Genomic DNA, 56,590 nt, shown 5'->3' with positions numbered 1-56,590 from the left:
GCCGCGTACCGCATCTCGCAGGCCGAGTCGGTGCAGCTTCCGTACCTCGGCATCGCCGCCGGTCTGTTCCTGCTCGCGGTGTTCGTCGTGCTGTTCCGCCTGCCCGCGCACGCCGAGGCCACCGAGAGCGCCGATCACCAGCGCCACACGTTCGCCGAAGTGCTGCGCCATCGCCATCTGCGTTTCGGCGTCGTCGGCATCTTCATGTACGTCGGCGCCGAGGTTGCGATCGGCAGCTTCCTGATCAACTACATCAGCGATCCACGCATCGGCGCGCTGGATGAAGCTGCGGCGACCGAATACGTGGCGTGGTACTGGGGCCTGGCGATGGCGGGTCGTTTCATCGGTTCGTTCCTGTTACGGCGCATCGAACCGCGCGTGCTGCTGGGGCTGTTCGCGATCGGCGCGATGGGCTTGCTGGCGACGACCATGCTCAACGAAGGTCGCGTGGCGGTGTGGAGCGTGGTCGCCATCGGTCTGTTCAACTCGATCATGTTCCCGACGATCTTCACCCTCGGCATCCACGGCCTCGGCCCGCTGACGAGCAAGGCCTCGAGCCTGCTGGTGATGGCGATCGTCGGCGGCGCCGTGGTGCCGCTGCTGCAGGGCGTGCTCGCCGACCGCATCGGCGTGCAGATGGCGTTCGTGCTGCCGCTGGCGTGCTATGCGTTCATCACCTGGTACGGATTCCGTGGTGCGCGGCGCGAGGCGCTGGATGAAGCGCCGGTGCCGGTGGCGTCGCCATGAGCCATGCCATCAAGCGCGAGGCCATCGTCTGCTTCGGCGAGGCGCTCATCGACTTTCTCGCGCTGCCGGCGCTGCCCGGCCAGCCTCGTCATTTCGTCGAGTTCGCGGGCGGTGCGCCGGCCAACGTCTGCGCCGCCGTCGCGCGCCTGGGCGGCAATGCGCGTTTCGTCGGCATGCTCGGCGTGGACATGTTCGGCGAGTTCCTCATGTCGCAGCTGCGCGCGTTCGGTGTCGACACCCGCTTCGCCGTGCACACTTCCGAGGCACGCACGGCCCTGGCGTTTGTATCGCTGGATGAGGAAGGCGAGCGCAGCTTCAGCTTCTATCGCCCGCCGGCGGCGGACCTGCTGTTCCGCGAAACACATTTCCGAGAGGAATGCTTCGACGACGCCGCCGTGATGCATGTGTGCTCCAACAGCCTTACCGAGGCGGACATCGCGCAGACCACCGTCGCCGGCATGCGCCTGGCACGCGAGCGCGGCGCGCTGGTCAGCATGGACCTCAACCTGCGTCCGTCGCTGTGGCCCGAAGGCCTCGATGCGGCGCCGCGACTGTGGGAGGCATTGGCCGAGGCGGACATCATCAAGCTGTGCCGCAGCGAGGCCGACTTCCTGATCCGTCGCGCAGGCCACCACAACGCGATGCTGCAACGACTGTGGCAGGGCAACGCAAGGTTGGTGCTGATCACCGACGGCGGCAAGCCGGTGCGCTGGTACACGCGTGACGCAGAGGGCGAAGCGCCTGCGTTCCGTGTCTCGGCCGTGGACACCACGGCGGCGGGCGATGCGTTCGTCGGTTCGCTGCTCCTGCGGATCGTGGAACGCGGCGTGAGCGCACAGACGTTCGACACCTTCCTTGGCGACGCGTCCGCCATCGCCGACGCGCTACGCCATGCCGCCGCGGGCGGAGCATTGGCGGCGACGAAGCACGGCGCATTCGCCGCCATGCCGACCCGCGACGACATCGAACAACTGCTGCGAACGAGCCCATGAACCTGCCCGCCACTCCCGCGCCGGATTTCCGCAGCGAAACGTTCCTGCGCACGCACATCGCCGACACGATGACGTTCTACCATCCGCGCGCGATCGATCCGCAGGGCGGTTTCTTCCACTACTTCCGCGACGACGGCAGCGTCTACGACGCTTCGCATCGCCATCTCGTGAGCAGCACCCGCTTCGTCTTCAACTACGCGATGACGGCGCGTGAATTCGGCAATCCCGAGTATCTCGACGCTGCACGACACGGCCTGCGCTATCTGCGCGAAGTGCATCGCAACCCCTCCAGCGGCGGCTACGCGTGGACGATCCGCGATGGATCGCCGGAGGATCGCACCAACCACTGCTATGGCGTGGCGTTCGTGCTGCTGGCTTACTCGACCGCGCTGAAAGCGGGCATCGACGAGGTCGTGCCGTGGATCGACGAGACCTGGGACCTGCTCGAGGGCCGATTCTGGGACGCGGACGCCGGCCTGTATCGCGACGAGGCCGATGCGGACTGGAACTTCTCCGACTACCGCGGCCAGAACGCCAACATGCACATGTGCGAGGCGATGCTGGCGGCCTACGAGGCGACGCGGCAGCCGCGCTTCCTCGACCGCGCGCTCACGCTGGCCGACCACATGACGCGCCGACAGGCCGGGATGGCGGGCGGGCTGGTGTGGGAGCACTACGATCGCGAGTGGAATGTCGACTGGGACTATCACCGCGATGATCCCAAGCATCTGTTCCGACCGTGGGGCTACCAGCCCGGCCATCAGACCGAATGGGCCAAGCTGCTGGTGATCCTCGATGGCCACCTGCGCGAGCGCGGAACGCCGGCGCCGTGGGCCGTCGACACCGCGCGTCACCTGTTCGATGTCGCCGTGCAGCGCGCGTGGGATGCGCAGTACGGCGGCCTGGCTTACGGCTTCGGCCTCGCGCCGGAGTTCGCCGTGTGCGACGACGACAAGTACTTCTGGGTGCAGGCCGAATCGCTCGCCGCGGCGGCGCGACTGGGCGATGCCACGTGCCAGACGCATTACTGGGACTGGTACGACCGCCTGTGGGCCTATGCGTGGCAGCACTTCGTCGACCACCAGCACGGGGCGTGGTACCGCATCCTCGACCGCCGCAACAGCAAGTACAGCGACGAGAAGAGTCCCGCCGGCAAGACCGACTACCACACGATGGGCGCCTGCTACGACGTCCTTGCCGTCCTGCGTTCCCGGAGACACACCTGATGCGCCTGCGTCCGTTGCTGCTTTCCTTCGCCCTGTTTGCGGTCCCCACGATCGGCGTCGCGGCCGAAGCCTCCTTCCCCGATGCCGCGACGCCGGTCGTCTTCTCCGATGCCAAGGCCGCGCGCAGCGCAGAGCAGGTGAAGGCGCAGTTCCTGCACGCATGGCGCGGTTACAAGGAGCACGCATGGGGCCATGATGCGTTGAAGCCGCTGAGCAACAAGCCGCACGACTGGTACGGCGAGTCGCTGCTGATGACGCCGGTCGACGCGCTCGACACGATGATCGTGATGGGCCTGGACGAGGAAGCCCGCGATGCGCGCGAGCTGATCGCGACGAAGCTCTCTTTCGACCGCGACCTGGACGTGAAGCATTTCGAGATCGTGATCCGCCTGCTCGGCGGGCTGCTGTCCGGCTATCAGATGACGGACGACAAGCGCCTGCTCGATCTTGCCGAAGATCTCGGCACGCGCCTGCTGCCAGCGTTCGACTCGCCCACCGGCCTGCCCTACGTTTATGTGAACCTGCGCACCGGCAAGGCGCACGGCAACGAAAGCAATCCTGCCGAGGCCGGAACGCTGCTGCTGGAGTACGGCACGCTCAGCAAGCTCACTGGCAATCCGGTCTTCTACGAGAAGGCGAAGCGTGCGCTGGTGGAAACCTACAAGCGCCGTTCGAAGATCGGCCTGGTGGGCGAACGCTTCGACGTGACGACCGGCGAGTGGACGAACACGCGCAGCCACGTCGGCGCGCGCATCGACTCTTACTACGAATACCTGTGGAAGTGCTGGACGCTGTTCGGCGACGAAGACTGCCATGCGATGTGGAAGGACAGCATCGCGGCGGCCAATCGCTACTACCCGGAAGAAGTGGAAGGCTCGCTCTGGGTCGGTCACGTCGACATGGAGACCGGCAAACGCGTGGCGAGCCGCTATGGCGCGCTCGACGCGTTCTGGCCGGGACTGCTCGCGTTGTCGGGCGACGTGGCGCAGGCGCGACGCCTGCAGGATTCGTCGTTCGCGATGTGGCAGCAGTGGGGCATCGCGCCGGAAGCGTATGACTACCGCAAGCGCGAGGTGACATCGGCGGGCTATCCGCTGCGACCGGAGATCGTGGAGTCGGCGTGGTACCTGCATCGGCTCACGGGCGATGCGAAGTACCGCGCCATGGGCCAGGTGATGCTGGACGACTTCGTGCGCTACACGCGCACCGACTCGGGATTCGCGACGCTGAAGAGCGTGGTGACGAAGGAGAAGGTCGACGACATGGAAAGCTTCGTGCTGGCCGAGACGTTCAAGTACTTCTACCTGCTGTTCGCGCCGCCGCAGACGCTGGACCCTGAGAAGGTCGTGCTGACCACCGAGGCGCATCCGCTGCGTCGCACCTGGAAGTGATCGCACGACCGGCGGTGCGCTGAGGCGATCCGGCGCGGGCTACGCTCGCTTGCCGGGTCAGGAGCATCGCCATGAGCACGCAGGACATCGCCAGGCGTCTGGTCGAGTTGTGCCGCGCCGGGGCGTTCGAACAAGCCCTGGAGGAGCTGTACGCCGACGACGCGGTGAGCATCGAGCCGGACGACATCCCGCCCGGCGCGCTGAGCAACGCGGAAGGGCTCGACGCGATCCTGCGCAAGAGCCGCCGGTTCTGGGGCGGTGTCGAGACCCTGCACAGCGTGCGCTGCAGCGAACCGCTCGTGGCGGCGCGCTGGTTCAGCACCGCATTGAGCGTGGACGTCACGTTCAAGGGCGTGGGCCGCATCGACATCCGCGAAATCTGCGTCTATCGCGTGCGCGATGGCCGGATCGTGCTCGAACAGTTCTTCTACGACACCTACGAGCCGTGACGTACCGGACGTCCGAAATTCTCGCAGCCTGCTGACAACACGCTGTCAGGGGTTGGTCTTAGGCTGTGACTTTCCCAGCAAGGAGACATCAGCATGGATATCCAGCAGGTTGCCAACCGCCTCGTCGAACTCTGCCGCGCCGGCCAGTACGACCAGGCGCAGGAAGAGCTGTACGCCGACGGCGCCGTCAGCATCGAGGGCGACGGGCAGAAGGCGGAGTCGATCGCGCACGGGATGGCGGCGATTCGCGAGAAGGGCAAGCAGTGGGCGGACAACCTCGTCGAAATCCACGGCGGCAGCGTGAGCGATCCGGTGATCGCCGACGGCTGGTTCAGCGTGGCGATGGGCCTGGATGCGACCTACAGGGACATGGGCCGTGTGGCGATGAAGGAAATCGCGGTGTATCAGGTGCGCGACGGCAAGATCACGCACGAGCAGTTCTTCTACAACGCCGACAAGGGGTAATGCGGCGGGCTGTCGCCCGCCCCGTGGAGGCCGCCATGAACGCGACGAAGACGCCAACACCTTCGACCACCAATAACGGCTGGAAGACCTGCAGCCGCGGACACAAGTACCGCGGCCCGGGCCCCTGTCCGAAATGCTGGCCCAGTGGTGCGCAACGAAAGCGGGCGGCACAAACGACGAAGCCCCGCTGAGCGGGGCTTCGTGATCGAACATCGGCGGACGTTGTCGCGTCAGTCGATGTCGAGGAACGAACGCAGCTGTTCCGAACGGCTCGGGTGACGCAGCTTGCGCAGCGCCTTCGCCTCGATCTGGCGAATGCGCTCACGCGTGACATCGAACTGCTTGCCGACCTCTTCCAGCGTGTGGTCGGTGTTCATGTCGATGCCGAAGCGCATGCGCAGCACCTTGGCTTCGCGCGGCGTGAGGCCGGCGAGGACATCGCGCACGGTCTCGGTCAGGTTGATGTTGGTGGTCGCCTCGACCGGGGACTCGATGTTCGTGTCCTCGATGAAATCGCCCAGATGGGAGTCCTCGTCGTCGCCGATCGGGGTTTCCATCGAGATCGGTTCCTTGGCGATCTTCATGACCTTCCGGATCTTGTCCTCCGGCATGTCCATTTCCTTCGCCAGCTCTTCCGGAGTCGCTTCGCGGCCGTACTGCTGCAGCATCTGGCGGCTGATGCGGTTGAGCTTGTTGATCGTCTCGATCATGTGCACCGGAATACGGATGGTGCGCGCCTGATCGGCGATCGAACGCGTGATGGCCTGACGGATCCACCACGTGGCGTAGGTCGAGAACTTGAAGCCGCGACGGAACTCGAACTTGTCCACGGCCTTCATCAGGCCGATGTTGCCTTCCTGGATCAGGTCGAGGAACTGCAGGCCGCGGTTGGTGTACTTCTTGGCGATGGAGATCACCAGGCGCAGGTTCGCCTCGACCATCTCCTTCTTCGCCTTGCGCGCCTTGGCTTCGCCATAGGCCATCTGGCGGGAGATGTCCTTGATGTCGGACAGCGCGAGGAACGACGACTTCTCGATCTCGATCGTGGCTTCCTGCTCGGAAATGATCTGGTCCTTCACATCGCGAAGGCCCGAGGACCACTTCTGCTTGCGCTTGAGCAGCTCGTCCACCCACTCCAGATTGGTCTGGTTGCCTTCCCAGGCGCGGATGAAGTCCTTGCGCGGCATCTTCGCCACGCGCGTGGACAGGTCGAGGATGCGGCGCTCGTGTTCCTTGATGCCGTTGACCACGTCGCGCAGGCCCTTGACCAGCACGTCGGTCAGCGGCAGCGGCAGCTTGAAGGTGACGAACACCGCGGCCATGTCCTCGCGCAGCTTCAGCACGCTCTTGTGCGCCGGACCGTGCTTGGCGTAGGCCTTGAGGAACTTCTGGTAGTTGTCGGCCAGGGCTTCCATGCGCGCGGCGACTTCGACCGGATCCGGGCCGCTGACCACTTCCTCGGTCTCGCCCTCGGCAACTTCTTCCTCGTCCTCGTCGGTCTCGGCATCGGTGTCGGCGGCTTCGACGACGGGCGCCGGCGGCTCCGGCACTTCGTCCAGATGGTCGTTGAAGCCCACGATGATCTCGGCCAAGCGCTTCTTGCCGGCCTTGTGCTGCTCGTAGTCTTCCAGGATCGAGGCGATCGTGGCCGGGAACACGCCCAGCGAGGCCTGCACCTGACCGAGGCCTTCCTCGATGCGCTTGGCTATGGCGATTTCGCCTTCGCGGGTGAGCAGTTCCACCGTGCCCATCTCGCGCATGTACATGCGCACCGGGTCGGTGGTGCGGCCGCCTTCGCCGTCCAGCGCGGTCAGCGCGGCGGCGGCTTCTTCGGCGGCGGTGTCGTCGACTTCACGGTTGCCCGTGCCGCCGTCGGCAAGCAGCAGTGTTTCGGCATCGGGGGCCACTTCGTGGACCTCGATACCCATGCCGTTGATCATGCCGATGATGTCTTCGATCTGCTCGGCATCGACGAGGTCGTCGGGCAGGTGATCGTTGACCTCGGCATAGGTCAGGTAGCCCTGCTCCAGGCCCTTACTGATCAACTGCTTGATATCGGAGGAGGGGGGCTGACGTTCGTTGGCCATGCTTGCGCCACCGCGCTAATGGGAAGGGATGGGGAACGTTCCAGTATATCAGGCCGGCCCCTTGGGGACGGACTTCAGGACCGCAGGAGGAAGGTGACCGGGCCGTCGTTGACCAGGCTGATCACCATATGGGCACCGAACCGCCCCGTTTCCACCCCCCCGATGTGTTTTTGCCTGCAGATGTCGACCAGCCGGCTGAACAATGGTTCAGCCACCTCCGGCGCGGCGGCCGTGCTGAAGCCGGGACGCATGCCGCTGGCGGTGTCGGCGGCCAGGGTGAACTGGCTGACCAACAACAAGCCGCCGCCAGTCTGGGCCAGTCCGAGATTCATTCGCCCGTCCCCGTCAGCGAATACACGGTATCCGAGCAGCCGGTCGGCCATGCGCGCGATCTGCGCGTCGCCGTCGCCCGGCTCCACACCGACCAGAGCGAGCAGGCCCGGACCGATCGCCCCGACGACCTCGCCGTCCACCCGCACGCTGGCTTCGGTCACGCGCTGGATCAGGGCGAGCATGGGGCTCCGGCCGTTCGGCATGGGGTTGGGACCGACGATCCTGTCGAGCCCGCCCGCCACGGTCAACCGGTGCGCCCGGGTCGCGCCGTTAGACTGAACGGATGAGCCGCTTCGCCGCACGCCTCCTCCACCTCCTCGCCTCCCTGATCGGCCGCCTCCCCTGGCCCTGGCTGCTGCGCCTGGGCGATGCGCTTTCGGCCTGGTGGCGCTGGCGCGACGTGCGCGAAAGCCGCGTCGTACGGATCAACCTGGAACTGGCCTACCCCGACCTGCTCCCGGCCGAACGCGACGCCCTGCACGCGGCGATCCTGCGCACCACGGCGCGCCAGGTGCTGGAGACGATCCGTCTGTGGACACGCCCGCACGCGGAGAACCTGCGCCTGCTGCGCGAGCAGCACGGCACCCACCTGATGGACGAGGCCATCGCGGCCGGCCGTGGCGTCATCATCGCCGCCCCGCACCACGGCAACTGGGAACTGCTGAACCAGTGGCTGGCCTGGCGCACGCCGCTGGCGATCCTGTACCGGCCGCCGGAGTCGAAAGTGGTCGAAGACTTCCTCAACCTCGTGCGCGCCGACCACGAACAGCCCGGCGAAGGCGAGCGCGTGACCCAGGTGCGCGCGGAAGGCCCCGCGATCCGCCAGCTGTTCAAGCGCCTGAACGACGGCGGCGTGGTCGGCATCCTGCCCGACCAGCAACCCAAGGTCGGCGACGGCGAGTTCGCGCCGTTCTTCGGCGTGCAGGCGCTGACGATGACGCTGCTCGGCCGGCTCGCCTCGCGCACCGGGGCGAAGGTGCTGTTCGCCTGGTGCGAGCGCGTGGACACGCACGCCGATCGTCCGGGCTTCGCGCTGCATATCCAGGCCGCGCCGGAGGCGGTGTCCGACGCCGATCCGAAGGTCGCCGTGGCCGCGCTCAACGCGTCGGTGGAAGCCATTGCGCGGCGCGATCCGGCGCAATACCAGTGGACCTACAAACGCTATACGCTCAGGCCGCCGGGTTCGGGGGAAGACAACCCGTACTGGAACCGCTGACGGCGCGGCGCCGTCGATACCGCAGACCGCGAAACCCACGATGGCCGACCACGACCCGTCCGCTGCCGCGGCCGATGCTCCCGCCGACTGGCACCCGCTGCCCGAGCGCGCCCGCCTCCCTTACATGCTGGCGCTGATGTTGCCGTTCGCCGGCCCGGGGATGGTCGCCGGCTTCGTGCTGGCCGGCGTGTTCGGCCTCTGGCTCGCACCGCCGGTGCTGGCGCTGGCCGGCCTGGCCCTGGGCGCATGGGTGGGCCTGAAGCATTACCGCAGCACCTTCTGGCGACTCGACGACGACGGCCTGGCGATCCGCCGCGGCCGCCTGTGGCAACGCGAGACCCGCGTGCCCGCCACGCGCGTGCAGCACCTGGACCTCAAGCGCGGTCCGCTGCAACGGCGCCGGCACCTGGCGACGCTGGTGGTGCACACCGCCGGCACGCGCCACAGCGCGGTGACCGTGCCGCACCTGGACGCCGACGACGCCGAACGCCTGCGCGACCGCCTCGCGCGCCAGCTCGACGCCGATGACGACGCCTGAGCCCGGCGCAGCCCCGCCCGACGCCGCCGCGCTGCCCGTGGCCGAGCGCCGCCTGCACCCGATGTCGTGGCTGTTCGTGCTGGTGCAGCAGCTCAAGCAGTTCATCGTGCCGCTGGTCGTGCTGCTGGCCTTCGGCCGCGGCGACCGCAACGAACTGTGGCCGCTGATCGGCGTGGGCGTGCTGGTCGTGCTCTCGTTGTGGCAGTACTTCACCTACCGCTACGGCGTGGCCGGCGACCGGCTGGTGATCCGCAGCGGCCTGTTCGAGCGCAGCCTGCGGGTGATCCCGTTCGCGCGCATCCACAACGTCGCGCTGCAGCAGTCGGTGCTGCACCGCCTGTTCGGCGTGGCCGAAGTACGGCTGGAATCGGCCGGCGGGCAGAAGCCCGAAGCGCAGATGCGCGTGTTGAAGCTGGACGACGCGCTGGCCCTGGAAGCACTGGTGCGCCATCGCGGCGCCGCGCCCGGCGCGGCGGCGGTGGAGCCGGAAACCACCACGCTGTTGTCGTTGCCGTCCGGCGAAGTCCTGCGGCTGGGCCTGGTTTCCAATCGCGGCATGATCGTCGTCGGCGCCACCGCCGCGGCCGTCGCGCAGATCAGCCCGCGCGCCCTCCCCAACGCGTTCGAGACCGTCGGCAAGTGGCTGTTCGGCTACGCCGGCGAACACCAGTTCGGCCCGATGGAATACGGGGCGTCCGCGCTGACGCTGCTGGTGTTCGCCATCGGCCTGCTGCGCGCCTTCTCGATCCTGCTCGCCCTGCTGCAGTACCACGGCTTCCGCCTGAGCGAGATCGGCCGCCGCCTCACCGTCGAACGCGGCCTGCTGCAGCGTTGGCGCACCAGCGCTTCGCGCCGTCGCATCCAGGCCTGGACGCTGCGCGAGGGCATGCTGCACCGCCTGCTCAAGCGCCGCAGCCTCGAAGTCGACACCGCCGTCGCCGAGGAGAACCAACAGCAGCGGGCCCTGCGCGAGATCGCGCCGATCGCCACGCCCGCCGCCTGCGACGCGTTGATCGAACACCTGCTGCCGCAGGCGCAGTGGTCGACGCTCGAATGGCGTCCGGTGCCGGCGTCGAACTGGTGGCGGCTGGTGCTGCCTTCGCTGCCGTTCGTCCTGATCGCCACGGCCGTCGCGACGTGGCGCCTGGACGCATGGGGACTGCTCGTGCTGGCGTGGTTGCCATGGGCCGCGTTCGCCGCGCACCGCCGCGCGCAGCGCATGGCCTATGCGACGAGTGCCGAATTGATCGCCGTGCGCGAAGGCTGGTGGTCACGCCATTGGCGCTTCGCCGAACTCGACAAGCTGCAGGCGTTGCAGATCACGCGATCGCCGCTGGATCGCCGCTGCGGCACCGCCACGCTGTGGCTGGACACGGCCGGCGCCGGCGCGATGACGCCGCCGCTGCGCATGCGATTCCTGCCCGATGATCAGGCGCAGGCGTTGTACGGCGCGTTGTCGCGCACATTGGCGCAGCGACCGCTGCGCTGGTGACGGCTCAGCCGCCCGGACCCCAGTAGCCCAGGTCGCGGCGGATCTGCAGCCCACGCAGCCACGACGACAGCGGCTTGCGGCGCAGCGTTCCGAGCTCACCGCGCAACAGCGCTTGCGTCGCAGCGATCACGCGCTCGGACGAATGCCCGTCGCGATACGGATGGATCGCATCGGCATACGCCGCGATCGCCGCCTTCAGTCCCTCGTCCGGCGCGAAGGCGCGCGCCAGCATGTCCGGCAGACGCGCGGGATCGTCGAAATCGATCATGTGCGGCTTGGGCGCACGGTTGCGCAACGTCACCACGGGCTTGCGCTGCACGACGAACTCCGACACCACCGACGTCGTGTCGGCCACCAGCACATCGGCGGCGCGCTGTGCGGTGACGAGCTGTTCGGTTTCGAAGAAGGTCGCATTCGGACCGGCCAGCGCGCGGTAGCGGGCGAACAATTCCGGCGGGCATTTGGGATGCAGCGTGAGCAGCCAGTAGCGGTCGCCGCGTGCGATGTCCGCGGCGATCGCGTCGTACAGGTGCGGGGCCGCGCTCAGGCGCTCGGTGAAGGTGGAGGCGAACATCACCACCGGACGCGCACCGGCCGGCGCGCGCATCGCCGCGGCGGCGCCGTGGTCGTCGCGGAACAGCGGATCCAGCTTGGGCCAGCCGGTTTCCACCACCGCGAAATGCCCGGCCTGCGCGGCCAGCGCCTGGAACGGGCCGGTCGTCGCCGGCCCCTGCGTGCAGTACAGGTCGAACAGGCCGCGCACGCGGAAGTGGCCGCGCTCGTCGGACCGCTTCTCGACGTTGAACCCGTGGAAAAGCTGGACCTTGGCGCCGGACACGAAGCCCGGCACCCAGTTGGCGGCGCTGAACACGGCGCTGGGCTTGAGCGCGACGGCGTCACGCGGCCGGCCTATCATGCGCACCGGCGACGGCAGCGCGGCCCCCGCGGCGCCATCGACGAACCACGCGTGAACACCGTGCCCCGCGGCTTGCAGCGCCTGCGCCAGCGGTTGCAGGATGGGCAGCGCGTACCGCTCGCTCGCGAACAACAGGTAGTCGGCCATCAACGCTTCCTCGAATCCATCGCTGCAGGGCAGGCCGCCGTCCGTGAACGGCGACGGCGCGGTCACGCCGATCTCGGCGTGCATTATCGCGTTCAACGAAGCCGACCGCATCGGTGAATGCATCGCCTCGCTGGCGTTTTGCGACGAAGTGGTCGTGGTGGACTCGTATTCCAGCGACGCCACCGTGCAGATCGCCACCGACCTGGGCGCGCGCGTGCTCCAGCGACCCTTCGACGGATACCGCAGCCAGAAGCAGTTCGCCATCGAACAGGCCACGCACGACTGGGTGCTGTGCCTGGACGCCGATGAACGCGTCGGCGATGCACTGCGCACCGCCATCGAAACCGAACGGGCACGCGGATTCGCGCAAGCCGCCGGCTACCGTTTCGCGCGGCTGAGCGAGTACTTCGGCAAGTTCCTGCGCCACGGCAACGCCTACCCCGACCGCGTGCTGCGCCTGTTCGACCGCCGCCGCGGCGGCTGGCGCGGCAAGCGCGAAGTGCACGAAGCCGCCAGCGTCGACGGCCCGGTGCGCACGCTGGCAGGCGACCTCATCCATTACCCGTACCGCTCGCTCGAGCAGCAACTGCACAAGACACAGCGCTACGCGCGCATGATGGCCGAACACGATTTCGCCCGCGGCAAGCGCGCCACGCTCGCCAAACTGGTGCTGTCACCGGCTTGGCGCTTCTGGCGCGGCTACGTCTTCCGCGGCGGCTTCCTCGACGGCTGGAACGGCCTGGTCTACGCCTACGTGCGCGCCAATTACGTGCGACAGAAGACCATCATGCTGTGGCTGTTGCAGAACGGCCGTCCGATCACCACATCCGAGCCATGAACGCCTCCACGCCCACTTCCCCGAAGGCGCCGCGCGTCAGCGTCGTCATCTCCACCTACAACTGGCCCGAAGCGCTGGAGTTGGCGCTGGGGGCGCTGGCGCGACAGACGGTGCTGCCGCACGAAGTCATCGTCGCCGACGACGGTTCGCGCGAAGACACGCGGGCGATGCTCGAACGCCTCGCCCGCGACTACCCCGTGCCGCTGCGCCACAGCTGGATCGAGGACAAGGGTTTCCGCCTCGCGCTGGCGCGCAACCGCGCGATCGCGGCCACCACGGGCGACTACGTACTGATCCTCGACGGCGACATGCTGCCGCATCCGAAGTTCGTCGAAGACCAGGCGCGCGCCGCCGAACGCGGCAGTTTCGTGCAGGGCATGCGCGTGCTCACCGACGAGACCGGCCGCGACCGCCTGCTTTCGCGTGAAGTGCAGCAGCTGGGCTTCTTCGACCGCGGCCTGACGCGTCGTCGCCACACGCTTCGCATTCCCGCGCTGGCCGCGCTCTCGCTGCGCGTGACGCGCAACCAGAAAACCAGCTCCATCAAGGGTTGCAGCCAGGCCTGGTGGCGCGATGATCTGGTCGCGCTGAACGGCTTCGACGAACGCTTCGAGGGCTGGGGCCGCGAGGACAAGGACCTGGCGGTGCGCGCGTTCCACCATGGCCTGATGCGGCGCATGCTGCGCTTTGGCGGCCTGGCGACGCACCTGTACCACCGCGAACGTCACGAAGACGGCGCCAGCCCGAACGATCCGCTGCTGGCCGACACCAAGTCCACCCGCCGCGTGCGCAGCCCGCTGGGGCTGGATCGGCATCTGGCGGAGTTCGCGTCGCAGCCGCTGCCGGATCTGAGGGAGCAGGTGCGGGCGTAACGGCACGCAGGCCGCGGTCATCCGCGTGCCAACAGCACCGTCATCCCGGCGACGGCCGGGACCCAGGCTGTCACGGCATCCGACATCTCACGTCATTCCAGCGGAAGCTGGGCTTTTGGGCCGCCGTACGGGGGCACTATCCATTTTGCTGTTGCTGTTCACAGGTAGCCGGTAAAGCGTGAAACGCCCCTGGAGAGTGCCGCCGTGCGGCGGCCCAAAAGCCCCGCCTTCGCGGGAATGACAGTGAAATGGTTCACCGCTTAGGGAGTGCACGTGCGCATCAGCCGCACGTCACCTCAACGACACCCCGCCGCCGCCTCGCCCGGCACCAGCGTCCACCCGCGCCGGTTCGCATTTCCCAGGTGCTGCGTTCGCGCCACATCGACGCATCCCGCCAGCGCCACGTCCTGCACCAGCAACCACCGCGACTGCGGCGCCTCGCGCTGCCAGCGCAGGCCGTGCTGCATCTGTTCGTCGAAGTCGACCTTGAAGCCGAATTCCGCCACCGGGCGATCGGCCATCAGCAGGTTCTGCTCGCGCCACGCCACCAACCCCAGCTCTGCGTCCGGCCCGATGCGACGCCCGACCTCGGTCATCAGTCCGCGTGCCGAAGACGAATCGTTGAGCAGCGGCGTCAACATCAGACCAAACGCCACCCACAGCCCCGACAGCAGCGCGATCATGCCCGCGAACGGTCGCCGGCGACCGGTCCACAGCAGGCACAGCACGCCCCACACGCCGATCGCGGTGACGCACATCGCCAGTGCCGCGGCCTCGTTCTGCAGTCCGCGTTCGGCGACGAAACGGCGCTCGAAACCCGGATCGCCCAGCCACATCGCCAGCCCGCCCAGCAGCATCGCGAAGGCGAAGACGCAGGTGAAACCGAACGCCACCCACTGCACCGCGCGCTTGCGCATCAGCCCGGGCAGCAGCGGCCCCAGCGCCAGCGCCAGCATCGGCAGCGCCGGCAGGATGTACATGTCGCGCTTGCCGCTGGGCAGGGTGAAGAACAGCAGCACCAGCAGCCACCACGCCAGCGGCAGCAGGTAGCGCGGATCGCGACGACGCAGGCGACGGCGCCACGCCGGTATCGCCCACGGCAACGCCAGCACCGTCGGCAGCCACATCGTCGCCATCACTTCGAGGAAGTACCACACCGGTTGGCCGTGGTCCCACGACGCGCCGTAACGCTTGGCCGTCTGGCGCAGCAGGATGTCGTCCACGTACGCGCGGTACTCCGGCCCGGTGCTGCCGAGCGCGGCCACCAGCATCGGCACCAGCCACACGCACGCGGCGAGCACGAACGCCAGCGGCCCGAGCCAGAAGCGCGGATCGCGCACGTGCACCTTCACGCCCCAGCCGCGCAGCGAGGCGATGCCCGCCGGCACCAGCATCAGCAGCACCACGATGCCCACGCCCTTGGTGATGATGCCCAGCGCGGCGCAGGCCCAGCCGAGCATCCACATCGGCCAGTCCGGCCCGCCGGCTCCATTCGGGCCCGTCCGCGCGACCTGGAGGACGTGCCGCAGCAGGCCGTAATTGCCCAGCGTGATCCAGAACACGACGAGCGGATCGATCTGCGCCTTCTTCGCCTGCCAGGTGAACTGCAGCGCGAACAGCAGCGCATAGCCCGCATAGAGGCCCACGCGCCGCGTCCACAGGCGCGAGCCCAGGTCCACGACGCACCACAGCGTTCCCAACGCGGCCAGCAGCGACGGCAGCAGGAAGGCGACGCGCCAGTTGCCGAACACCGTGTAGGCGATCGCCTGCAACCACATGAAGAGCGGCGGCTTGTCCGAGTACAGCTCCTGGCCGCGGTGCGGGAACAGCCAGTCGCCGCTTTCCACCATGTGCTTCGCCACCAGGGTGAAGCGCGGCTCGTCGGCAGGCCAGGGATCACGCAGTCCCAGTCCGGCGCCGAGCACGAGCAGGGCGAGGATCCAGAACAACCAGGTTTCGCGGGTGCGGGCGTTCGTCGGCATCGCGCGGATCATAGCCGCGCGATGTGCCCCCAATGTCAGAACGGAGTTAGCCGAAGACGGGACTAGCCCGTGACCCGCTTGCGCAGCCGTGCGTAGAAGAAGCCGTCGAATCCGCCCTCGCCCGGCAGGCGCTGCCGGCCTGGACCGGCGGCACGACCGAAGCGTTCGTCCAGCGACTCCGCGGCCGCATCGGGCGTACGCGCCAGGAACGCCTCGACCTGCGCCTCGTTCTCGGCCTTGAGGATCGAGCACGTGGCATACAGCAGCACGCCGCCCGGCGCGACCGTGGCCCACAGCGCGTCGAGCAATCGCGCCTGCGTGGCGATCAGCGCGTCCAGGTCGGAAGCGCGACGGTGCTGCAACACATCGGGCTGGCGTCGCACGATGCCCGTGGCCGAACACGGCGCGTCGAGCAGCACGGCATCGAACGGCGTGCCGTCCCACCATGCGGCGGTGTCGCCGGCATCGGCCGCGGCCAGCGTCACGCTCGCGCCGAGATCGAGCCGCGACAGGTTGGCGCGCACGCGCTCCAGGCGGTGCGCGTCGATGTCGATGGCGGTGAGACGCACGCTGGCGTCGCGTTCGATCAGGTGCGCGGCCTTGCCGCCGGGTGCGACGCAGGCATCGAGCACGCGCGCGGCCGGCGCGGCCGAGAGCGCATCGGCGACGAGTTGCGCTGACGCGTCCTGCACCGACACATCGCCATCGGCGAAGCCCGGCAATGTGGCGACGGCGACGGGTACGTCCAGGCGCACGGCATCGGGCACGGCGGCATCGAGCTGCGCGGCGATGCCCGCTTCCTGCAGGCGTTCGAGGTACTGCGCGGGCGTGGTGCGGCGGCGGTTCGCGCGCAGCCACATCGGCGGTTCGGCGGCGCTGGCGTCGAGGATCGCGCGCTCATCCTGCGGCCAGTCGGCGGCGATGCGATCGCGCAGCCAGCGCGGCCAATGCGCATGCGCTTCGCCGGCCGGAATGCCTTCGCGTTGCGCGCGACGCAGCAGTGCGTTCACCAGGCCGGCCTGATGCGTGCGACCCAGCGCGCGCGCCGCATCGACCGTCGCCGCCAGCGCCGCGTGCGCGGGCAGCGCGAGCGGATCGAGCTGGGCCATGCCGGCGAACAGCAGCGCCTTGAGCTCGCCGTCGCGGCGCGGCAATGGCTTGCTCATCCACGCCGACAGCGCCGACTCGTAGCGCGCCGGCTGGCGCAGCACGGCGAAACAGATCGCCTCCACCAGCGCGCGATCGCGCGGATCGGCGAGCGTGGGCAATGCCTGCGACAGTTCGGCCTTGAGCGAACGGCCGCGATGGAGCACCGCGTCGAGCACGCGCGCGGCGGTGACGCGGGTCTGCACGCCGGGGGAAGGTTTCATCACGGTCTCAGCGCACCAGGTCGCGACGACCGTTGAGGTAGTCGGCGGCGGTGATTGCCTTGCCGCCTTCGCGCTGCAGTACGCGGATGCGCAGCGCGCCTTCGCCACAGGCGATGTCCAGACCGTCGCGCGAGGCGCGCAGCAGCGTGCCCGGCGCGGCGCAATGCGCTTCGTCCAGCGCGACCACGCCGTGCAGACGCAGGCGCTCGCCGGCGACGTTGGCTTCGGCCATCGGCCAGGGGTTGAACGCACGCACCTTGTTCGCCAGCGCGCGCGCCGGCTGCGACCAGTCCAGGCGCGCCTCGCTCTTGTCGAGCTTGTGCGCGTAGGTGACGCCCTCTTCCGGCTGCGGCTGCGGCACGGGGCGGATGTCGGCGCGCAGCAGGCCCAGTCCGTCGGAGAGCACCTGCGCGCCGAGCGTGGAAAGGCGGTCGTGCAACTGTCCCCCGGTCTCGCTCTCGCCTATCTCGAGGGCCTGCGAGAGCAGCACCGGGCCGGTGTCCAGGCCCTTTTCCATCTGCATCAGGCACACGCCGCTGCGCGTGTCGCCGGCTTCGATCGCGCGCTGGATCGGCGCCGCGCCGCGCCAGCGCGGCAGCAGCGAGGCGTGCACGTTCCAGCAGCCGTAGGTGGGAATGTCGAGCACCGACTGCGGCAGGATCAGGCCGTAGGCGACCACGATCATCAGGTCCGGTTGCAGCGCGCGCAGCGCGTCCTTCGACACGGCGGACTTGAAGTTTTCCGGCTGCAGCACCGGAATGCCGCGCAGCAGCGCCTCGCGCTTGACCGGCGAAGGCGTGAGCTCGCGCCCGCGACCGGCGGGGCGATCAGGCTGGGTGTAGACCGCGACGATCTCGCCCCGCTGCGCAGCGGCGCGCAGGCACGGGACGGCAAAATCGGGGGTACCGGCGAAGACTAGGCGCATGAGGGGACCGGGATTCGGGATTGGGGATTCGAGATTCGGAAAGCCCACACCCGAGACGGGTCCGCTTCACGAATCCCGAATCACGAATCCCGAATCCCGGTTTCTCAGGCCGCGGCCTGGCGACGCGCCTTGGCGAGCTTCTTGCGCACCATCTCGCGCTTGAGCGGCGAGAGGTAATCGACGAACAGCTTGCCCGCGAGGTGGTCCATCTCGTGCTGGATGCACACGGCCAGCAGACCGTCGACGTCCAGCTCGCATTCCTTGGCGGCGCGATCGAGGAACTTCACCGTGATCCGGTTGGCGCGGGTGACGTCGGCGAAGATGCCCGGGACCGACAGGCAGCCTTCCTGGTACACCTGCTCGCCATCGCGCGCGACGATCTCCGGGTTGATGAAGACCATCGGCTGGTTCTTCTCCTCGCTGATGTCGATGACCATGAAGCGCTGGTGCACGTCGACCTGGCTGGCGGCCAGCCCGATGCCCGGGGCCTCGTACATGGTCTCGAACATGTCGTCGATCAGCTTCTGGAAGTCGGCATCGGCGACACGCGCGGGATCGACCTTCGCAGCGACGGTGCGCAGGCGCGGATCGGGGAATTCGAGGATGGGGAGCAGGGCCATGGCGTGGAAATGGGGGCTTGTGTCACAACCGCAAGAAGTAGCGTGATTGTAACCCCGTTATGGGCCCCGAACGCTTGCAACCCTGCGGTTCTTCTGGGCTATAGTGCCCCGGGGCCCCACCTTCACGGGTTGTGTTGGGGAAGCTGCTTGGGGCAGCGGGGCGGTAAGGGGATTGCCAGATGGCCACGATGCTTAAACCGTTGCGCACGGTGATGACCGCTGCGTTGCTCACGATTGCCACCTATGGCGTGGCCGCGGAACTCACAGCCGATCACCCGGACACCTACGTGGTGAAGAAGGGCGACACCCTGTGGGACATCGCCGGACGCTTCCTGAAGAAGCCGTGGCTGTGGCCGGAAATCTGGCAGGCCAACCCGCAGGTCAAGAACCCGCACCTGATCTTCCCGGGCGACGTGCTGTCGCTGGCCTACCTCGACCGCGTGGCGGTTCAGGAAGGTCCGCGCCAGGAAGCGCCGATCAACGCCATTCCGTTGTCCGAGGTGGAGGCCTTCCTGAAGGACCTGCGCGTCGTCGACGAGTTCGAACACCTGCCCTACGTGGTGGGCCTGGAAGAGGACCGCCTGCGCGCCAGCGGCAACCAGGTCGTCTACGTGAAGGGCCTGGCCGACGCTCAACCGGGCCAGCGCTACATGGTCGTTCGCCCGAGCCAGCGCTTCCAGACGCTGGATCCGCGCCGCTGCTGCGAGCCCTCGGGCCGCCGTCCGCAGACGCTGGATTTCCGCGGCCAGCGCAACTGGGGCACCGAGAGCCTGTGGGCCTACCAGCTGCCGCCGGGCGGCGGTGAGTTCCTGGGCTACGAACTGGCCAAGGTCACCAGCGGCACCATCAGCCGCGGCATCGTCGGCGACGCCGAGGCCGCCACGCTGCTGGTCGACGACAACGGCCGCGAAGTGCGCGCCGGCGACCGCCTGATCCCGGTCGAGGCGCAGTCCTTCGACCTGCAGTTCATCCCGCATCCGCCCGCACAGGAACCGGCCGTCGACCGGGCCCGCGTGATCGCCGTGACCGACATGGTCACCAACGGCGGCACCCGTGACGTCGTTGCCCTCTCGGTCGGCGCTGCCGATGGCGTGGACAACGGCACCGTGTTCTCGGTGTGGCGCCAGGGCAGCGTCGAGGTCGACCGCGTCAAGGCCGGCATCGACCGCAGCCCGGACGCGCACACCCGCGGCGAGAAGGTGAAGATGCCCGACGAGTTCACCAGCCACGTCATGGTGTTCCGCACCTTCGACAAGGTCAGCTACGCACTCGTGATGGACGGCATCCGCCCGACCCACCTGGGCTACCGCCTGAAGCATCCGGACGCGACGAACTGACATCCGGTTCCGGAGTCTTCCGATCCGAACACGCGACGGCGCCCTAGGGCGCCGTCGTCGTTTCCGGCCGATGCTGGTCGGATGACCGCGCCGTCCCAGGAAGAATCCGCCGCACTGCTCCGCCTCATCGCCGCCGGCGGGTCGCTGGAAGCGCGGCGTGCGTTGATCAAACGCCACGGTGGCGTGGCGGCCGCGCTGGCCGCCGGCCGCGACGCGTGGCGCGCGGCCGGCCTGACGGACGAGCACGTCGCGCAGCTGTCCCAGACCACGCCGCCACCGCGCGCAGTGGCCTGGCTGCAGGCACCGCAGCACCACCTGATCGGCTGGCTCGATCCGGACTACCCGCCCCTGCTGCGCGGCTCGCCAAGCCCGCCGTTGGCGTTGTTCGTCGCGGGCGATCCGGCGTTGTTGTGGCATCCGTCGGTGGCGCTGGTCGGCAGCCGCGCGCCGACGCCGGGCGGGCGCGACAACGCGCGCGGGTTCGCGCGGGCGCTGGCCGCCTCGGGCTTCGCGGTCACCAGCGGCCTCGCCGCGGGGATCGACACCGCCGCGCACCTGGCCACGCTGGAGGCGGACGGCCGCACGGTGGCGGTGCTGGGCACCGGCGTCGACGTCCCGTACCCGCGCTCGAACGCGGCGCTGCACGCCCGCATCGTCGAGCACGGCGCCGTCGTCAGCGAATACCTTCCCGGCACCGGGCCGGTGGCGTTCCACTTCCCCAGCCGCAACCGGATCCTCGCCGGGCTGTCGCTGGGAACGGTGGTGGTCGAGGCGGCGGAGCGTTCCGGCGCACTGATCACCGCCCGTCTCGCGGCGGAAGCCGGGCGGGATGTCTTCGCCCTGCCCGGCTCCATCCACAACCCGCTGGCCCGCGGCTGCCACCGCCTCATCCGCGACGGGGCCGGTCTGGTCGAGTCCGCGGGCGAGGTCGTGGCCGCTCTCGCCCCGCAGGCCGCATCCCTCGCGAGGGACTTGCGACTGCGCCTGGACGCCCCCATTCACCCTGTTCACGAGGTCCCGGCCGGGGCTCGCGCTGGACCGGGGAACAAAGACCCCGACTACCAGTTGTTGTGGAAAGCCCTGGGCCACGACCCAACCGCTATGGATCAGCTCGTGGAGCGAACCGGATTGACGGCCGCTGCAGTGTCCTCCATGCTGCTGCTCATGGAGCTTGATGGCCGTGTTTTTTCACAGCATGGCCGGTACTTCCGCAGTCGCTGAAGGCTCCCGTTCAGGGGAATCCGGACGCGCCGGCGGGTCACCCGCAAGTTCTGCCCACCGCGCCGCGAGCGGCGCAGGCCGAGGGAAATGAAAGAGAGCATCCTGGACGTCCTGCTGTACCTGTTCGAGCATTACTTCACTGACGATGCGGACCTCGTCCGCGACCGAGATTCGCTCCGTAGCGGTCCCCTCTTCGACGAACTCGGCAAGGCCGGCTTCAGCCCCGCCGAGATCAATAAAGCCTTCGAATGGCTCGACGCGCTGGCCCAGCAACGGCCGAGCGCCAGCGCCCCGCGCGCCAACGGGCCGGTGCGCGTGTTCTTCGGCCCCGAGCTCGACAAGCTCGACGTGGAATGCCGCGGCTTCCTGCTGTTCCTGGAGCAGCACGGCGTGCTCGATGCCGACCAGCGCGAGCTGGTGCTCGACCGCGCCATGGCGCTGGACCAGGACGAGCTCGACCTGGACGACCTGAAGTGGGTCGTGCTGATGGTGCTGTTCAACCAGCCCGGCTCCGAGGCGGCCTACGCCTGGATGGAAACCCAGATGTTCGAGGACGAGCCCGAGCCGGTGCACTGAGCACCGCCGGGGGAGTCCTCAAGGCGCCTGGGGAGGCGCATGCGAGGCGGCATCGCAGCCGTCCGCCGAAACGCTAGGGGAAATCGCATGACCGATTGGTACTACCACCTCCCGGGGCAGGGCCGAGTCGGGCCGCTCGACGCCGATGACGTGCGCGAGGCCTACCGCGACGGACGCGTCCAGCGCGACACGCTGGCCTGGCATGTCGGCGCGCGCGACTGGCAGCCGCTGGATCGCTTCTCCGAAACGCTGGGGCTGGATGCAGTGGCGCCGCCCGTCATGGCGCCGCAGGTGCCTGCGACGCCCGCCGCCACTGCGTTCGAGTCGGTCGATCGCGCATCGCCCTACGCACCGCCGCGCGCAACGCTCAGCGAGGCCGGCGACTACCTCGGCGATGCCGGCGAGGTCGTGTACGCGGGCTTCTGGAAGCGCCTCGCCGCGCTGATGATCGACGCGCTGGTGGTCACGATCGCTTATTACATCGCGCTGTTCGCCGGGCTGATCGCATTCGGCGTCGGCGCGTCCGGGCTGTTCTCCGGCAACCCGTCCGGCTCGCCGGGCACGATCGCGCTCCTGATGGCCGTGATCTACCTGGCCTACCCGGTCATCAGCGGGCTGTACTACATCGGCATGGAGTCCTCCTCCACGCAGGCCACGCTGGGCAAGATGGCGGTGGGCATCAAGGTGGCCGACGACGCCGGCCGCCGCCTGGCCCCGGGCCGCGCGCTGGGCCGTTGGGCCGCGCACCTGCTGTGCTACCTCACGCTTTACATCGGCTACATCATGGCCGCCTTCACCCAGCGCAAGCGCGGCCTGCACGACATGGTCGCCGGCACCCTGGTGGTCGACCGCTGGGCGTATACGGCCCATCCGGAGCGCCAGCAGCGGGGCCTGGGCGTGGTGGCCATCGTGGTGCTGATCCTGGGCGCCCTGGCCACGCTGGCCTACATCGGCATCGTCGCGGCGATCGCCCTGCCGGCCTACCAGGACTACGTGAACCGGGCCGCCGGCGTGGGCTGACGGCGCGCCTGAACGGGGGCGTCGCGAGGGGCAGGGCGTCGCGGCTTCACGCCGCCGCGCTTGACAGTTCCGGCCAGCGCATGGCCTCAATAGAAAAAGAGAAGCCCCTCGACGCCCGCGACGCCACCGCGGGCGTAGTCTTCTCCCGCCTTCCTCCCGCCCCCCATCGCAGCACCGGATCAGGTCCTGCGGAGCCCCCATGGCCAAGAACCTCCTCATCGTCGAGTCGCCCGCCAAGGCCAAGACGATCAACAAGTACCTCGGCAAGGACTTCACCGTCCTGGCCTCCTACGGCCATGTCCGTGACCTCGTGCCCAAGGAAGGCGCGGTCGATCCCGACCGCGGCTTCGCCATGCGCTACGACCTGATCGACAAGAACGAGAAACACGTCGACGCCATCGCCAAGGCCGCCAAGAGCGCCGACGCGCTCTACCTGGCGACCGACCCGGACCGCGAAGGCGAGGCGATCAGCTGGCACATCGCGGAAATCCTGAAGGAACGCGGCCTGCTCGAAGGCAAGACCCTGCAGCGCGTGGTGTTCACCGAGATCACGCCGCGCGCGATCAAGGAAGCCATGACCCAGCCGCGCGCCATCGCCAGCGACCTGGTCGATGCGCAGCAGGCCCGGCGCGCGCTCGATTACCTGGTGGGCTTCAATCTTTCGCCCGTGCTGTGGCGCAAGGTGCAGCGCGGTCTGTCCGCCGGCCGCGTGCAGTCGCCGGCGCTGCGCATGATCGTGGAGCGCGAGGAGGAGATCGAAGCCTTCATCGCGCGCGAGTACTGGACCATCGAGGCCGAGTGCGCGCATCCGACGCAGGCCTTCACCGCCAAACTCATCAAGCTCGACGGCAAGAAGTTCGAGCAGTTCACCGTCACCGACGGCGACACCGCCGAGGCCGCGCGCAAGCGCATCGCCGATGCCGCCAAGGGCGCGCTGCACGTCACCGACGTCGCCAGCAAGGAGCGCAAGCGTCGCCCCGCCGCGCCGTTCACCACTTCCACGCTGCAGCAGGAAGCGTCGCGCAAGCTCGGCTTCACCACGCGCAAGGCCATGCAGGTCGCACAGAAGCTGTATGAAGGCGTGGCGATCGGCGAAGAAGGCACAGTCGGCCTGATCACCTACATGCGTACCGACTCGGTGACGCTGTCGGTGGATGCGATCGCGGAAATGCGCGACGTCATCGCCCGCGACTACGGCACGCGCGCACTGCCCGACAAGCCCAACACCTACCAGAACAAGTCCAAGAACGCGCAGGAAGCGCACGAAGCGGTGCGTCCGACCTCCGCGCTGCGCACGCCGTCCTCGGTGGCGCGCTACCTCAGCGACGACGAACGCAAGCTCTACGAGCTGATCTGGAAGCGCGCCGTCGCTTCGCAGATGGTGCCGGCCACGCTCAACACCGTGTCGGTCGATCTGGCCGCCGGCGCCGAACACGCCTTCCGTGCCTCGGGCACGACCGTCGTGGATCCGGGCTTCCTCGCCGTGTACGAGGAAGGCAAGGACACCAAGGGCGCCGAGGACGAGGACGAAGGCCGCAAGCTGCCGGCGATGAAGACCGGCGACCGCGTGCCGCTGGACCGCATCCACGCCGACCAGCATTTCACCCAGCCGCCGCCGCGCTTCACCGAAGCGGCGCTGGTGAAGGCGCTGGAGGAATACGGCATCGGCCGTCCGTCCACCTACGCCTCGATCATCCAGACGCTGCTGTTCCGCAAGTACGTGGAGATGGAAGGCCGCAGCTTCCGCCCGTCCGACGTGGGCCGCGCGGTGTCCAAGTTCCTGTCCTCGCACTTCACGCAGTACGTGGACTACGACTTCACCGCCAAGCTCGAGGACGAACTCGACGCCGTCTCGCGCGGCGAAGAGGAATGGGTCCCGCTGATGGAGAAGTTCTGGGGCCCGTTCAAGGAACTGGTCGAAGACAAGACCGAATCGGTCGATCGCTCCGAAGCCACCGGCGCGCGCGAGCTGGGCACCGATCCCAAGAGCGGCAAGCCGGTGAGCGTGCGCCTGGGCCGGTTCGGGCCGTACGCGCAGATCGGCGACAAGGACACCGACGAGAAGCTGGAGTTCGCCTCGCTGCGTCCCGGCCAGTCGATGCACACCATCACGCTGGAAGATGCGCTGGAGCTGTTCAAGCTGCCGCGCAAGCTCGGCCAGAGCGACGGCCATGAGGTCAGCGTCGGCATCGGCCGCTTCGGTCCGTTCGCCAAGCGCGGCACCACGTACGCCTCGCTGACCAAGGAAGACGATCCGTACACGATCGACCTGGCGCGTGCGGTGTTCCTGATCGAGCAGAAGGAAGAGATCGCCCGCAACCGCATCATCAAGCAGTGGGACGGCAGCGACATCCAGGTGCTCAACGGCCGCTTCGGCCCGTACATCAGCGACGGCAAGCTCAACGGCAAGATCCCGAAGGATCGCGAGCCGGCTTCGCTGACGCTAGAGGAAGTCACCCAGCTGCTGGCCGACACCGGCAAGCCGGTGCGCGGCCGCTTCGGCAAGAAGACGGCGGCGAAGAAGGAACCGGCGGTCAAGGTGAAGAAGGAAGTCGCCAAGAAGGCACCGGCGGCGAAGAAGGCCACCAAGAAGGCCGCGGCCAAGAAGACGGTGAAGAAGGCCGCCAAGAAGACCGCCGCCAAGGCAACGAAGAAGACCGCGGCGAAGAAGGTCGTGAAGAAGGCGGTCAAGGCGTAAGCGGACGCGCGCCGCGCCCTGGCGAACGGGGCGCGGACCACGCGGGCAAGGTCCGCTCGAAGAGCGTGAGCGCCCCGGCGCGCAGCGCCCGGTATCCTCATGCGATGCCCAAGCCGCTCACTCCCGCCGAAGCCGCCCCGCTGCTCCGCGGCGGCGGCGTGATCGCCTACCCCACCGAAGCCGTCTGGGGCCTGGGCTGTGATCCCTTCAACGAAGCGGCCGTGATGCGGCTGCTGTCGATCAAGCAGCGGCCCGTCGACAAGGGCGTGATCCTGATCGCCGGCGCGCGTGCGCAATTGGACGGCCTGCTCGACTGGGACGCGCTGACCGCCGCCCAGCGCGAGGCGGTGTTCGCCAGCTGGCCCGGGCCGAACACCTGGATCGTGCCGACCACGCCGCGCGTGCCTCGCTGGATCACCGGCACGCACGACGGCGTCGCCGTGCGCGTGAGCGCGCATCCGGACGTGATCGCGCTGTGCGCGGAATTCGGCGGCCCGCTGGTCTCCACCAGCGCCAACCTCGCCGGCGAACCGCCGGCTTTCTCGCGCGACGCATTGGATCCGCGCGTGCTCGCGTTGCTCGACGGCGTGGGCACCGGGGAAACCGGCGGCCTGGCCTCCCCGACCGCGATCCGCGATGCCCGCAGCGGCGCGCAGATCCGCGCGTGAACGCACGCGGCGCTTCGTGCTTCCGTCGCCCCGCGCCGCAGCGCAAGATGCGCGCATGCGCCCGGCCCACCGCTCCGCCCTGACGACCGCCTTGCCGCTGATGCTGGCGATGTCGGGCGCGCTCGCCACCGACATCACCATCTACCGCTGCACCGATGCGCAGGGCCGCATCAGCCTGCGAGACACGCCATGCAGGAAGGGCGAGACGCAGCAAACCGTGGAAATGCTGCGCCCCAAGGACGCACCGCCCGCGGCGCGCGCACCGGCCGCAACGCCGGCCAAGCCTCCCGCCGCGACGACGCCCGCGACGCGCACCGTCATGGTCACGCCCGTGCGGCCGATGTACGAATGCGTCACCCCCGACGGCAACCGCTACCTCAGCGACACCAGCGCCGGCAATCCGCGCTGGGTGCCGCTGTGGACGCTGGGCTATCCGACCTTGCTTCCGCATCGGCCGGGCTTCTACGACGGCGGCGTCCGCGCGGCCGTGAGCGGTCAGTTCCGCGGTGGAGATGGCCGCTTCGACGTGAGCGTGGGCGATCGCCCGCGTCCGCCGCGTCCGCCCGACGGCGTGCCCCCGCCCGGCTACGGCGTGGCGTACGGCGCCGGCACCTGGGTCTACGACGAATGCCACGCGCTGCCGCAGGCCGAAGTCTGCGCACGCCTGCGCGACGAACGCTGGACCCTGGGGCGCCGCTACAACAGCGCGCTGCAAAGCGAACGCGAGCAGATCGACCAGCAGCAGCGCGGCATCGACGCGCGCCTGGCCAGCGATTGCGCGGGCTCCTGATGCAGCGCCTGCTCGCGGCACGCGTGCGCAAGGCGATGCCCGCCATGCTGCTTGTGCTGCTCGCCATCGCGACGATGCCGACCTCGCGCGCGCAGATGGTCATCTACCGATGCACCGACACCAGCGGCGCGGTGACGCTGCAGAACGGCACGCCCTGCCCGAAGGGCACCCGGCAGCAGAAGAAGGTGATGGAAACGCCGCCGCCCGCGCCGATCGCCGCCCCTGTTGCAGCGCCGCCCGTCTTGCCGGTTGCGGCGCCGGCGCCTCCGGTCATCGCGCCGGCACCCGAGCCCGAGCCGCCACCCATCGCAGCACCGAAGTCCCCACCGCCGGCGCTGTTCGAATGCCGCACCTGGAACCGCGAGCGCTACTTCTCCGACGACGCACGACCACCGCCGCGCTGCGTGCCCGTGCAGGTCACCGGCCTGGACGGCACCGGCGCCATGGCCGGCGGCACCGCGTGCCAGATGACGGAAGACCCGTGCCAGCCGGTTCCCGAGGCGGCCCTGTGCGACGCCTGGAGGCAGCGCGTGCGCGAGTTCGAATCCGCCACGCTCTTCGCCGCGGCCTCGCGCCCCACGCCGGCCGAGGGCGAACGCATCCGCCGCGTCCTGGCCGACAGCACCTGCACGCCCTGACCGCGCCAGCGCGCCGCTGGCCGCCCGGCGGGCCTCCACACGTTTGAACACAAGCCGGAACGCGATCGCCGTTCCGACCCGGACGGCCGCCCAGCGGCCGCCACGAGCGCAAGGGAACGACTCTTGGAGATGGACTTGTCCGCAGTGCGTCCCGCGCTCTCCTGGTGGACGGTGCTGGCCGTGCTGGTGGCAGCGCTCCTGCTCGCCGCGGGCGCGCTGTTCGCCTTGCGCGAGCGCATCCCCGCGCATTGGCAGCAGCCGCTGCGCGCGCTGGTGTTCGGCGTGCGCATCGACGACGACGTGCAGGTCGTGATGCCCGACGGCACGCACCTGGCCGGCACGCTCTACCGGCCCCGCCAGGCCGACGGCCCCTTGCCCACCGTCTACGTGCGCCTGCCCTACAACCGGCGCCGTTACGGCGAGGCCATCGGCGAGGGTCTGTTCTTCGCGCGCAACGGCTACGCCGTGCTGGTGCAGGACGTGCGCGGCAAGTTCGAGTCCGGCGGCGACGACTTCCTGCCCTGGCGCCATGCCACCGCCGACGGCGTCGCCACGCTGGACTGGATCGTCCGCCAGCCCTGGTCGAACGGAAAGGTCGGCACGATCGGCTGTTCCGCGCTGGGCGAACTGCAATACGCCCTGGCCCGCGCGAACCATCCCGCGCACACGGCGATGATCCCCATCGCCGCCGGCGGCGCGGCGGGCGACGTGGACGGGCACGCCGGGTACTTCGGCGCATTCGAGGGCGGCGTGTTCCAGCTCGCGGGCGCGGCCGGCTGGTTCGCGCGGCACGGCATGAAGTCCGACCACGGTCCGTGGCCGGAGCAGCTCGACATGGCCCGCGCCCTGCCCACGCTGCCGGTGCTGGACGTCGTGCGGCAATTGCGCCCGGGCCCGAACGGATACGAGGACTTCCTGCAGACCCCGCTCGGCGATCCGCGCTGGGGCTCGCTGGATTACATCTCGCGCGACGACCGCCCGCGCGTCCCGGCGCTGGTGATCGACACCTGGGGCGACCCCAGCCTGTCCGGCACGCTGACACTGGCCCGCTCGGTGCAGCGTCAATCGCCGCAGGCGGGACGGCAGCAGCACGTGGTCATCGCACCGGGCAATCATTGCGAGCAGGAGATCGTCATCGGCTCGGGCCGCTTCGGCGACCTGCCCGTGCGCAATGCCGACAAGCCGTATCGCCAGTGGTACCTGGCGTGGTTCGACTACTGGCTGCGTGGCCGCGGCGATGGATTGAAGGCACTGCCGCCGTACCAGTTCTTCGTGCTCAACGAACAACGCTGGCTCAGCTCGACGCAATGGCCACCCGCCGAAGCGCGCCCGCAGCCGTGGTACCTCTCCAGCAACGGCCACGCGAACGGTCGCGACGGCGACGGCGTGCTCGCGCTGGAAGCCGCGCGCGACGAACGCGCGGACGATTTCATCCACGACCCGGCCGAACCCGTGCCGTCGCGCGGTGGCCCGCTGTGCTGCACGGGCGACCCGAAGCAACGCTCGGGCCCCACCGATCAGGCCGATGTGGAGAAGCGCGGCGACGTCCTCGTCTACACCTCCGCACCGTTGCAGGAGCCGCTGCGCATCGTCGGCGAACTGCGCGCGCAACTGGTGGTGTCCTCGACGGCGCCGGACACCGACTTCATCGCACGACTCGTGCATGTGTGGCCCGACGGTCGCGCCACCAACATCCAGGAAGGCGCATTACGCGCGCGTTATCGCGACGGCGTCGAACGCCCCAGCCTGATGACGCCCGGCGCGCGTTACGTGCTCGACGTGCCGATGCGCTCCATCGCTTACCTCGTGCCGCGCGGGCACCGCATCCGCCTGGACATCAGCAGCAGCAGTTTCCCGCGCCTGGAGCGCAACCTCGGCACGGGTGGGCGCAATTACGACGAGTCGCTGCCGTCGAAAGCGCTCAACCGCATCTTCCACGGCGGCGATGCGGTGAGCTTCGTGGAGATCCCGGTGCTGGATCTTCCGGTGCCGGAGGATCGGCCGTTCGCGGGACCGCGTTGAGGCGATGTCGACCCGGTGTTACGTGCGGGTCATGCACGCGGCGCGATCCCTTCACCTGTTCCTACCGACGCGCGCGCTACGCTACGACCGCCTCGAGAGGAGCACCCACGAACGAAAGTTCTTGATCCTCGACAGGTAGAGGACAGGCGTTATGCCTGCCATCGGGCCGCCAGGCGATTCAGCACCGCCCGGCGGCCTTTTTTATTGCCCGGCGCCATGCGCATCGCGCGCATTCAGAAGCCGTAGCGCAGGAATCCGCCGTCCACCGCGATGCACTCGCCGGTGATGTAGCCCGATGCGGGCAGGCACAGGAACGCAACCGCCGCCGCCACTTCCTCCGGTTCGCCGATGCGGCCCAGCGGCGTGCGCAGCAGCACTTCGTCCAGGTAATCCGGATCGGCCAGCTTGTCCGACGTGCGGCGCGTGCGGATGTACCACGGCGCGACCGCATTCACCCGCACGCCGTCCTCGGCCCATTCCACCGCGAGGTTTCGCGTCATCTGGTGCATCGCCGCCTTGCTCATGCCGTAGGGTGCGCCGGTGCGCACGTGCGTGGTGCCCGAGACGCTGCCGACGTTGACGATCGACGAGGCCGCATGGCGCGTGAGCAGCGGGTACGCATAACGCGAGAGTTCGAACGCGGAGAACAGGTTCACTTCGAACACCTGCCGCCATTCGTCCTCGGTGTAGTCGGTGGTGGGCTTGGTGAGGTTGCCGCCGGCGTTGTTCACCAGGATGTGCAGGCCTTCGCCGAAGTCCTCCACCCAGTCGAGCAGTTCGCGACGCTGTTCCTCGTCGGCGACATCGGCGACGAAGCCCTGCACCTCGCGGTCGGGGAAATCCTCCAGCAGCTCGTTGCGCACCGTTTCCAGCGCGGCGGCATCGCGCGCGGCCAGCAGGACATCGGCGCCGAAGCCGAGCAGTTCGCTCGCCACCGCACGGCCGATGCCGGCGCTGCCGCCGGTGATCAGGGCCAGTTGGCCGTCCAGGCGCCAACGCTTGGGATCCATCGCCGTCTCCGTGATAGGGGGCACACGCCGGGCGCTTGCTGCGCCACGCGGCCGGCGTAGCATAGCCGGCGGACCATGCGAGGGGTGCGGGATGACGCGGACGCTGCTGTTTGCGATGACGATGTCGGCGCTGATCGTGGGCTGTTCCAAGCCCAAGCCGCCGGAAAAGGAACGACCGGTCGAACCGCAGGCGACGCAGCTGCGCGATGCGATCAATGCGCCGCTGGAGAAGGCGAAGAACGTGCAGAAGGAGCTGCAGGAAGCGAACGAGCGCGAGCGCGCGGCGATCGATGCGCAGGAGAGCGACGGGACCTGAGTCGCGGTGGCGGTTGTGGAAATGAAAAACGCCCGGTTTTGGCCGGGCGTTTTCTTTTAGGCGCTTCGACTTCGTCGGCCCTCACCCCAACCCCTCTCCCGCCAGCGGGAGAGGGGCTCATTCGGTGAGGGGCGTGGTCGGCTCAGAAACCGCAGAAGCAGTACGCCAGCGCCTTCACCGGGACGCCGCGCGTGGGCGTGATTGCACCCTGCAGGAACTGCAGGTCCTGCGCCGTCTGCGGGGATGCCTTTGCAAGCAGACCGCGCGCGAGGTCGGAATCCTGCAGCCACGCCGCGCCGATGCGGCTGCTGAGGAAACCGGTGAAAAGACGTTCGAACGGCGAAGCGGCCTTCTCGATGTAGCGCACCTGGTAGTCGCCCGGCTTGCCGAGCTCGGCACGCGTTGCGGCGAAATCCACCGCCTGGCGCAGACCGCCGAGCTCGTCCACCAGCCCGCGTTCCTTCGCCTGCGCGCCGGTCCAGACGCGGCCGCGCGCGACGGCGTCGACCTGATCCACCGGCTTCTTGCGCGCGCTCGCGACGCGGCCGGTGAAATCGCGATAGCCCTTGTCGATCACCGACTGGATCACCTGACCCACTTCCGGCTGCAACGGCCGGGTGATGTCGAACGCACCGGCGAAGCGCGTGGTGCCCACGCCGTCGCTGCGCACGCCGATCTTCTCCAGCGCGCGCGGGATGGTCGGGATCAGGCCGAAGATGCCGATGGAACCGGTGATGGTGGAGGCGTCGGCGTAGATGCGGTCGGCGTCCATCGAGATCCAGTAACCGCCCGATGCGGCCAGATCGCCCATCGAAACCGCCACCGGCTTGCCGGCCTTCTTCAGCCCGACGATCTCGCGGCGGATCTGCTCGGACGCGAAGACTTCGCCGCCCGGCGAATCCACGCGCAGCACCACGGCCTTGACGTTGTCGTCGTCGCGCGCCTCGCGCAGCAGCGCCGCGGTCGACTCGCCGCCCACCGTGCCCGGCGGCTGCTCGCCACTGCGGATCTCGCCCTCGGCCACCACCACCGCCACCTGCGGACGCGGGTCCACGGGGCTGATGCCGCTGTCGATCTGGGTGAGGTATTCGTCGAGCGAAGACTGACGGAAGCCGCCCGGCGCATCGTCGTCGGCGATGCCGCGCTGCGCGAGCAGGTCATCCACTTCCTCGCGCGTCTTCAGTCCATCGATGAGCTTGGTCTGCAGCGCGAACTTCGCCAGGTCGCCCTGGACGCTTTCGATGCCGGCGGGCATCTGGTCGATCTGCTGCGCCAGCGCGGCGGCGTCGATCTTGCGCGCCTTGCCGACGTCGGCCAGGTAGCGCTGCCAAACATCGTTCATCCAGTACAGGTCCGCTTCCTTCGCCTCGGGCGAAGCCGCGTCGAGCACGAACGGTTCGGCGGCGGATTTGTACTCGCCCACCTTGAACAGGTGCACGTCGACGCCGAGCTTGTCCTGCAGACCTTCGCGGTAATACGTGCGGTAGCGGCCCAGTCCTTCGAGCAGCATGCCGCCCATCGGGTCCAGATAGACCTCGCTGGCCTGCGCGGCGAGCAGGTACTGCTTCTGGTCCATCATCTCGGCGAACGCCACGACCTGCTTGCCGCTGGCCTTCACGCGAGCGATCGCGTCGGCCGCCTCGCGCAGCGACGCCATGCCGCCGGCTTCCAGCTTGTCCAGGTTGAGCACGACGCGTTCCACGCGCTTGTCGCGCGCGGCGGCGTCCAGCGCGCGCACCAGATCGCGCAATTGCAGCTCGCCGCCCTTCTGGCCCATCAGGCGTTCCAGCGCGCGGGTCGCCGGATCGCTGCTGAACTGCTCCACCAGCGCGCCTTCCGGCGCGATCACCAGCGTGGTGCGCTCCAGCAGCGGCTTGGTGCGCGGACCGGCGAGCATGACCGCCAGGAACACGAACAGCAGCAGGAGGAACAGCAGGTTGAGGATCAGACGGCGGGTGAAGTTCATCGCATCCCACAGCCCGACGAAGAAGCGGGCGATGGGACCACGACGGGGAATCTCGTTCATACGTTCTCCTGGCTACGCGACCAGCGTAATCGCCGGCGGGCGCGGAATCACCCGCCATTCGTAACACGGAGCGTATGGCGGAATCGTGATCCGCGGGGGCCTGAAAAAGCCGCCCGCACCCGGGCCCGGACGGCCCCGATCGCCCGGCCTCACGGCCCGCGCATCACCAGCCGATCGGGGTGACTGGATCGCACGAACCGCAGGCACAGCAGCACGGCGGCGAAGGTGAGGCCGGCGATCAGCCCGACCCACATCCCGCGCGGCCCCCAGCCCAGGCCGAGCCCAAGGCCGGCGCCCAGCGGCATGCCGATGCCCCAGTAGGCCACGGCCGCCAGCACCATCGGCACGCGCGTGTCCTTCAGGCCGCGCAGCGCGCCGGCCGACAGCACCTGCACGCCGTCCGGGAACTGGAACGCCGCCGCATACAGCAGCAGCGATGCCGCCAGCGTCGCCACCGCGGCATCGCGCGTGTAGAAGCTCACCAGCAGGTCGTTGCCCAGGAGCAGCACGATGCCCGACAACAGCTGCGTGCCCAGCACGATCGCGTAACCGGCCTTGGCCGCACGGCGCACGCCGTGGAAGTCCGCACGTCCCAGCGCATGGCCGACGCGCACGGTGGTCGCCTCGGCCAGTCCCATCGGCACCATGAAGCACAGCGCCGCCAGGTTGATGGCGATCTGGTGCGCCGCCGCCGGCACTTCGCCCAGCCGGCCCATCAGCAGTGCGGTGGTGATGAACAGCCCGCCTTCCATCAGCACGGTCACGCCGATCGGCAGGCCCGTGGCGAGCAGCCCGCGGATCGTCGGCCAATGCGGCAGATCCAGGCGTTCGAACAGCTTCAGGTCGGCGAACCGCTTCGACCGCCACAGCACGACGAAGAACCCGATCGCCTGCAGCCACAGCATGATCGCCGAGGCGACGCCGAGCCCGCCCGCACCCATCTGCGGGAATCCGAACTTGCCGAAGGTCAGCGTGTAACCCACCGGCAGCAGGATCAGCAGCCCACCCGCGCTGAGCAGCAGCGTGGGCAGCGTCCAGTGCAGGCCCTCGCTGAGATAACGCATGCAGAAGAACAGCGTCAGCGCGATCACGCCCCAGCGGATGCCGTGGAGGAAGTCCTTCGCGCCCGGGATGATCTCCGGCGCGATGCCCATCGGCCCCAGCGCATGCGGAATCAGCGTGAGGAACACGAACAGCACCAGCCCCAGGCCCAGCGCGAGCCACATCGCCTGGCGGAACAGCCCGCCGATGTCTTCACGGCGCCCGGCGCCGTCGAGCTGCGACACCGACGGCGGCACCGACAGCAGGGTGCCGATCGGCACCATCATCGGCAGCCACCACAACGCGGTGCCGATGGTGACGGAGGCCAGCGTGGTGGTGCTGTGGTGGCCGGCCAGCACGTTGTCGACGAAGCCGATCAGGCCCGTGGATACGTGCCCGCCCACGAGCGGCGCGGCGAGGACGGCGGTGGTGCGGATCTCGCCGAACAGGCCATTGCGGCCGGGCGATACAGAGGCAAGGGACATCGGAACAACCAGACGCACGACTGCGGCCGCGCGACCGCATCCAATGTCGGGCGCTGGCGCCGGGTCGCGGCGGCCCGCTATCTTAACCGCTTGCCATGAATCGACTGTGGTCGTGCGCCGGGGAGAGCGTTGACACATGAGTTCCAGCACTGCGAACGGCCACGATACGCACGGCGGCGAGTCGCCCCACGACGCGCCGACCCACTGCGAAAACTGCGGCGCGCCGCTGCAGGGCCACTACTGCCACGACTGCGGCCAGTCCATCGTCAACCCGATCCGCCACGCGGCCCATGCCGTGGAGGAAGTGTTCGAAGCGTTCTGGCACCTGGACGGCCGCATCTTCCGCACGCTGCGCGATCTCATTTCGCCCGGCCGCGTCGCCATCAACTACCTGTCCGGCCAGCGCGCGAAGTACGTCGCGCCGCTGCGCCTGTTCGTGGTGCTGAGCGTGCTGACATTCTTCGTCGCGCAGATGGTGATCCGCGTCGAGACGCAGGACGCGACGGTGCCATTGCTCGATGCGGGCGTGTCCAGCAACCCCAATCGCGCGCAGAACGTCAACCGCGAGAACAAGCGCTTCGCCACCGCCAACGACATCGAGGACGTCGAGCGCGTCCGCGCGACCGAGCTGGCCGAACTCGCCGAAGGCCGCGACGCCGTCACCACGATGCTGCCGCACGTGCGCAAGCCGTTCGAAATCGCGATGGCGGATGTGAACGCCGCCGCCGACCGCCGCGTCGCCGAGATCATCAAGGAGCAGAACCTCACGCCGCGCGAGGTCGAACGCGAGAAGGCCGCCGCGCTGCGCGAGATCAAGGCCGAATCCAAGAGCACGCAGGCCGTCCCGGAAATGGAGAAGGCCAAGACGCTGGCCGAGCTCGAGCAGCTGCGCAACACGCGCCTGCGCAAGCAGCAGGGCGAGCTGGCGGCGCTGCCGGCCGCCAAGGCCGCCGAGCGCCGGCGCATGCTCGGCGAGATCCGCGAGACCAACCACGCGTCCGCGTGCCGTGCGGCGCAGTTGCAGATCGCGGTGGCGCGCGGCAGCGAAGGCTCGCGTTCGCGCAAGGCCGCCGATGATGCGCGCATCTACGGCGACAGCAGTTGCGAGAGCCGCCTGACGCTGTTCGGCAGCGACGAGCCGTGGGACGAGGAACTCAATCCGCTCAAGCTGTCGTGGGCGCCGGCCTTCCTCAACAAGTGGCTCAATTCGCAGATCGCGCACGGCAAGGACAACTTCGCGCGCGTGCAGTACGACTACGGCCTGTGGGTGCGCGCGGCGCTGGGCGCGGTGCCCTCGGCGCTGTTCCTGCTGGTGCCGGTGTTCGCGCTGCTGCTCAAGCTCGCCTACCTGGGCTCGAAGCGCCTGTACATGGAGCACCTGGTCATCGCGCTCTACAGCCACGCTTACCTGTGCCTGGCGATCCTCGCCTTCTTCCTGCTGTTCGCGCTGGACAAGGCGATCACGCCGCACTGGGTGGCATTCGGCTGGATCTCCGGGCTGCTGGAGTTCGCGCTGTGGCTGTGGATGCCGATCTACCTGTGGATCATGCAGAAGCGCGTGTACCGAAACGGCTGGCTGCTCACTTCGCTGCGCTACTTCGTGATCGGCAATCTGTACTTCGTGCTGCTCGGCTTCGCGGTGGCGTTCATCGCGCTGGCGAGCATCGTGCGGATGTAACGCGATGCACGATGCCGGCGCGCGCGTGGTGTACGAGGTGAACCTCGATGTGGAGGTCGCCATCGCGGGCGAGTTCCGCGCGTGGCTGGACGCGCATGTGCGCGAGATCCTCGCCCTGCCGGGCTTCCTCGGCGTGCGCGTGTGCGAGGTGCGCGATCCGCCTCCGGCCGACGATCGCCTCCACCTGTGCGTGCAGTACACGCTGCGCGACGCGGCCGCGCTCGATGCCTACCTGCGCGACCATGCGCCGCGCATGCGTGCGCAGGGTCTGGCGCGTTTCGATGGACACTTCACCGCACAGCGGCGGGTGATGGGGCTGGCGATGGAGTTGGGTCGCGCGTAACCGGCGTCGCCTGCGTCAGTGTTGCAGGCGTCGCCACAGCCAGTCCGCGCGCTCGCCCGCGCTCACCGACAGCAGTTCGCGCCGCAGCGCGGCCCGGCCGGCCGGTGGCGTGCGCTGGACGAGCACGCTCAGCTCACGCCGTTGCTGCGTCGGCATCGCCCGCAGGGTGCGCAACAGCGCCGCGTGCTCGCCCTCGGGCACCTGCGCCAGCAGCGGCTGCAAGGTGCCGTAGTCCGCACCGAGGTCGGGGCCGAACAGCCAGCCGCGGCGATCGCTGCGGTCCAGCGCATCGAACTGGGCCCGCCAGGCTGCCTGCAGGTCCGGAGGCATGGCCGCGTAGCGCGCGGCAGCGGCCTGGATCGGTTCGCGCTCGGTGGGCGACAGCGACTGCCAGGCGAGGTAGCGCTCGCGCCGCACGTCGCGTTCGGCGCGCGGCAGGGCATCCCATTGCGCGGCGCGTTCGCCGAACTCGGCCTGCCGGGCCGGCGACCACGCCTCCCACTGCCGGGCGTTCTCGCGCAGCCGCTCCTGGGCGGCGGGCGGCAGGTGTTCGAGCAGGTCCGCCAGCTCGGGCGGCGTCGAACCGGCCCCGGCCGCGACCAGCACCAGCGCAAGCAGGGCCCAGCGACGACGCGTTCGTTCACGGCGCATCGGCGGTCTCCGCTTCGGTTTCGCTGACGATGCCGTGCTCGACTGGCGACGGCGCCACGTTCTCCTCGACCGGCGCGTCGGCCGGCGGGGTCGGCACGTTGATGCCCGCCGCCTGTTGCGCCGCCAGCCAGCTGTGGAACTCCAGGTCCTTGGCGGCGGCTTCGCCCTGCGGGTCGGCGAGCAGCGCGAAATCGCGGTGCGTGACCCGCGCCAGTTCCTCGCCGTAGCGGGAAGCGGGCGAATCGGCTTCCGGGAGCGGCTCGACCCGGACCGGGCCGTGCGCCGCCGTCCCTTCGAAACCCGTGCCCCACGGCCAGAACGTCGCCGCGAGCCCCAGCAGGCATAGCGCCAGCAGCGTCCACAGCAGCGGCAGGAGCCAGCGCGGCCGGGCCGAGGCGGTCGGCGCGCGGGCGGCCTGCGTGGGCTCCCCATCGCCGCGCAGGACGGCCTCGCGGGCGGAACTCAGGCGGACCAGGCGGTCCGGCGGCAGGGTCTTGATGCGACGGTGGATCTGCTCGCGGATCTGCTGCCAGGCCAGCGGATCGGCGCGGCCGTCGGCGTGATGTGGCAGGGCGCGCTGCAAGGCCAGCCGGTAGCTCGGCAGGCCGACCGCGAGCACCGCGGCCGCCTCTTCCTCGGACAGCCCCGCGGCGACGCGCAGCAGCAGCGCCGCGCGCGGGCCGCTGCCGAGCTCGCCCAGTCGATCCGTGGCCTCGATGGCCACCGCGACCGCGGTGCGGTGCTGGAGCTGAGGCTGGGCCAGCAAGAGCTCCCAGAAGCGCTGCGGCCAGACGGCCATGGGGGTGTCCCGGGCCTCGTCGCGGAAGCGGCGCATGGCGCCGACCAGGGCCGCGTCACCGGCAGCGGCATCGCCGGCCTGTAACTCCGCCAGGACGGCGCCGCGGCGTTCCACCCCACGCAGGAAAGCGGACAGGGCGGGCGGGGCGCCCGGGGCGGGGGCAGCGGGGGAAACGCTCATCGGGACTGCATCACCATGCACGGCATCATAGCGAGGCCGGACGCGTGAAAAACCGCTTGACAATACTGAGTGAGGCGCTCCTTCAAGCGTGGCGCGGCCTACGTCCGAAAAGCGGTTGTGCACAGCAGTAACCGTTCGGTCATGCCGTCGATCCTGAACGGCCGCTTCAGCCGAGTGACAACCATGTTTCACACTTAAAGCATTGATTTCAATGGCAATAAGTGCTTTGGCACTTTTTTCACCAACGTAGCGGGGAGGCTTGTTTCTACGTTGTCGCGTATCACTCGCAACCAGCAATGCACAGATTTATCCACAGCTCGTGTGGATAAGGAGCTTTTCGCTTTGCGGCCGGGCACTTGCGTGACTTTTGTCACACAGCGGGCAGCAATGGCCTGCAAACTCCCCGGCCACTTCCGTGCCAGTCGGGCCCGGTAGACTGCGCCGATGCCCGACACGCCCGCGCCCTCGCCGCCCGTCTGGCGGCTGGCCCTGCCCGTGCCGCTGCCGCGCCTGTTCGACTACCGGCCACCGGCCGGTGAGACGGCCCTGCCGGGCGACATCGGTCTGCGCGTGCGAGTTCCGTTCGGAAGTCGCGAACTGGTCGGCATCGTCGCCGAAACCGGGCCCATCGAGCCTGGAGCGCCCGAGCTCAAACACGCGCTTGCCCGCCTCGACCCCGAACCCGTCCTGCAAGGCGAACTCCTGGAGTCCCTGCAATGGCTCGCCCGCTACACCCATGCGCCGCTGGGCGAAGTGTTGGCGACCGCCCTGCCGGCGGCCCTGCGCCGCGGCGACGCCCTGCCCGACACCCACGCCTGGGCCTGGCAGCTCACCGAAGCCGGCCACACCGCGCGTGAGCGCCTGCGCAACGGTAAGCCGCGCCGCCTCGCGGACCGGCTCCTGGCCGGGCCGTGCGACGAGGACACGCTGGACGGGGAGGACGACGACTGGCGCAGCGCCGCCCGCGCGCTCGCCAAGCGGGGGTTGGCGGAGCGCCTGGCCGTTCCGGCCGTCGCCCACGCCCCCCTCCCGCGTCCAGGCCCGGACCTCAACCCCGAACAGCAGGCGGCGGTCGACACGATCCTGGCCGCCCGCGCCGGCTTCGCGGCCATGCTGCTGGACGGCGTCACCGGCAGCGGCAAGACGGAGGTCTACCTGCACGCCATCGCCGACTGCCTGGCGCGAGGCAAGCAGGCGCTGGTGCTGGTGCCGGAGATCGGCCTGACCCCGCAGACCCTGGCGCGCTTCCGCGCCCGCCTGGGCGTTCCGGTGCACGCGCTGCACTCGGGCCTGAGCGACGGCGAGCGCGCCCGCACCTGGACCGCCTTCGCGCGGGGCGAGGCGCGGGTGGTGGTCGGGACCCGCTCGGCGGTGTTCCTGCCCTTGCCCGAAGCCGGGCTGATCGTGGTCGACGAGGAACACGACGGCAGCTTCAAGCAGCTCGACGGCATCCGCTACCACGCCCGCGACTTCGCCCTGGTGCGCGGCAAGGCGCTGGGCGTGCCGGTGCTGCTGGGCAGCGCCACGCCTTCGCTGGAATCGCTGCGCAACGCACAGGCCGGTCGCTATGCGCACCTGCGCCTGCAACAGCGCGCGGGCCAGGCGCAGCCGCCGTCGGTGCGCGTGTGCGACGTGCGCAAGCGGCCGCTGGAGGCCGGGCTGTCGCCGGAAATGCTGGACACCATCGCCGCCGCGCTCGACGCCGACGGACAGGTGCTGGTGTTCAAGAACCGGCGCGGCTACGCGCCCGTGCTGCTGTGCCACGACTGCGGCTGGAGCGCCCAGTGCCAGCGCTGCGACGCGCCGATGACGGTGCATGCCGGCGGTCGCCGCCTGCAATGCCATCACTGCGGCGCGCGCCGGCCCGTGCCGAACGCCTGCCCGGACTGCGGCGGGCTGGCGCTGCAACCGCAGGGCGCGGGCACAGAACGTATCGAGGAAGTGCTCGCGGCGCGCTTCGCCGACGTTCCCGTGCTGCGCATCGACCGCGGCACCACGCAACGCCGCGACGCACTGGAACAGGCGCTGGCGAAGTTCGGCACGCAGCGCGGCATCCTCGTCGGCACGCAGATGCTGGCCAAGGGACACGACCTGCCCCACCTGACGCTGGTCGCCGTGGTCGGCGTGGACGAAGGCCTGTTCTCGGCGGACTTCCGCGCGCCCGAGAAGCTCGCGCAACTGCTGATCCAGGTGGCCGGACGCGCCGGTCGCGCGCATCGCCGCGGCGAAGTGCTGCTGCAGACGCACCATCCGGACCACCCGCTGCTGGCGACGCTGCTCAGTGGCGGCTACCACGCTTTCGCCGAGGCCGAACTCGCGCAGCGCGAGCTGGCCGGCTTCCCTCCGTTCGCGCACATGGCGATGTTCCGCGCCGAGGCGCAGCAGGTGGAAGCCTGCGATGCTTTCCTGCGCATGGCGCGCGAGGCGCTGCGCGAGACGAACGCGCCCCTCGACCTGCACGGCCCACTCCCCGCCCCGATGCCGCGCCGGGCCGGCTTTCAGCGCATGCAACTGCTGCTGTCCGCCGCCGACCGCCGCAGCCTGCACGCCGCGCTCGAAGCGGCCCTGCCCGCGATCTACGCCGCAACGGAAACGCGCAAGGTGCGCTGGTCGCTGGATGTGGATCCGGTGGATTTGTACTGAGTGGCGGGATTCGGAATTCGAGATTCGCAGAGCAGGATCTCGCTCTTACGAATCTCCAATCCCCAATCCCGAATCCCGGCCTTCCCGCCACACCCACGCCGCAAACACATACAACGCCAGCGCCACGATCAGCGTCGCGCGCAACCCGATCGCGATCGACAGCAGCAGCGCCAGCAACGCGGCGATCACCGATGCGCAGCCATTGAGTCCCCACGCCCACGGCACGAACGCCGGTGCGCTTCGCGCCAGACGCGCCAGGCCCAGCGGAAACGGTATGCCCATCGCGAACGCCAGCGGCGCAATGCCGACGAATGCCAGCATCGCGCGTCCCCACACGGGCCACGAAGCCGCGAGCGCATGACCTGCCGCAAACACGACAAACTGCCAGAGCAATCCGAACACGATCGCGCGCACCGCCCAACCAACGCGGCGCGCGAGCATGCCATCGTCCGCGTCCGACACGAACCGCTGCGCATGCAGGCTGCCCAGGCCCGCGCACAGCAGGATCGCCGCCAGGCCCACGTTCGCCGCCAGCCACGGGTGGCCGATCAGCAGGGTCAGGCGCGACAGCGTGACGATCTCGACCAGCAGGAACGCCAGCCCCAGCGCGAGGAAGTACAGGCCCATGCGCGTGCGCGACAGCGGGACCTGCGCGCGCGGCGCCGGCAACGCACGCAGGGGCAGCAGCACGAGCAGCAGTGCGAGCGGAACCGCCTGCAGCAGCGCCGCCACCACCAGCAGATAACCTGAATCCAGCAGCACCGCACTGCCCTGCGCGCGCAGGCGCATCAGCTCGGGCAGGCTGCGCCAGCGGAAGGAATGCGCGAAGTAGGGCCGGTCGTCGCGTGCGGGCTCGATGTCGAAGCGATAGGCGCGGATGTACTCGCGCGCCTGCGGTCCGGGCGCGAGCAAGGTCTGCGTGCCGTCGTACAGCGTCGGTGGATCGAGAAGATGGAAACGCTCCTGCGCACGAACGCGCCAGCCCGGTGCGTGCACGACATCGAAGCCGTGTCGATCGGAAAACCGCAGCAGCGCGGTAACCGCTTGAGGCGGCAGCGCGGAACGCGCGACCAGCCAGGTGCTCGCGTCCCAGTTGCGGATCGCAGCGATGTGTTGCGCGGGTTCGGCCACGCCCTCGCCGCGCAGTGCGGCGACGGCGGTGGCGAACAGCTTGAGTTCGTCGCGCGGCGGCTGCTTGCTCCAGCGCGTGGCGACGATCAGGCCGTTCGGCGTAAGTCTGTCCAGATACTCGCGCATCGCCTCGACGGTGAGCGCGTACTGCTCGCTCGCCGATTGCACGCCGGCGCCGCCGCTGGCGAAGGATTCGCCGCCCGCGAGGACGATCAGGTCATAGCGATCACGGCTGGCGCGCACGAAGCTGCGCGGCTCGGCGACGAACATGCGCACGCGCCGGTCGTGCAGCAGTCCGCCCGTATAGGCGGCAAAGTCGTCCTGGACCCAGCGCAGTCGCCGCGCCGACTGCTCCACCGCGTCCACGTGGCGCGCGCCCAGGTTCAACGCCTGCAGCACGTCCATGCCGCCGCCCGCACCGAGCACCAGCACGGTGTCGGGCGTGCGCATGCGGTACGGCAGCGCCGATGTCATCGCTTCCAGCCATTGCCAGTCTCTGCGGCCATCGTCGCGCACGATTGGCGACAGTCCGTCTCCATCGGTGTAAAGCGCCAACTGCGGCGGCGGCTCTTCCGCATGCGACAAGCTCAGGCCCGGCGCGTGGCGCAATGGCACGCGCGGGCTGTCGACGATCGCGAAGCTTCCATAAGGATCGAAGCCCTGCGCGATCACGCGCGCCTGTGGCAGAAGCAGCGTCTTGCTCATTCCCTTGAACTCGTTCGCGTTCGGCGCAAGCACGTGGGTCGGCGCGAGTGCGAGCAGCGCCAGCGCCACGACGACGGCGCCCACACGCGGCGCCCGCTCGCGCGCGACGATCCACGCAGCGATGGGCCCGCACAATGCGGCCAGCAACAAACCGTGTTGCACCGGCATCAGGCTGGACGCCAGCGCCGCCAGCGCACCGATGGCCGCGCCCAGCAGGTCCGCGCCGTACAACGCGGGAATCTGCGCCCCATGCCGCGCGAATGCGAGGCCGAAGCACGCCGCCGCGAAGAAGAACGGCACCGACAGGGTGAGGTAGAGCGCGCTGAGCCACAGCAGCTGGCGCGGATTCCACACCAGCTCCAGGCCGTTGAAGGGCAACGCGCGCGCGACCACCAGCGTGATCGCGGCGCTGGCGGCGAACAGCAATGCGCACCCGGCGAAGGCGTTGTTGAAGCGACGCGCCAGTCGCTCCCGGCCATCGCCCCGCAACCACAGGCTCAACCATGTGCCGCTGGCGCCGTGGCCGAGCAACGCAAGGCTGATGATCATCACCGCGAACGGATGCCAGTGCGCGATGGCAAGCCAGCGCATCAGCAGCAGTTGCCAGGCCAGTGCGGCGGCCGACAGGAGCGCGATGGCGACGATCAGTGAGGTGCCGGGCTTGGCCGCGTCACGTCCCGCGAGGTCCGCACGCGGGGTTCGCGTTTGCGCCTCGGCATCCACGCTCGCGCGGCTCACGGCCCACCCGTCAGCGGCACGAAACGCACGGGCAGGATCTGCCGCGTGCGCACGCGAGCGCGTTCGTCCTTCTCCACGAGCAGCAGCGTCTGGGTGAAGAAGCTGCTTCCGACCGGGATGACCATGCGGCCACCGGGCTTGAGCTGCTCCACCAGCGGCGGCGGAATCGACGACGCCGCGGCCGTCACGACGATCGCATCGAACGGCGCGTGTTCCTTCCATCCGTAGTAGCCGTCGGCGGTGCGCGTGGTGACGTTGGGATAGCGGCGCAGGCGCTGCGCGGCCTGCGTTGCCAGTGGCGCGACGATCTCGATCGTGTGGACCTTGGCGCCCGTTTCGGCGAGCACCGCGGCCTGATAGCCCGAGCCCGTGCCGATCTCCAGCACCGCCTGGCCCGCGCGCGGCTGCGCCAGCGTCGTCATGAGCGCGACGATGTACGGCTGCGAGATGGTCTGGCCGTAGCCGATGCCGAGCGGACGGTTTTCGTAGGCGTCGCGTCGTTCCGAGGCCGGGACGTACTCGTGGCGCGGCACGCGGGCGAGGATGCGCAGCACGGCCGGATCGATCCGCGTCGCCGTGCCGGCATCGGCACGCGACTGTTCGCGCAGTTCGGCGATCAGCGCGGCGCGCGATGCGGCATAGGGATCGGCCGGCTGCGCGAACGCAGCCTCCATCGCGAAGAACACCGCCGCCGCCATCGCGCAGCGATGCGCAACTCCGCCCAGGGCCATGCCGCCGTACATGGCGGCGAGTCTAGGCGTGCGGGCGTTAGTGCCCCGGCAAGGGACGCCGAGCTACGTGGGGTCCTTCGAACCGACCGCCTTCGCCCGCGGCTTGCCCTTCTTCTTCTCGCGGATCCAGACGTTCAGCTGCTCCCGCCTGACTTCGAACAGGCCGATCGCCTCGATCAGGTTGATCAACTTTCCATAGCCGTAGTTGCGCGAATCGAACGAGGCCTGGTTGCCGATCTGGCTGCCGACCGTGCTCAGGCGCGCCCAGCCCTCTTCATCGCTCGCCGCATCGACCGCGCTTCGCAGCATCTGTAGCAGGCGGGTATCGCTTCGCAGCTCCTGCTTGTCCTTCGGCTTGGGCTCTGCACCGTTTCCCACCGCAGCGGGTATGCCCAGCGCTTCCAGATAGGTGAACTTGGAGCACGCGTTGACGAAGGCTTCGGGTGTCTTCTTCTCGCCGAAGCCATACACCTTCACGCCATCGGTGAGCAGGCGCATCACCAGCGGAGTGAAGTCGGCATCGCTGGACACGATGGCGAAGCCGTCGAGGTTGCGCGCGTACAGCAGGTCCATGGCGTCGATCACCATCGCCATGTCGGAAGCGTTCTTGCCGGTGCTGTAGGCGAACTGCTGGATCGGGCGGATCGCGTACTCGTGCAGCGTCGCCTCCCAGCTTTTGAGATGCGGACTCTTCCAGTTGCCGTAGGCGCGGCGGACGTTGGCCACGCCGTGCCGGGCGACCTCGCCCAGGATCACGTCGATCTTGGCCGCCGGCGCGTTGTCGGCGTCGATCAGCAGGGCGATGCGGCGCTCGGGTTCGGCCATGGCGCGGGGTTCCGGTGAGGGGCTGCGGGAGGCGGCGACGCAGGCCAGCCTAGCGCACGCTCCCCGTGTGCGGTGTCACGCTCCCCGGGGCCCTGGTAGCGCTACCCCGGCCCCGCCCCTTCGCGCACAATGGGGCGGCACTCATCGACTACCCCACGAACCACGCCATGACCAACCAGCTCGAACAGCTCCGCGCCCTGTCGGCGGTCGTCGCCGACACCGGCGACATCGACGCCATCGCCCGCTTCCACCCGCTCGACGCCACCACCAACCCGTCGCTGCTGCTCAAGGCGGCCTCTTCGTCGCGCTATGCGCCGCTGATCGACTCGGCGATCTCGCAGGCGCGCGGCACCGACCTGGCCGCCCGCGTCGCCGACGCCGCCGATCTGCTGGCGGTCACGGTGGGCGTGGAGATCCTCAAGCTCGTCCCCGGCCGCGTGTCCACCGAAGTGGACGCGCGCCACAGCTTCGACACGGCGGCCACGCTGGCGCAGGCGCGCAAGCTGGTCGCGCTGTACGAGCAGGTCGGCATCGGCCGCGAGCGGCTGCTGATCAAGATCGCCTCCACGTGGGAAGGCATCCGCGCGGCCGAGCAACTGGAGCGTGAAGGCGTCAACTGCAACCTCACCCTGCTGTTCTCCTTCGCCCAGGCCGTGGCCTGCGCCGAGGCGGGCGTGTTCCTGATCTCGCCCTTCGTCGGCCGCATCTACGACTGGTACCTGGCCAACGGCGCCGAAAAGCCCGCCACGCCGCAGGACGACCCGGGCGTGCAGTCGGTGACGCGCATCTGGCACCACTACAAGCGCCACGGCTTCAACACGGTGGTGATGGGCGCAAGCTTCCGCAACACCGGGCAGGTGCTCGCACTGGCCGGCTGCGACCGGCTGACGATCTCGCCTGACCTGCTCAACGACCTGGCCAACGGCAGCGGCGACGTGCCGCGTGCACTGGTGGACAACGGCGAGCGTGCGCCGGCACCGGCGCGCATGGACGAGGCGGCCTTCCGCTGGCAGCACAACGAGGATGCGATGGCGACCGACAAGCTCGCCGACGGTATCCGCAAGTTCGCCGCCGACCAGCGCAAGCTGGAGGCGATGCTGGCGGAGCGGCTGGGGGGCTGAGGCCTTCCGGCGGTTGATCGAAAGCCCGGCTTCGGCCGGGCTTTTGCTTTTCGGGAACCATCACTTTTCGCATGTGTAGCCCGGGTAAGCGCAGCGCACCCGGGTACGTGAGCGTGACGGCGCCCCGGGTGCGCTGCGCTTACCCGAGCTACATCACGGCGACGATCACCGTGCGCCAAGGCGCACGCGCGCCGATTCGGGCAAACTTGCCCGCATGGATGCCACCGCCCCGATGACACCCACCCAGCGCCTGCGCAGCATCTTCAGCGGTTCGGTCGGCAATCTGGTGGAGTGGTACGACTGGTACGCCTACTCCGCTTTCGCGATCTACTTCGCACCGCATTTCTTCCCCAAGGGCGACACCACCGCGCAGCTGCTGGACACGGCGGCGGTGTTCGCGGTCGGCTTCCTGATGCGCCCCGTCGGCGGCTGGCTGCTGGGCCTGTATGCCGATCGCCACGGGCGCAAAGCCGCGCTGATGCTGTCGGTCCTGCTGATGTGCGCCGGCTCGCTGCTGATCGCGATCGCACCGGGGCACGAGCGCATCGGCATCGCGGCGCCGGCGTTGCTGGTGTTCGCGCGATTGCTGCAGGGCCTGAGCGTCGGCGGCGAGTACGGCACGTCCGCGACCTACCTGAGCGAGATGGCGCAGTCGAAGCACCGCGGCTTCTGGTCCAGCTTCCAGTACGTGACGCTGGTGATGGGCCAACTGATCGCGCTGGCGCTGCTCGTCGTGCTCCAGCGCGCGTTCCTCACCGAGGAGCAGCTCCACGACTGGGGCTGGCGCATTCCGTTCGTCGTCGGCGCGTTGTGCGCGGTGACGGCGCTGTGGCTGCGGCGCGGCATGCAGGAAACCGAGTCGTTCGCCGCCGCACGCTCACGTGACCACGCGCAGCGCGGAAGCCTTCGCGTGCTGATGCAGCATCCGCGCGAAGTGCTCACCGTCATCGGGCTGACGATGGGCGGCACGCTCTCGTTCTACACCTTCACCACGTACCCGCAGAAGTTCCTGGTCAACACCGGCGGCTTCAGCAAGGCCGATGCGACGCTGATCTCGGCGGCTTCGCTGTTCGTGTTCATGCTGTTGCAGCCGCTGGTGGGGGCCTTGTCGGATCGCACCGGACGACGGCCGATCCTGATCGCCTTCGGCGTGCTCGGCACCTTGTTCACCTACACCATCCTCAGCGGCATCGCACATGCGCGCACCGTGCTCGAAGCGTTCCTGTGGGTGATGTCGGGCTTGTTGATCGTGAGCGGCTACACCTCGATCAACGCAGTGGTGAAGGCGGAGTTGTTCCCCGCACACATCCGTGCGCTCGGCGTCGGCCTGCCGTACGCACTCACGGTGTCGCTGTTCGGCGGCACCGCGGAGTACATCGCGCTGTGGTTCAAGCAGGCGGGGCACGAGTCGTGGTTCTACGTTTACGTGACGGCATGCGTCGCGGTTTCGCTCGGCGTTTATGCCCTGATGCGCGACACCAAGCTGCACTCGCGCATCGACCGCGACTACGACCTCACCGACCCCGTCGATACCGACACAAGACAACGGACAAGCGCATGACCGACACCTCGACGCAACCGCACGTCATCATCGTGGGTGGCGGCTTCGGCGGTCTCTGGGCGACGCGCGCGCTGGCTCGCAGCGACGTGCGCATCACGCTGATCGACCGCCGCAACCATCACCTCTTCCAGCCGCTGCTGTACCAGGTGGCGACCGCCGGCCTGTCCTCGCCTGACATCGCCGCACCGCTGCGCCACATCCTGCGCAACCAGCGCAACGTCGAAGTAAGGTTGGGCGAAGTGGTCGGCATCGACACGCAGGCGCGTACGGTGTCGCTGGCCGACGGCGATGCCGAAACCTACGACTATCTGTTGCTCGCCAGCGGGGCGACGCATGCCTACTTCGGTCATGACGAATGGAGCCAGGATGCGCCGGGGCTGAAGACGCTGGACGACGCGCTGGCGATCCGCCGCAGGCTGCTGCTCGCCTTCGAACGCGCCGAAGTCTGTGAGGATCCCGCCGAGCGCGAAGCGTGGCTCAGTTTCGCGGTCGTCGGCGGCGGTCCGACCGGCGTCGAGCTGGCGGGCACGTTGGCGGAGATCGCGCGGCACACGCTCAAGCGCGAGTTCCGCAACATCGATCCCTCGCACGCGAAAGTGCGGCTGATCGAAGCGGGGCCGCGCGTGCTCGCCTCGTTCCCGGAATCGCTGTCCGAACGCGCACGCATGCAGCTGCACAAGCTCGGCGTCGAGGTCGTCACGGGCACGCCGGTCAGCGCGATCGATGCCAACGGCTACACGCTCGGCAACACGTTCGTTCCCGCGCGCACGGTACTGTGGGCCGCCGGCGTCGCAGCATCACCGCTGGGCGCGCTGCTCGACGTGCCGCGTGATCGCGCCGGTCGCGTGCCGCTGGAAGCGGACCTCAGCGTGCCGGGCCACCCGGAGATCTTCATCGCCGGCGATCTCGCCAGCGTGCAGCAGAACGGCAAGCCGGTGCCCGGCATCGCGCCGGCCGCGAAGCAGATGGGCGCGCATGTTGCGCAGGCGATCCAGGCGCGACTCGCCGGCAAACCCGCGCCGGCATTCCGCTATCGGGACTTCGGCAACCTCGCCACGATCGGCCGCATGGCGGCGGTCGTCGACCTGCACGGCTTCAAGCTCTCCGGCCTGCTTGCCTGGTGGTTCTGGCTGGCCGCGCACGTGTTCTTCCTGATCGGCTTCCGCAACCGGCTCATCGTCCTGCTCAACTGGGCGTGGTCTTACTGGAGCTACCAGCGGCATGCGCGGATCATCCTGGGTGGCGAGCGATCGCCACCGGCGCGCTAAACCTCGCGTGTGATGCGGCACGCGTAACAGCCATACCTGGCGTAGTGCACGTGCAGGTATTCGACGCCCGGCATGTCGAAGAAGCGGGCGATGAGCGTTTCGATCTGCTGCCCGTCGACGACATCGGCGATGCGCATCATGCCGTCGGCGCCGTAGGCGCGAACCGACAGCAATCGGCGACGCAACTGCTCCGGGACTTCATCGGCCGGCGGTGAGGCCTCCGCCGCGTGCTCGCGCACGTAGATCGCGCCCGAGCCCCGGTAGGGTGAAGCGACAGCATGGTGCTCGTATGGAAGCAGCAGCAGCCGCTCGCCGGGCTCGGCATCGCGCAGACCGACGCGACACGGGAAGCCGTTCGGTGCGTCGGCGGTGACGCGGACGATGTCGTGCGCGGCGAGTTCTTCGTCGGACAGGGAAAACAACGGCTGGAACTGCGCTGCGGGCAAGGCGTGGATGCGGAACATGGCGGGCTCCCGATGGATGCCGCCATGCTCGCGCCCCAGTGTGCGGGGCGATATCCGATCCTTGCGATCACATCCGTCGCCCGGACGCGGCGCAAACGAAAACGGCCCGGTTTCCCGGGCCGTTCCGTGCATCGCTTGAAGCGTCGCCTTACGCCGCGAACAGCGCGCGCATCTTCTTCAGCGCGTTGGCTTCGATCTGGCGGATGCGTTCGGCGCTGACGCCGTATTCGTCGGCCAGTTCCTGCAGCGTGATCTTGCTTTCCGAATCCAGCCAGCGGCGCTTGACGATATCGCGCGAGCGCTGATCCAGACCCGACAGGCCTTCGCGCAGCAGGGCGAGGTGGTTGTCCTCTTCGTCCTCGCGCTCGTAGGTCTGCGACGGATCCTCGGCGTCGGTGCGCAGGTACGCGACCGGCGACGGCGGAGCGTTGTCGTCGTCATCGTCCGGCGCATCGAAACCGATGTCGCGGCCCGACAGGCGCGATTCCATCTCGAGCACTTCGCGCTCGGAGACGTTCAGGTCCTGGGCGACGGCACGGACTTCCTCGGCATTCATCCAGCCCAGGCGGGTCTTGGACTTGCGCAGGTTGAAGAAGAGCTTGCGCTGCGCCTTGGTCGTGGCGACCTTCACGATGCGCCAGTTCTTGAGGATGAACTCGTGCATCTCGGCGCGGATCCAGTGGACCGCGAAGGACACCAGGCGCACGCCCTGTTCCGGGTCGAAGCGCTTGACCGCCTTCATCAGGCCGATGTTGCCTTCCTGGATCAGGTCGCCGATCTGCAGGCCGTAACCGTTATAGCCACGGGCGACATGCACGACGAAACGCAGGTGGGAATGCACCAGCTCGCGGGCGGCGTCGAGGTCCTGCTCGTCGCGGAAGCGACGCGCCAGCACCTGCTCGTTCTCGGCGGTAAGCACCGGGATGCGATGCACAGCGTTGACGTAGGCGTCCAGCGAACCGAGCGCACTCGGCACCGGGAGGTTGTTGGTAACCAGGGGGAGGGTCAGGCTGTTCTGGGTCATGGGGGCAATCTTAGCAGTCGATATGGGGCTCTGCTAAAGGTCGAAAGGGCCTCAGTGTTTCATGGGTGGGACAAACGGGGAGCCTCAGGATACGCCCAACATTCGGTATCGATCTTTACAGATCAATCACTTGGGAGCACCGGGGCGACCGGCCATCGGGGGTGTCGCCCTGAACCTTGGCGACCGTAGATAGACCCGGATCCGGGCCGAAAGTTCACCGGCCCGCTCAGCCCGGCAGGGCGGCCCGGGCGGGGAGCGACCAGTCGATGGGCGCCTGGCCGTGGCGGACGAGGTACTCATTGGCGGCCGAGAAGTGCCCCGAGCCGATGAACCCCCGGTGCGCCGACAGCGGCGAGGGATGCGGCGCCTTGAGGACCTTGTGGCGGCGCGGGTCGATGACCTTGCCCTTGGCCTGGGCGTAGCTGCCCCAGAGCATGAACACCAAGCCCTCGCGCTCGCGGTTGAGCACGTCGACCACGTGGTCGGTGAAGCCTTCCCAGCCCTTGCCCTGATGCGCGCCGGCCCGGCCTTCTTCCACCGTCAGCACCGCGTTGAGCAGCAACACGCCGCGCTGCGCCCAGGGCAGCAGGCAGCCGTGGTCCGGCCGGGCGATGCCCAGGTCGCGCTGGATCTCCTTGAAGATGTTGTCCAGCGACGGCGGCACCGCCACGCCCGGCTGCACCGAGAAGCACAGGCCATGCGCCTGGCCGGCGCCGTGGTACGGGTCCTGGCCGAGGATGACGACCTTCACCCGGTCGAACGGCGTCGCATCGAAGGCGGCGAAGATGTCCGCACCGGCCGGGAAGATCCGCGCCCCAGCCGCCTTGCGATCACGCAGGAAGGCCGACAGCTGCTGCATCTGCGGCAGTTGCACGTAATCGCCGACTTTCGCCTTCCACGACGGCTCGAGCCGGACCTTGTCCTTCGCGTCGGCCGCGTCGTTCATGCGTCCAGTGCCGTCGGCTCCGGCAACCGCGCCAGGCGCAGCTGGAACAGCGTCTTGGTCACCAGCAGGCGCTCTTCGATCGGCTTGAGCACCAGATCGTTCGCACCCGCGCGAATGAGCGCGCTCTGATTGTCCGCGTTACCGTCACCGGTCATCACCAGCACGGGCAGCCGGCGTTTGCCGAAGCCGAAATCCTCGCGCAGGCGCGCGAGCAGGTCGTTTCCGCTCAGCGCACCCTTCAAATAGACGTCGGTGAGCACGAGGTCGCAGCCGATGTCGTCCTGGCCGCGGCGGGCTTCCAGGAACTCCAGCGCTTCTTCCACGCCGACGAAATGCAGCACGGTGAGGCCGTGGCGTTCGAGCATGCGCTTGGTCGCCAGCGCGACGACCTTGCTGTCTTCCACGTACAGCACGCGCGCGCCGGGGATCGGCTGCGGCTGCACATAGCCGCGGATGAACGCGGCCAGCGCGCTGTGGCCCAGCGCCTTGTCGAAGTAGTCGGTGACGTCCTCGGTGAAGCGGCGCGATTCCAGATGCGACTGCGCATCACCGGAGACGACGATGATCGGCACGTACGCCTGCCCCGCCGATTCGCGCACGACGCGGGCGAGCGCGATGCCGTCACCGTCGGGCAGGACGAGCGACGTGGTCACCAAGTCGACCGCACCGCCAGCCAGCGCGGCACGCGCCTCGGCGATGCCGGCGCAGGGCACGACGACCGCGTCGCTCAACTCGCGCGCAAGCACGTCGCCGATGAGCTTGCGCACCAGCTTGGAGCCATCGACCACCATGATGCGTGGGGCGGCGTTGGCGAGGTGGCGGAGATCCTGGCTCATGTCGTCGATCGCGTCTGGCGCAGGTAATGGCCGGTCACCAGGCCGGCGCCGAGCCAGCCCAGCACGCCCGCGCCCACCACGATGGCGATCGCGCTGCGAAGGTCGAAGCCTTCCAGGGCGAAATGGCTGCCGTAGCTGCGCGCCAGTTCGGCCAGCGGCTCGCGCAGCGCGTGGTCGGCGGCGGTGAGCAGGCCCAGCGCGATCAGGCCTGCAGCCAGTCCATAGCTCAGGCCCAGATACAGGAACGGCCGGCGAATGAAGCCGTCGGTGGCGCCGAGCTGCTGCAGCACTGCGATTTCCTCGCGACGCGACTGGATGTCCAGCCGCACGGTGTTGCCCACCACCAGCAGCGCGCCCAGACCGAGCAGCGCCGCCAGCACCCACGCCAGCCGCACGCCGAATCGCAGCCAGTGATCCAGGCGCTGGCGCCAGGCGGCGTCGTGCTGGACGACGTCGACGTCCGGCAGCGTGCGCAGCGATTCGGCGAGCATCGTCTCGTCGCCCTTCGGCGTCACGATCAGCACGCTCGGCAGCGGATTGCCGTCGACGGCGCTGATCGCCTCGCCCAGACCGCTGCTGCGGCGCAGTTCTTCCATGCCCTGCTCGGGCGTGCGCAGATCGAGCGAGGCGACGTCGCCGCGGCCGCGCAATTCATCGGCCAGCACCCGGGCGCGGTCGAGCGACACCTGCGGCTTCAGGAACAGGCTGATCTGCCGCGACTGCTGCACCGTCCCGGTGAAGCGCTCGACATTGCCCAGCGCCGCCCACAGGCCCAGCGGCAGCGTGATCGCCACCGCCATCACGCCGATCGTCAGCGCGGTCGCCCACGGCTTGTGCAGCATGCGCCCGACGCTGGCGACCAGACTGTAGACGTGATGGTCGAACCAGGTGCCCAGGCGCGAATTCGGGCGCGCGGGGCGCGTGGAACCGTTGGCGGCGGGCGCGCTCACTGGGCCAGGTCCTGCGGCGAGATGTCATCGACCAGGCGTCCCTGGTTCAACACCAGCACACGCTTCTTCATGCGCTTGACCAGCGCCAGGTCGTGGCTGGCGACGAGCACGCTGGTGCCGCGCTCGGGCAGCGATTCGAACAACGCCATGATCTCCGCCGACAGCGTGGGATCCAGGTTGCCCGTGGGCTCGTCGGCGACCAGCAGGCGCGGCTCGCCGACGATGGCGCGGGCAATGCCCACGCGCTGCTGTTCACCGGCGGAAAGCTGCGTCGGCAGCGCGTTCGCGCGCGCACCCAGGCCGACCTTGTCGAGCACGTTGCGCACGCGCTTGCCGATATCGCCACGGCGCATGCCGCGCAGGATCAACGGCAGGGCAACGTTGTCGGCGACGCTGCGGTCGGCGAGCAGACGATGGTCCTGGAACACCACGCCCACCTCGCGCCGGTGCAGGGCGATGCGGCGACCGCGCACCTTCAGCAGGTTGCGGTCGCCGAACAGCACGGCGCCGCGGCTGGGACGCTCGGACAGATGGATGAGTTTGAGCAGCGTGCTCTTGCCCGCCCCGGAATGGCCGGTGACGAACAGCATCTCGCCCTGCGCGACGTCGAAGCTCACTTCGCTCAGCGCGTCGTGGCCACCCTCGTATCGCTTGCTGACGTTGTCGAAGCGCAGGACGCTCATCGCTCACCGGTGACCCACATGTGCCGCCCAGTATCGGCGGCACGGGCGGCGATGGCTAGGGCGAACAACGATCGCCGCGCGCAAATCGCGACGCGGTTCGCGTGGCCGGCGCCGAATGGGAATCGGCGCCGGGGCGGATCAGTGCTGGCTGCGCGGCGAGCGCGAGATCAACGACTTCAGGCCGCGACCGATGCGGTGAAGCAAGCCGAGCTTGTCGCCGTCCTTCGCGGCCGCCTTGGGCGACACCTTCTGGGCGTGCACCTGGGTCGGCGACTTCGGACCGGCATGCGCGGGTGCGGCCGAGGCGGCCTGCACGGCACCATCGGCGCCCTCGATGCGACGACCGCCGCGACGACGACGACGCTTGCGCGGGGCGCGCTCGGTGTCGGGTGTCGGGATGGTCGAGGCTTCGGCGGCCACCGGCGCGGCGACGGCTTCCGGCTGCGGACGCGGCTTGCGCTCGCCGCGCGGGGCGCCGTCGCGGCGTTCGCCACGACCGCCTTCGCGCCGGCCTTCGCCGCGGCCGCCACCCTTGTGGCCCGGGCCGCCCTTGCGACCACCGCCACGACGTTCCTCGTCGGCGGCGCGCTGTTCACGCGCCTCCTTGAAAATCGCGCCGATGCTTTCCTGCTCGCCGTCGGCCTCGCCCTCGGCGCCTTCCGGCAGCTCGCGCGGTGCGCGCGGAATCGCGATCAGCAGGTCCGGCTCGACCGCCGCCACCGGCAGCTTCTGCTCGATGTAGGCCTCGATGTCCGGCAGGCTCATGGCGTAGCGCTCGCAGGCGAAGCTGATCGCATCGCCCTCGGCGCCCAGTCGCGCGGTGCGGCCGATGCGGTGGACGTAGTCCTCCGCGTCGAACGGCAGGTCGTAGTTGTAGACGTGCGAGACGCCGTCGATGTGCAGGCCGCGCGCGGCCACGTCGGTGGCGACGAGGATTTCGAGCTGGCCCTTCTGGAACTTGTTGAGCAGCGACTCGCGCTTCTTCTGCGGCACATCGCCCGACAGCACGCCGACGCGGTAACCACCGCGCTCCAGCGCCCGCGCGACGCGTTCGACGAATGCCTTGGTGTTGACGAACACCATCGTGCGCGCGCCTTCGCTGCGCGAGAGCAGGCCCAGCAGCAGCGGGATCTTCTCGTCGTCGGCCGGGAAGTAGACCTTCTGACGGACCTTGGCCGCGGTGATGAACTCGGTCTCGACGACGACCTTCTCGGGTTCGTTCATGTGCTCGTACGCGAGTTCCAGCACGCGGTGGCTCAGCGTGGCGCTGAACAGCAGCGTCTGGCGCTCGGTGCGGATCGGCATGCGGCGCAGCAGGAAGCGGATGTCCTTGATGAAGCCCAGGTCGAACATGCGGTCGGCTTCGTCGAGCACGCAGATCTCGCAGGCGTGCAGCGACACGACCTTGTGCTGCTTGACGTAGTCGATCAGGCGGCCGGGCGTGGCGATGATGACGTCGGCGCCCTTCTGCAGCAGCTCGCGCTGCTTGTCGTAGTCGACGCCGCCGTAGACGAGGGCGAACTTCAGGCCCAGGTCGGAACCGAACTTCACGGCGTCCTTGTGGATCTGGATCGCCAGCTCGCGCGTCGGCGCCAGGATCAGCGCGCGCGGGTCTTCCGGCTTGCGCTCGGCCAGCGCCGGGCGGGTCAGCAGGCGGTTCATCACCGCCACCAGGAAGGCCAGCGTCTTGCCGGTGCCGGTCTGCGCCTGGCCGGCGACGTCACGCCCGGTCAGGGCGATCGGCAGGGTCAGCGCCTGGATCGGCGTGCAGCGGGTGAAGCCTGCGGCCTCCAACCCGGCCAGCAGGCTCGGATGCAGGTCGAAGGAAGAAAAGGAAATGTCGGTTAAAGGCTTGTCGCTCATCAGATTCGAAGTCCACGCGCGCCGTGCAGTTGCGGCATGCAATGTTGCGTTGGCGTGCTTGCTTGGGTGGCGTCCGCAACGCAGACTGCCAAGGCCGGGCCCGGTCGGGCGCCGGCTCGGGAAGTATCGGTGACGGGGTCCGGAATCGTCTGGACGGACGGCTCGGCTGGACTTGAAGTCGCCGCGAAACGCCCCAGTTTACCGTAACGACCGATCCGGCACGCCCGTCGGGCAAGCCGGGCCGACCTTTTCGTCGGCGGGGCGGCCCCGGGCCGTCCGCCATGCCCCATCCGCAGGAGAGTCCCGTGAGCGAGAAAATTTTGCACGTTGGCGATGCCGACTTCGATGCCGCCGTGCTGCAGTCGTCCGAACCCGTTCTGGTCGATTTCTGGGCCGAATGGTGCGGCCCCTGCAAGATGATCGCCCCGGCCCTGGACGAGCTCGCCCAGGCCTACGACGGCAAGGTCAAGATCGCCAAGGTCAATGTCGACCACAACCGCGCGACGGCCATGAAGTACCACGTCCGCTCGATCCCGATGCTGCTTCTGTTCAAGAACGGCCAGGTCCAGGCGACCCAGATCGGCGCCGTCGGCAAGGCCCAGCTGACCCAGATGATCGACAAGGCCATCTGACGCTTTTTCGCAGCACCCCCTCTCCCCCGCGGGGAGAGGGTCGGGGCCAGGGCCATCCAGCGCCTTGCCCCGCCGCGTTCTCCGGGCCCGTCGCCCCACTGATGCAAGGCCTGCGCGGCCACCGCACGGAAGTGAACGAGCCCTGTCCCCGGCGCTTGCCGCCGCGCTTGGGCAGTGCTAGTTTCATTCCACCCGGCGTACCTGATCGTCCGTGACCTCACCGTCCAGACCCGTCTCGCGCCGCACCCCACTTTCGAAACCATCGTCCCTGACGTTCCGCTCGCCGCTGCGAGCGCTCGCCGCTTAGCGAGGATTCCCTGCTTGTCCGATAACACCCCTGACGCCGGCGAAGTCGCCGAGAAGC

The 56,590-nt window shown here is 69.0% G+C and carries 51 protein-coding genes (2 of these 51 cut by a window edge); 29 read left to right on the top strand and 22 right to left on the bottom strand.

Annotated features, from left to right (window positions below):
- The 6 genes from AAFF32_RS04865 to AAFF32_RS04840 form a co-directional block, all read left to right on the top strand.
- Positions 1–747, top strand: partial view of a sugar MFS transporter gene (locus AAFF32_RS04865; RefSeq protein ID WP_216964429.1) — the 3' portion only. 540 nt of this gene lie to the left of the window's left edge; 747 of the gene's 1,287 nt are visible here — the last part of the coding sequence; its start codon lies beyond the left edge, outside the window; it ends in the stop codon at positions 745–747.
- Positions 744–1,739 carry a carbohydrate kinase gene (locus tag AAFF32_RS04860; RefSeq protein ID WP_216964431.1) on the top strand — a complete coding sequence of 332 codons (996 nt, stop codon included), beginning with the start codon at positions 744–746 and terminating at the stop codon, positions 1,737–1,739. The genes AAFF32_RS04865 and AAFF32_RS04860 overlap by 4 nt, the downstream gene beginning before the upstream one ends.
- Entirely contained in the window at positions 1,736–2,965 is a 1,230-nt protein-coding gene (locus AAFF32_RS04855) for an AGE family epimerase/isomerase (protein ID WP_342316644.1), read from the top strand. The genes AAFF32_RS04860 and AAFF32_RS04855 overlap by 4 nt, the downstream gene beginning before the upstream one ends.
- Entirely contained in the window at positions 2,965–4,356 is a 1,392-nt protein-coding gene (locus tag AAFF32_RS04850; protein WP_342316643.1) for a glycoside hydrolase family 47 protein, read from the top strand. Before AAFF32_RS04855 ends, AAFF32_RS04850 begins: the two co-directional genes overlap by 1 nt.
- Before the next feature lie 71 nt (positions 4,357–4,427).
- The gene (locus AAFF32_RS04845) at positions 4,428–4,805 is read left to right on the top strand and encodes a nuclear transport factor 2 family protein (protein WP_342316642.1); all 378 of its coding nucleotides are present in this window, start codon (positions 4,428–4,430) and stop codon (positions 4,803–4,805) included.
- A gap of 93 nt (positions 4,806–4,898) precedes the next feature.
- A complete protein-coding gene (locus AAFF32_RS04840) occupies positions 4,899–5,270 on the top strand; it encodes a SnoaL-like domain-containing protein (protein WP_216964439.1) in 372 nt (123 codons plus the stop codon).
- A gap of 230 nt (positions 5,271–5,500) precedes the next feature.
- On the opposite strand, the gene rpoD is transcribed toward AAFF32_RS04840, so the two are convergent.
- Complete coding sequence (gene rpoD / locus AAFF32_RS04835) at positions 5,501–7,357, bottom strand: RNA polymerase sigma factor RpoD (RefSeq protein WP_216964441.1); 1,857 nt, start codon at positions 7,355–7,357, stop codon at positions 5,501–5,503.
- Between the two features lie 74 nt (positions 7,358–7,431).
- On the bottom strand, positions 7,432–7,872 hold the full coding sequence (gene dtd / locus AAFF32_RS04830; protein WP_216964443.1) for a D-aminoacyl-tRNA deacylase: 441 nt from the start codon (positions 7,870–7,872) through the stop codon (positions 7,432–7,434).
- A 101-nt stretch (positions 7,873–7,973) separates the two neighbouring features.
- Here dtd and AAFF32_RS04825 point away from each other — a divergent pair, with 101 nt between their 5' ends.
- From AAFF32_RS04825 to AAFF32_RS04815, 3 genes are read left to right on the top strand one after another with little or no spacing between them, the layout of a single operon-like run.
- Positions 7,974–8,906 (top strand): lauroyl acyltransferase, encoded by a 933-nt coding sequence (locus AAFF32_RS04825; RefSeq protein ID WP_342316641.1) that lies wholly within the window; start codon positions 7,974–7,976, stop codon positions 8,904–8,906.
- A 40-nt stretch (positions 8,907–8,946) separates the two neighbouring features.
- The gene (locus tag AAFF32_RS04820) at positions 8,947–9,444 is read left to right on the top strand and encodes a PH domain-containing protein (protein WP_216964446.1); all 498 of its coding nucleotides are present in this window, start codon (positions 8,947–8,949) and stop codon (positions 9,442–9,444) included.
- Complete coding sequence (locus AAFF32_RS04815) at positions 9,431–10,936, top strand: PH domain-containing protein (protein ID WP_342316640.1); 1,506 nt, start codon at positions 9,431–9,433, stop codon at positions 10,934–10,936. The genes AAFF32_RS04820 and AAFF32_RS04815 overlap by 14 nt, the downstream gene beginning before the upstream one ends.
- A 4-nt stretch (positions 10,937–10,940) precedes the next feature.
- Here the strand turns inward: AAFF32_RS04815 and AAFF32_RS04810 are convergent, their stop codons facing one another.
- A complete protein-coding gene (locus AAFF32_RS04810) occupies positions 10,941–12,002 on the bottom strand; it encodes a CDP-glycerol glycerophosphotransferase family protein (protein WP_342317228.1) in 1,062 nt (353 codons plus the stop codon).
- 40 nt (positions 12,003–12,042) lie between these two features.
- Here AAFF32_RS04810 and AAFF32_RS04805 point away from each other — a divergent pair, with 40 nt between their 5' ends.
- A complete protein-coding gene (locus tag AAFF32_RS04805) occupies positions 12,043–12,837 on the top strand; it encodes a glycosyltransferase family 2 protein (protein WP_342316639.1) in 795 nt (264 codons plus the stop codon).
- Positions 12,834–13,709: a glycosyltransferase family 2 protein gene (locus tag AAFF32_RS04800; protein ID WP_342316638.1), complete on the top strand. Its 876-nt coding sequence runs from the start codon at positions 12,834–12,836 to the stop codon at positions 13,707–13,709. The genes AAFF32_RS04805 and AAFF32_RS04800 overlap by 4 nt, the downstream gene beginning before the upstream one ends.
- 296 nt (positions 13,710–14,005) lie before the next feature.
- Here AAFF32_RS04800 and AAFF32_RS04795 read toward each other — a convergent pair whose 3' ends face one another.
- The 4 genes from AAFF32_RS04795 to def form a co-directional block, all read right to left on the bottom strand.
- Entirely contained in the window at positions 14,006–15,691 is a 1,686-nt protein-coding gene (locus AAFF32_RS04795) for a glycosyltransferase family 39 protein (RefSeq protein WP_342316637.1), read from the bottom strand.
- A gap of 62 nt (positions 15,692–15,753) precedes the next feature.
- Entirely contained in the window at positions 15,754–17,061 is a 1,308-nt protein-coding gene (gene rsmB / locus AAFF32_RS04790; RefSeq protein ID WP_342316636.1) for a 16S rRNA (cytosine(967)-C(5))-methyltransferase RsmB, read from the bottom strand.
- A gap of 7 nt (positions 17,062–17,068) precedes the next feature.
- On the bottom strand, positions 17,069–17,986 hold the full coding sequence (gene fmt, locus AAFF32_RS04785; RefSeq protein ID WP_216964458.1) for a methionyl-tRNA formyltransferase: 918 nt from the start codon (positions 17,984–17,986) through the stop codon (positions 17,069–17,071).
- 104 nt (positions 17,987–18,090) lie between these two features.
- Positions 18,091–18,606, bottom strand: coding sequence for a peptide deformylase (gene def, locus AAFF32_RS04780; RefSeq protein WP_216964460.1), 516 nt, complete (start codon positions 18,604–18,606; stop codon positions 18,091–18,093).
- Positions 18,607–18,794: 188 nt separating this feature from the next.
- On the opposite strand from def, the gene AAFF32_RS04775 reads away from it, so the two are divergent.
- The 9 genes from AAFF32_RS04775 (at position 18,795) to AAFF32_RS04735 (ending at position 29,576) form a co-directional block, all read left to right on the top strand.
- The gene (locus AAFF32_RS04775) at positions 18,795–19,943 is read left to right on the top strand and encodes a LysM domain-containing protein (protein ID WP_216965321.1); all 1,149 of its coding nucleotides are present in this window, start codon (positions 18,795–18,797) and stop codon (positions 19,941–19,943) included.
- An 81-nt stretch (positions 19,944–20,024) separates the two neighbouring features.
- The gene (gene dprA / locus AAFF32_RS04770) at positions 20,025–21,164 is read left to right on the top strand and encodes a DNA-processing protein DprA (RefSeq protein ID WP_342316635.1); all 1,140 of its coding nucleotides are present in this window, start codon (positions 20,025–20,027) and stop codon (positions 21,162–21,164) included.
- An 87-nt stretch (positions 21,165–21,251) separates the two neighbouring features.
- Positions 21,252–21,740, top strand: a complete 489-nt coding sequence (locus tag AAFF32_RS04765; RefSeq protein WP_216964463.1) for a DUF494 family protein — start codon at positions 21,252–21,254, stop codon at positions 21,738–21,740.
- Positions 21,741–21,827: 87 nt separating this feature from the next.
- On the top strand, positions 21,828–22,760 hold the full coding sequence (locus tag AAFF32_RS04760) for an RDD family protein (protein WP_342316634.1): 933 nt from the start codon (positions 21,828–21,830) through the stop codon (positions 22,758–22,760).
- A gap of 199 nt (positions 22,761–22,959) precedes the next feature.
- A complete protein-coding gene (locus AAFF32_RS04755) occupies positions 22,960–25,458 on the top strand; it encodes a DNA topoisomerase I (RefSeq protein WP_342316633.1) in 2,499 nt (832 codons plus the stop codon).
- Positions 25,459–25,562: 104 nt separating this feature from the next.
- Entirely contained in the window at positions 25,563–26,126 is a 564-nt protein-coding gene (locus tag AAFF32_RS04750) for a Sua5/YciO/YrdC/YwlC family protein (protein WP_216964469.1), read from the top strand.
- A 55-nt stretch (positions 26,127–26,181) separates the two neighbouring features.
- Positions 26,182–26,916, top strand: a complete 735-nt coding sequence (locus AAFF32_RS04745) for a DUF4124 domain-containing protein (RefSeq protein ID WP_342316632.1) — start codon at positions 26,182–26,184, stop codon at positions 26,914–26,916.
- The gene (locus tag AAFF32_RS04740; RefSeq protein ID WP_342316631.1) at positions 26,916–27,554 is read left to right on the top strand and encodes a DUF4124 domain-containing protein; all 639 of its coding nucleotides are present in this window, start codon (positions 26,916–26,918) and stop codon (positions 27,552–27,554) included. The genes AAFF32_RS04745 and AAFF32_RS04740 overlap by 1 nt, the downstream gene beginning before the upstream one ends.
- A gap of 144 nt (positions 27,555–27,698) precedes the next feature.
- Positions 27,699–29,576: a CocE/NonD family hydrolase gene (locus AAFF32_RS04735; RefSeq protein ID WP_342317227.1), complete on the top strand. Its 1,878-nt coding sequence runs from the start codon at positions 27,699–27,701 to the stop codon at positions 29,574–29,576.
- A 233-nt stretch (positions 29,577–29,809) separates the two neighbouring features.
- On the opposite strand, the gene AAFF32_RS04730 is transcribed toward AAFF32_RS04735, so the two are convergent.
- Positions 29,810–30,586, bottom strand: coding sequence for an SDR family oxidoreductase (locus tag AAFF32_RS04730; protein WP_216964477.1), 777 nt, complete (start codon positions 30,584–30,586; stop codon positions 29,810–29,812).
- Positions 30,587–30,677: 91 nt separating this feature from the next.
- Here AAFF32_RS04730 and AAFF32_RS04725 point away from each other — a divergent pair, with 91 nt between their 5' ends.
- On the top strand, positions 30,678–30,902 hold the full coding sequence (locus AAFF32_RS04725; RefSeq protein WP_216964479.1) for a hypothetical protein: 225 nt from the start codon (positions 30,678–30,680) through the stop codon (positions 30,900–30,902).
- 142 nt (positions 30,903–31,044) lie between these two features.
- Here the strand turns inward: AAFF32_RS04725 and sppA are convergent, their stop codons facing one another.
- Both sppA and AAFF32_RS04715 read right to left on the bottom strand, forming a co-directional pair.
- A complete protein-coding gene (sppA, locus tag AAFF32_RS04720; RefSeq protein ID WP_216964481.1) occupies positions 31,045–32,928 on the bottom strand; it encodes a signal peptide peptidase SppA in 1,884 nt (627 codons plus the stop codon).
- Between the two features lie 149 nt (positions 32,929–33,077).
- Positions 33,078–34,454, bottom strand: coding sequence for an MATE family efflux transporter (locus AAFF32_RS04715; RefSeq protein ID WP_216964483.1), 1,377 nt, complete (start codon positions 34,452–34,454; stop codon positions 33,078–33,080).
- A gap of 136 nt (positions 34,455–34,590) precedes the next feature.
- Between AAFF32_RS04715 and AAFF32_RS04710 the strand changes: the two genes are divergently transcribed.
- Complete coding sequence (locus tag AAFF32_RS04710; protein WP_342316630.1) at positions 34,591–36,132, top strand: DUF3667 domain-containing protein; 1,542 nt, start codon at positions 34,591–34,593, stop codon at positions 36,130–36,132.
- Positions 36,133–36,136: 4 nt separating this feature from the next.
- On the top strand, positions 36,137–36,475 hold the full coding sequence (locus AAFF32_RS04705) for a DUF4286 family protein (RefSeq protein ID WP_216964487.1): 339 nt from the start codon (positions 36,137–36,139) through the stop codon (positions 36,473–36,475).
- Between the two features lie 15 nt (positions 36,476–36,490).
- Here AAFF32_RS04705 and AAFF32_RS04700 read toward each other — a convergent pair whose 3' ends face one another.
- Positions 36,491–37,126, bottom strand: coding sequence for a DUF3106 domain-containing protein (locus AAFF32_RS04700; protein WP_342316628.1), 636 nt, complete (start codon positions 37,124–37,126; stop codon positions 36,491–36,493).
- Positions 37,116–38,105, bottom strand: coding sequence for a hypothetical protein (locus AAFF32_RS04695; protein ID WP_342316627.1), 990 nt, complete (start codon positions 38,103–38,105; stop codon positions 37,116–37,118). The genes AAFF32_RS04700 and AAFF32_RS04695 overlap by 11 nt, the downstream gene beginning before the upstream one ends.
- Positions 38,106–38,549: 444 nt before the next feature.
- Here AAFF32_RS04695 and AAFF32_RS04690 point away from each other — a divergent pair, with 444 nt between their 5' ends.
- Positions 38,550–40,748, top strand: coding sequence for a primosomal protein N' (locus AAFF32_RS04690; RefSeq protein WP_342316626.1), 2,199 nt, complete (start codon positions 38,550–38,552; stop codon positions 40,746–40,748).
- Between the two features lie 45 nt (positions 40,749–40,793).
- On the opposite strand, the gene AAFF32_RS04685 is transcribed toward AAFF32_RS04690, so the two are convergent.
- From AAFF32_RS04685 to AAFF32_RS04675, 3 genes are read right to left on the bottom strand one after another with little or no spacing between them, the layout of a single operon-like run.
- Positions 40,794–43,322, bottom strand: coding sequence for a hypothetical protein (locus AAFF32_RS04685; protein ID WP_342316625.1), 2,529 nt, complete (start codon positions 43,320–43,322; stop codon positions 40,794–40,796).
- On the bottom strand, positions 43,319–44,065 hold the full coding sequence (locus AAFF32_RS04680; RefSeq protein WP_342316624.1) for a protein-L-isoaspartate(D-aspartate) O-methyltransferase: 747 nt from the start codon (positions 44,063–44,065) through the stop codon (positions 43,319–43,321). The genes AAFF32_RS04685 and AAFF32_RS04680 overlap by 4 nt, the downstream gene beginning before the upstream one ends.
- Before the next feature lie 51 nt (positions 44,066–44,116).
- On the bottom strand, positions 44,117–44,878 hold the full coding sequence (locus AAFF32_RS04675) for an NYN domain-containing protein (RefSeq protein WP_342316623.1): 762 nt from the start codon (positions 44,876–44,878) through the stop codon (positions 44,117–44,119).
- A gap of 167 nt (positions 44,879–45,045) precedes the next feature.
- Here AAFF32_RS04675 and tal point away from each other — a divergent pair, with 167 nt between their 5' ends.
- The 3 genes from tal (at position 45,046) to AAFF32_RS04660 (ending at position 48,828) form a co-directional block, all read left to right on the top strand.
- Complete coding sequence (gene tal, locus AAFF32_RS04670) at positions 45,046–45,999, top strand: transaldolase (RefSeq protein ID WP_216964501.1); 954 nt, start codon at positions 45,046–45,048, stop codon at positions 45,997–45,999.
- A gap of 214 nt (positions 46,000–46,213) precedes the next feature.
- Entirely contained in the window at positions 46,214–47,560 is a 1,347-nt protein-coding gene (locus AAFF32_RS04665; protein ID WP_342316622.1) for an MFS transporter, read from the top strand.
- Positions 47,557–48,828 carry an NAD(P)/FAD-dependent oxidoreductase gene (locus AAFF32_RS04660; protein WP_342316621.1) on the top strand — a complete coding sequence of 424 codons (1,272 nt, stop codon included), beginning with the start codon at positions 47,557–47,559 and terminating at the stop codon, positions 48,826–48,828. Before AAFF32_RS04665 ends, AAFF32_RS04660 begins: the two co-directional genes overlap by 4 nt.
- On the opposite strand, the gene AAFF32_RS04655 is transcribed toward AAFF32_RS04660, so the two are convergent.
- The 7 genes from AAFF32_RS04655 to rhlB form a co-directional block, all read right to left on the bottom strand.
- Complete coding sequence (locus AAFF32_RS04655; protein WP_216964506.1) at positions 48,825–49,292, bottom strand: DUF1203 domain-containing protein; 468 nt, start codon at positions 49,290–49,292, stop codon at positions 48,825–48,827. The two genes, AAFF32_RS04660 and AAFF32_RS04655, sit on opposite strands and share 4 nt — an antisense overlap.
- A gap of 148 nt (positions 49,293–49,440) precedes the next feature.
- Entirely contained in the window at positions 49,441–50,316 is an 876-nt protein-coding gene (rpoH, locus tag AAFF32_RS04650; RefSeq protein WP_216964515.1) for an RNA polymerase sigma factor RpoH, read from the bottom strand.
- A 226-nt stretch (positions 50,317–50,542) separates the two neighbouring features.
- Complete coding sequence (gene ung, locus AAFF32_RS04645; RefSeq protein ID WP_342316620.1) at positions 50,543–51,262, bottom strand: uracil-DNA glycosylase; 720 nt, start codon at positions 51,260–51,262, stop codon at positions 50,543–50,545.
- The gene (locus AAFF32_RS04640) at positions 51,259–52,098 is read right to left on the bottom strand and encodes a response regulator (protein ID WP_216964519.1); all 840 of its coding nucleotides are present in this window, start codon (positions 52,096–52,098) and stop codon (positions 51,259–51,261) included. Before AAFF32_RS04640 ends, ung begins: the two co-directional genes overlap by 4 nt.
- Positions 52,095–53,048 (bottom strand): permease-like cell division protein FtsX, encoded by a 954-nt coding sequence (gene ftsX / locus AAFF32_RS04635; protein ID WP_216964527.1) that lies wholly within the window; start codon positions 53,046–53,048, stop codon positions 52,095–52,097. The genes AAFF32_RS04640 and ftsX overlap by 4 nt, the downstream gene beginning before the upstream one ends.
- The gene (ftsE, locus tag AAFF32_RS04630) at positions 53,045–53,731 is read right to left on the bottom strand and encodes a cell division ATP-binding protein FtsE (protein WP_216964529.1); all 687 of its coding nucleotides are present in this window, start codon (positions 53,729–53,731) and stop codon (positions 53,045–53,047) included. The genes ftsX and ftsE overlap by 4 nt, the downstream gene beginning before the upstream one ends.
- Positions 53,732–53,869: 138 nt before the next feature.
- Positions 53,870–55,594, bottom strand: coding sequence for an ATP-dependent RNA helicase RhlB (rhlB, locus tag AAFF32_RS04625; RefSeq protein WP_216964532.1), 1,725 nt, complete (start codon positions 55,592–55,594; stop codon positions 53,870–53,872).
- Positions 55,595–55,899: 305 nt separating this feature from the next.
- Here rhlB and trxA point away from each other — a divergent pair, with 305 nt between their 5' ends.
- Positions 55,900–56,226: a thioredoxin TrxA gene (gene trxA, locus AAFF32_RS04620; RefSeq protein WP_216964534.1), complete on the top strand. Its 327-nt coding sequence runs from the start codon at positions 55,900–55,902 to the stop codon at positions 56,224–56,226.
- Positions 56,227–56,547: 321 nt separating this feature from the next.
- On the top strand, positions 56,548–56,590 hold the beginning of the coding sequence (gene rho, locus AAFF32_RS04615) for a transcription termination factor Rho (RefSeq protein ID WP_342316619.1). It continues 1,628 nt past the right edge of the window; 43 of the gene's 1,671 nt are visible here — the first part of the coding sequence; its start codon is at positions 56,548–56,550; its stop codon lies beyond the right edge, outside the window.

It is taken from the genome of Lysobacter sp. FW306-1B-D06B, from assembly GCF_038446665.1.
In the GTDB taxonomy this organism is placed as follows: domain Bacteria; phylum Pseudomonadota; class Gammaproteobacteria; order Xanthomonadales; family Xanthomonadaceae; genus Lysobacter_J.
The sequence above is the reverse complement of the archived record's forward strand: the minus strand, read 5'-3'. Positions and strand labels throughout refer to the sequence as shown.

What these genes read in the sequence shown, in the direction of transcription:
- rhlB (WP_216964532.1), bottom strand. Translation starts at nt 55,594, where the DNA reads ATGAGCGACAAGCCTTTAACCGACATTTCCTTTTCTTCCTTCGACCTG.
- dtd (WP_216964443.1), bottom strand. Translation starts at nt 7,872, where the DNA reads ATGCTCGCCCTGATCCAGCGCGTGACCGAAGCCAGCGTGCGGGTGGAC.
- AAFF32_RS04840 (WP_216964439.1), top strand. Translation starts at nt 4,899, where the DNA reads ATGGATATCCAGCAGGTTGCCAACCGCCTCGTCGAACTCTGCCGCGCC.
- sppA (WP_216964481.1), bottom strand. Translation starts at nt 32,928, where the DNA reads ATGAACGAGATTCCCCGTCGTGGTCCCATCGCCCGCTTCTTCGTCGGG.
- AAFF32_RS04825 (WP_342316641.1), top strand. Translation starts at nt 7,974, where the DNA reads ATGAGCCGCTTCGCCGCACGCCTCCTCCACCTCCTCGCCTCCCTGATC.
- AAFF32_RS04675 (WP_342316623.1), bottom strand. Translation starts at nt 44,878, where the DNA reads ATGGCCGAACCCGAGCGCCGCATCGCCCTGCTGATCGACGCCGACAAC.
- AAFF32_RS04745 (WP_342316632.1), top strand. Translation starts at nt 26,182, where the DNA reads ATGCGCCCGGCCCACCGCTCCGCCCTGACGACCGCCTTGCCGCTGATG.
- AAFF32_RS04795 (WP_342316637.1), bottom strand. Translation starts at nt 15,691, where the DNA reads ATGCCGACGAACGCCCGCACCCGCGAAACCTGGTTGTTCTGGATCCTC.
- AAFF32_RS04820 (WP_216964446.1), top strand. Translation starts at nt 8,947, where the DNA reads ATGGCCGACCACGACCCGTCCGCTGCCGCGGCCGATGCTCCCGCCGAC.
- rsmB (WP_342316636.1), bottom strand. Translation starts at nt 17,061, where the DNA reads ATGAAACCTTCCCCCGGCGTGCAGACCCGCGTCACCGCCGCGCGCGTG.
- AAFF32_RS04815 (WP_342316640.1), top strand. Translation starts at nt 9,431, where the DNA reads ATGACGACGCCTGAGCCCGGCGCAGCCCCGCCCGACGCCGCCGCGCTG.
- fmt (WP_216964458.1), bottom strand. Translation starts at nt 17,986, where the DNA reads ATGCGCCTAGTCTTCGCCGGTACCCCCGATTTTGCCGTCCCGTGCCTG.
- AAFF32_RS04680 (WP_342316624.1), bottom strand. Translation starts at nt 44,065, where the DNA reads ATGTACGGCGGCATGGCCCTGGGCGGAGTTGCGCATCGCTGCGCGATG.
- AAFF32_RS04655 (WP_216964506.1), bottom strand. Translation starts at nt 49,292, where the DNA reads ATGTTCCGCATCCACGCCTTGCCCGCAGCGCAGTTCCAGCCGTTGTTT.
- tal (WP_216964501.1), top strand. Translation starts at nt 45,046, where the DNA reads ATGACCAACCAGCTCGAACAGCTCCGCGCCCTGTCGGCGGTCGTCGCC.
- AAFF32_RS04725 (WP_216964479.1), top strand. Translation starts at nt 30,678, where the DNA reads ATGACGCGGACGCTGCTGTTTGCGATGACGATGTCGGCGCTGATCGTG.
- rpoD (WP_216964441.1), bottom strand. Translation starts at nt 7,357, where the DNA reads ATGGCCAACGAACGTCAGCCCCCCTCCTCCGATATCAAGCAGTTGATC.
- AAFF32_RS04700 (WP_342316628.1), bottom strand. Translation starts at nt 37,126, where the DNA reads ATGCGCCGTGAACGAACGCGTCGTCGCTGGGCCCTGCTTGCGCTGGTG.
- AAFF32_RS04730 (WP_216964477.1), bottom strand. Translation starts at nt 30,586, where the DNA reads ATGGATCCCAAGCGTTGGCGCCTGGACGGCCAACTGGCCCTGATCACC.
- AAFF32_RS04755 (WP_342316633.1), top strand. Translation starts at nt 22,960, where the DNA reads ATGGCCAAGAACCTCCTCATCGTCGAGTCGCCCGCCAAGGCCAAGACG.
- AAFF32_RS04850 (WP_342316643.1), top strand. Translation starts at nt 2,965, where the DNA reads ATGCGCCTGCGTCCGTTGCTGCTTTCCTTCGCCCTGTTTGCGGTCCCC.
- AAFF32_RS04775 (WP_216965321.1), top strand. Translation starts at nt 18,795, where the DNA reads ATGCTTAAACCGTTGCGCACGGTGATGACCGCTGCGTTGCTCACGATT.
- AAFF32_RS04855 (WP_342316644.1), top strand. Translation starts at nt 1,736, where the DNA reads ATGAACCTGCCCGCCACTCCCGCGCCGGATTTCCGCAGCGAAACGTTC.
- def (WP_216964460.1), bottom strand. Translation starts at nt 18,606, where the DNA reads ATGGCCCTGCTCCCCATCCTCGAATTCCCCGATCCGCGCCTGCGCACC.
- ftsE (WP_216964529.1), bottom strand. Translation starts at nt 53,731, where the DNA reads ATGAGCGTCCTGCGCTTCGACAACGTCAGCAAGCGATACGAGGGTGGC.
- AAFF32_RS04845 (WP_342316642.1), top strand. Translation starts at nt 4,428, where the DNA reads ATGAGCACGCAGGACATCGCCAGGCGTCTGGTCGAGTTGTGCCGCGCC.
- AAFF32_RS04760 (WP_342316634.1), top strand. Translation starts at nt 21,828, where the DNA reads ATGACCGATTGGTACTACCACCTCCCGGGGCAGGGCCGAGTCGGGCCG.
- AAFF32_RS04860 (WP_216964431.1), top strand. Translation starts at nt 744, where the DNA reads ATGAGCCATGCCATCAAGCGCGAGGCCATCGTCTGCTTCGGCGAGGCG.
- AAFF32_RS04665 (WP_342316622.1), top strand. Translation starts at nt 46,214, where the DNA reads ATGGATGCCACCGCCCCGATGACACCCACCCAGCGCCTGCGCAGCATC.
- AAFF32_RS04690 (WP_342316626.1), top strand. Translation starts at nt 38,550, where the DNA reads ATGCCCGACACGCCCGCGCCCTCGCCGCCCGTCTGGCGGCTGGCCCTG.
- ung (WP_342316620.1), bottom strand. Translation starts at nt 51,262, where the DNA reads ATGAACGACGCGGCCGACGCGAAGGACAAGGTCCGGCTCGAGCCGTCG.
- rpoH (WP_216964515.1), bottom strand. Translation starts at nt 50,316, where the DNA reads ATGACCCAGAACAGCCTGACCCTCCCCCTGGTTACCAACAACCTCCCG.
- dprA (WP_342316635.1), top strand. Translation starts at nt 20,025, where the DNA reads ATGACCGCGCCGTCCCAGGAAGAATCCGCCGCACTGCTCCGCCTCATC.
- AAFF32_RS04710 (WP_342316630.1), top strand. Translation starts at nt 34,591, where the DNA reads ATGAGTTCCAGCACTGCGAACGGCCACGATACGCACGGCGGCGAGTCG.
- AAFF32_RS04640 (WP_216964519.1), bottom strand. Translation starts at nt 52,098, where the DNA reads ATGAGCCAGGATCTCCGCCACCTCGCCAACGCCGCCCCACGCATCATG.
- AAFF32_RS04695 (WP_342316627.1), bottom strand. Translation starts at nt 38,105, where the DNA reads ATGAGCGTTTCCCCCGCTGCCCCCGCCCCGGGCGCCCCGCCCGCCCTG.
- AAFF32_RS04750 (WP_216964469.1), top strand. Translation starts at nt 25,563, where the DNA reads ATGCCCAAGCCGCTCACTCCCGCCGAAGCCGCCCCGCTGCTCCGCGGC.
- AAFF32_RS04800 (WP_342316638.1), top strand. Translation starts at nt 12,834, where the DNA reads ATGAACGCCTCCACGCCCACTTCCCCGAAGGCGCCGCGCGTCAGCGTC.
- AAFF32_RS04740 (WP_342316631.1), top strand. Translation starts at nt 26,916, where the DNA reads ATGCAGCGCCTGCTCGCGGCACGCGTGCGCAAGGCGATGCCCGCCATG.
- AAFF32_RS04660 (WP_342316621.1), top strand. Translation starts at nt 47,557, where the DNA reads ATGACCGACACCTCGACGCAACCGCACGTCATCATCGTGGGTGGCGGC.
- AAFF32_RS04705 (WP_216964487.1), top strand. Translation starts at nt 36,137, where the DNA reads ATGCACGATGCCGGCGCGCGCGTGGTGTACGAGGTGAACCTCGATGTG.
- AAFF32_RS04715 (WP_216964483.1), bottom strand. Translation starts at nt 34,454, where the DNA reads ATGTCCCTTGCCTCTGTATCGCCCGGCCGCAATGGCCTGTTCGGCGAG.
- AAFF32_RS04765 (WP_216964463.1), top strand. Translation starts at nt 21,252, where the DNA reads ATGAAAGAGAGCATCCTGGACGTCCTGCTGTACCTGTTCGAGCATTAC.